52 protein-coding genes and 2 tRNA genes are annotated in these 57,247 nt (G+C 64.2%); 24 read left to right on the plus strand and 30 right to left on the minus strand.

Annotated features, from left to right (window positions below; genetic code table 11):
- Positions 1-304: 304 nt before the first annotated feature.
- From msrQ to ilvC, 4 genes are all read right to left on the minus strand, one after another.
- Positions 305-931, minus strand: a complete 627-nt coding sequence (msrQ, locus tag EPK82_RS01820; RefSeq protein WP_134675621.1) for a protein-methionine-sulfoxide reductase heme-binding subunit MsrQ — start codon at positions 929-931, stop codon at positions 305-307.
- Positions 931-1,941, minus strand: coding sequence for a protein-methionine-sulfoxide reductase catalytic subunit MsrP (gene msrP / locus EPK82_RS01825; RefSeq protein ID WP_134675622.1), 1,011 nt, complete (start codon positions 1,939-1,941; stop codon positions 931-933). The genes msrQ and msrP overlap by 1 nt, the downstream gene beginning before the upstream one ends.
- A gap of 66 nt (positions 1,942-2,007) precedes the next feature.
- The gene (gene pssA, locus EPK82_RS01830) at positions 2,008-2,823 is read right to left on the minus strand and encodes a CDP-diacylglycerol--serine O-phosphatidyltransferase (protein ID WP_037057267.1); all 816 of its coding nucleotides are present in this window, start codon (positions 2,821-2,823) and stop codon (positions 2,008-2,010) included.
- Between the two features lie 147 nt (positions 2,824-2,970).
- Complete coding sequence (ilvC, locus tag EPK82_RS01835) at positions 2,971-3,987, minus strand: ketol-acid reductoisomerase (RefSeq protein ID WP_037057270.1); 1,017 nt, start codon at positions 3,985-3,987, stop codon at positions 2,971-2,973.
- A gap of 126 nt (positions 3,988-4,113) precedes the next feature.
- Here ilvC and ilvY point away from each other — a divergent pair, with 126 nt between their 5' ends.
- On the plus strand, positions 4,114-4,995 hold the full coding sequence (gene ilvY, locus EPK82_RS01840; protein ID WP_134675623.1) for an HTH-type transcriptional activator IlvY: 882 nt from the start codon (positions 4,114-4,116) through the stop codon (positions 4,993-4,995).
- A 106-nt stretch (positions 4,996-5,101) separates the two neighbouring features.
- Here ilvY and ilvN read toward each other — a convergent pair whose 3' ends face one another.
- Both ilvN and EPK82_RS01850 read right to left on the minus strand, forming a co-directional pair.
- A complete protein-coding gene (gene ilvN / locus EPK82_RS01845; RefSeq protein WP_037057275.1) occupies positions 5,102-5,593 on the minus strand; it encodes an acetolactate synthase small subunit in 492 nt (163 codons plus the stop codon).
- Between the two features lies 1 nt (position 5,594).
- Positions 5,595-7,319 carry an acetolactate synthase 3 large subunit gene (locus EPK82_RS01850; protein WP_037057293.1) on the minus strand — a complete coding sequence of 575 codons (1,725 nt, stop codon included), beginning with the start codon at positions 7,317-7,319 and terminating at the stop codon, positions 5,595-5,597.
- A gap of 401 nt (positions 7,320-7,720) precedes the next feature.
- Here EPK82_RS01850 and EPK82_RS01855 point away from each other — a divergent pair, with 401 nt between their 5' ends.
- On the plus strand, positions 7,721-8,152 hold the full coding sequence (locus EPK82_RS01855; protein WP_134675624.1) for a DUF4124 domain-containing protein: 432 nt from the start codon (positions 7,721-7,723) through the stop codon (positions 8,150-8,152).
- A gap of 18 nt (positions 8,153-8,170) precedes the next feature.
- Here EPK82_RS01855 and EPK82_RS01860 read toward each other — a convergent pair whose 3' ends face one another.
- The 3 genes from EPK82_RS01860 to mrcB are packed head-to-tail and all read right to left on the minus strand — an operon-like array spanning position 8,171 to position 11,560.
- Positions 8,171-8,500, minus strand: a complete 330-nt coding sequence (locus EPK82_RS01860; RefSeq protein ID WP_134675625.1) for a YqcC family protein — start codon at positions 8,498-8,500, stop codon at positions 8,171-8,173.
- The gene (locus EPK82_RS01865; RefSeq protein WP_167494320.1) at positions 8,500-9,198 is read right to left on the minus strand and encodes a tetratricopeptide repeat protein; all 699 of its coding nucleotides are present in this window, start codon (positions 9,196-9,198) and stop codon (positions 8,500-8,502) included. The genes EPK82_RS01860 and EPK82_RS01865 overlap by 1 nt, the downstream gene beginning before the upstream one ends.
- Positions 9,199-9,241: 43 nt before the next feature.
- Positions 9,242-11,560, minus strand: coding sequence for a penicillin-binding protein 1B (gene mrcB, locus EPK82_RS01870; RefSeq protein ID WP_134675626.1), 2,319 nt, complete (start codon positions 11,558-11,560; stop codon positions 9,242-9,244).
- 115 nt (positions 11,561-11,675) lie between these two features.
- Between mrcB and EPK82_RS01875 the strand changes: the two genes are divergently transcribed.
- The 4 genes from EPK82_RS01875 to EPK82_RS01890 all read left to right on the plus strand — a co-directional run bounded on the left by EPK82_RS01875 (position 11,676) and on the right by EPK82_RS01890 (position 14,943).
- On the plus strand, positions 11,676-13,238 hold the full coding sequence (locus tag EPK82_RS01875) for a bifunctional aminoglycoside phosphotransferase/ATP-binding protein (RefSeq protein ID WP_134675627.1): 1,563 nt from the start codon (positions 11,676-11,678) through the stop codon (positions 13,236-13,238).
- 84 nt (positions 13,239-13,322) lie between these two features.
- Positions 13,323-13,667: a pentapeptide repeat-containing protein gene (locus EPK82_RS01880; RefSeq protein WP_037057286.1), complete on the plus strand. Its 345-nt coding sequence runs from the start codon at positions 13,323-13,325 to the stop codon at positions 13,665-13,667.
- A 100-nt stretch (positions 13,668-13,767) separates the two neighbouring features.
- Positions 13,768-14,040 carry a TfoX/Sxy family protein gene (locus tag EPK82_RS01885; RefSeq protein WP_037057288.1) on the plus strand — a complete coding sequence of 91 codons (273 nt, stop codon included), beginning with the start codon at positions 13,768-13,770 and terminating at the stop codon, positions 14,038-14,040.
- 105 nt (positions 14,041-14,145) lie between these two features.
- On the plus strand, positions 14,146-14,943 hold the full coding sequence (locus EPK82_RS01890; protein WP_047585437.1) for a Crp/Fnr family transcriptional regulator: 798 nt from the start codon (positions 14,146-14,148) through the stop codon (positions 14,941-14,943).
- Between the two features lie 491 nt (positions 14,944-15,434).
- On the opposite strand, the gene EPK82_RS01895 is transcribed toward EPK82_RS01890, so the two are convergent.
- The 6 genes from EPK82_RS01895 to EPK82_RS01920 form a co-directional block, all read right to left on the minus strand.
- A complete protein-coding gene (locus EPK82_RS01895) occupies positions 15,435-15,842 on the minus strand; it encodes a nuclear transport factor 2 family protein (RefSeq protein ID WP_134675628.1) in 408 nt (135 codons plus the stop codon).
- A 61-nt stretch (positions 15,843-15,903) separates the two neighbouring features.
- Complete coding sequence (locus EPK82_RS01900; protein ID WP_134675629.1) at positions 15,904-16,788, minus strand: ChaN family lipoprotein; 885 nt, start codon at positions 16,786-16,788, stop codon at positions 15,904-15,906.
- A 19-nt stretch (positions 16,789-16,807) separates the two neighbouring features.
- Positions 16,808-17,575, minus strand: coding sequence for a heme ABC transporter ATP-binding protein (locus EPK82_RS01905; RefSeq protein ID WP_134675630.1), 768 nt, complete (start codon positions 17,573-17,575; stop codon positions 16,808-16,810).
- The gene (locus EPK82_RS01910; RefSeq protein WP_134675631.1) at positions 17,575-18,612 is read right to left on the minus strand and encodes a FecCD family ABC transporter permease; all 1,038 of its coding nucleotides are present in this window, start codon (positions 18,610-18,612) and stop codon (positions 17,575-17,577) included. The genes EPK82_RS01905 and EPK82_RS01910 overlap by 1 nt, the downstream gene beginning before the upstream one ends.
- Positions 18,609-19,496: a heme/hemin ABC transporter substrate-binding protein gene (locus EPK82_RS01915; RefSeq protein WP_134675632.1), complete on the minus strand. Its 888-nt coding sequence runs from the start codon at positions 19,494-19,496 to the stop codon at positions 18,609-18,611. The genes EPK82_RS01910 and EPK82_RS01915 overlap by 4 nt, the downstream gene beginning before the upstream one ends.
- Position 19,497: 1 nt before the next feature.
- The gene (locus EPK82_RS01920; protein WP_134675633.1) at positions 19,498-20,568 is read right to left on the minus strand and encodes a hemin-degrading factor; all 1,071 of its coding nucleotides are present in this window, start codon (positions 20,566-20,568) and stop codon (positions 19,498-19,500) included.
- A 174-nt stretch (positions 20,569-20,742) separates the two neighbouring features.
- On the opposite strand from EPK82_RS01920, the gene EPK82_RS01925 reads away from it, so the two are divergent.
- A complete protein-coding gene (locus EPK82_RS01925; protein ID WP_134675634.1) occupies positions 20,743-22,953 on the plus strand; it encodes a TonB-dependent hemoglobin/transferrin/lactoferrin family receptor in 2,211 nt (736 codons plus the stop codon).
- 114 nt (positions 22,954-23,067) lie between these two features.
- Positions 23,068-23,385 (plus strand): Rieske (2Fe-2S) protein, encoded by a 318-nt coding sequence (locus EPK82_RS01930; RefSeq protein WP_134675635.1) that lies wholly within the window; start codon positions 23,068-23,070, stop codon positions 23,383-23,385.
- Here EPK82_RS01930 and sfsA read toward each other — a convergent pair.
- Both sfsA and EPK82_RS01940 read right to left on the minus strand, forming a co-directional pair.
- Positions 23,382-24,089: a DNA/RNA nuclease SfsA gene (sfsA, locus tag EPK82_RS01935; protein ID WP_134675636.1), complete on the minus strand. Its 708-nt coding sequence runs from the start codon at positions 24,087-24,089 to the stop codon at positions 23,382-23,384. The two genes, EPK82_RS01930 and sfsA, sit on opposite strands and share 4 nt — an antisense overlap.
- The gene (locus EPK82_RS01940) at positions 24,079-25,260 is read right to left on the minus strand and encodes a pyridoxal phosphate-dependent aminotransferase (RefSeq protein ID WP_037050764.1); all 1,182 of its coding nucleotides are present in this window, start codon (positions 25,258-25,260) and stop codon (positions 24,079-24,081) included. Before EPK82_RS01940 ends, sfsA begins: the two co-directional genes overlap by 11 nt.
- Positions 25,261-25,516: 256 nt before the next feature.
- Between EPK82_RS01940 and dksA the strand changes: the two genes are divergently transcribed.
- The 16 genes from dksA to EPK82_RS02020 all read left to right on the plus strand — a co-directional run bounded on the left by dksA (position 25,517) and on the right by EPK82_RS02020 (position 45,716).
- On the plus strand, positions 25,517-25,963 hold the full coding sequence (dksA, locus tag EPK82_RS01945; RefSeq protein WP_017675309.1) for an RNA polymerase-binding protein DksA: 447 nt from the start codon (positions 25,517-25,519) through the stop codon (positions 25,961-25,963).
- A 134-nt stretch (positions 25,964-26,097) separates the two neighbouring features.
- Entirely contained in the window at positions 26,098-26,982 is an 885-nt protein-coding gene (gluQRS, locus tag EPK82_RS01950) for a tRNA glutamyl-Q(34) synthetase GluQRS (RefSeq protein WP_134675637.1), read from the plus strand.
- A gap of 107 nt (positions 26,983-27,089) precedes the next feature.
- Complete coding sequence (locus EPK82_RS01955) at positions 27,090-27,266, plus strand: hypothetical protein (RefSeq protein ID WP_003244646.1); 177 nt, start codon at positions 27,090-27,092, stop codon at positions 27,264-27,266.
- Positions 27,250-30,204, plus strand: a complete 2,955-nt coding sequence (locus tag EPK82_RS01960) for a sensor histidine kinase (protein ID WP_037050768.1) — start codon at positions 27,250-27,252, stop codon at positions 30,202-30,204. Before EPK82_RS01955 ends, EPK82_RS01960 begins: the two co-directional genes overlap by 17 nt.
- 53 nt (positions 30,205-30,257) lie before the next feature.
- On the plus strand, positions 30,258-31,688 hold the full coding sequence (locus EPK82_RS01965) for a sigma-54-dependent transcriptional regulator (RefSeq protein WP_134675638.1): 1,431 nt from the start codon (positions 30,258-30,260) through the stop codon (positions 31,686-31,688).
- A 767-nt stretch (positions 31,689-32,455) separates the two neighbouring features.
- Positions 32,456-33,850, plus strand: coding sequence for a polynucleotide adenylyltransferase PcnB (locus EPK82_RS01970; protein WP_134675639.1), 1,395 nt, complete (start codon positions 32,456-32,458; stop codon positions 33,848-33,850).
- Positions 33,850-34,335, plus strand: coding sequence for a 2-amino-4-hydroxy-6-hydroxymethyldihydropteridine diphosphokinase (gene folK, locus EPK82_RS01975; protein WP_197035097.1), 486 nt, complete (start codon positions 33,850-33,852; stop codon positions 34,333-34,335). Before EPK82_RS01970 ends, folK begins: the two co-directional genes overlap by 1 nt.
- Before the next feature lie 262 nt (positions 34,336-34,597).
- Complete coding sequence (gene panB / locus EPK82_RS01980; RefSeq protein WP_134675640.1) at positions 34,598-35,398, plus strand: 3-methyl-2-oxobutanoate hydroxymethyltransferase; 801 nt, start codon at positions 34,598-34,600, stop codon at positions 35,396-35,398.
- Entirely contained in the window at positions 35,395-36,252 is an 858-nt protein-coding gene (gene panC / locus EPK82_RS01985) for a pantoate--beta-alanine ligase (RefSeq protein ID WP_134675641.1), read from the plus strand. Before panB ends, panC begins: the two co-directional genes overlap by 4 nt.
- A gap of 81 nt (positions 36,253-36,333) precedes the next feature.
- Positions 36,334-37,998 (plus strand): glucose-6-phosphate isomerase, encoded by a 1,665-nt coding sequence (gene pgi / locus EPK82_RS01990; RefSeq protein ID WP_037050784.1) that lies wholly within the window; start codon positions 36,334-36,336, stop codon positions 37,996-37,998.
- A gap of 144 nt (positions 37,999-38,142) precedes the next feature.
- Positions 38,143-40,080: an acetate--CoA ligase gene (acs, locus tag EPK82_RS01995; RefSeq protein WP_134675642.1), complete on the plus strand. Its 1,938-nt coding sequence runs from the start codon at positions 38,143-38,145 to the stop codon at positions 40,078-40,080.
- 69 nt (positions 40,081-40,149) lie between these two features.
- Positions 40,150-41,013 carry an oxygenase MpaB family protein gene (locus tag EPK82_RS02000; RefSeq protein WP_037050786.1) on the plus strand — a complete coding sequence of 288 codons (864 nt, stop codon included), beginning with the start codon at positions 40,150-40,152 and terminating at the stop codon, positions 41,011-41,013.
- 91 nt (positions 41,014-41,104) lie between these two features.
- Complete coding sequence (locus tag EPK82_RS02005) at positions 41,105-42,121, plus strand: class I SAM-dependent rRNA methyltransferase (protein ID WP_134675643.1); 1,017 nt, start codon at positions 41,105-41,107, stop codon at positions 42,119-42,121.
- 88 nt (positions 42,122-42,209) lie between these two features.
- Complete coding sequence (locus EPK82_RS02010) at positions 42,210-45,098, plus strand: DUF748 domain-containing protein (RefSeq protein WP_134675644.1); 2,889 nt, start codon at positions 42,210-42,212, stop codon at positions 45,096-45,098.
- Positions 45,098-45,400 carry a DUF2845 domain-containing protein gene (locus EPK82_RS02015; protein WP_080757029.1) on the plus strand — a complete coding sequence of 101 codons (303 nt, stop codon included), beginning with the start codon at positions 45,098-45,100 and terminating at the stop codon, positions 45,398-45,400. Before EPK82_RS02010 ends, EPK82_RS02015 begins: the two co-directional genes overlap by 1 nt.
- Before the next feature lie 13 nt (positions 45,401-45,413).
- The gene (locus tag EPK82_RS02020; protein ID WP_037050795.1) at positions 45,414-45,716 is read left to right on the plus strand and encodes a DUF2845 domain-containing protein; all 303 of its coding nucleotides are present in this window, start codon (positions 45,414-45,416) and stop codon (positions 45,714-45,716) included.
- A 135-nt stretch (positions 45,717-45,851) separates the two neighbouring features.
- Here EPK82_RS02020 and EPK82_RS02025 read toward each other — a convergent pair whose 3' ends face one another.
- From EPK82_RS02025 to tpiA, 13 genes are all read right to left on the minus strand, one after another.
- A complete protein-coding gene (locus tag EPK82_RS02025) occupies positions 45,852-46,049 on the minus strand; it encodes a CsbD family protein (RefSeq protein ID WP_047588204.1) in 198 nt (65 codons plus the stop codon).
- 56 nt (positions 46,050-46,105) lie between these two features.
- The gene (locus EPK82_RS02030; RefSeq protein ID WP_037050801.1) at positions 46,106-46,456 is read right to left on the minus strand and encodes a BON domain-containing protein; all 351 of its coding nucleotides are present in this window, start codon (positions 46,454-46,456) and stop codon (positions 46,106-46,108) included.
- Between the two features lie 424 nt (positions 46,457-46,880).
- Positions 46,881-48,989, minus strand: coding sequence for a polyribonucleotide nucleotidyltransferase (pnp, locus tag EPK82_RS02035; protein WP_037050803.1), 2,109 nt, complete (start codon positions 48,987-48,989; stop codon positions 46,881-46,883).
- Between the two features lie 172 nt (positions 48,990-49,161).
- Positions 49,162-49,431, minus strand: coding sequence for a 30S ribosomal protein S15 (rpsO, locus tag EPK82_RS02040; RefSeq protein WP_004424394.1), 270 nt, complete (start codon positions 49,429-49,431; stop codon positions 49,162-49,164).
- 222 nt (positions 49,432-49,653) lie between these two features.
- Positions 49,654-50,574 carry a tRNA pseudouridine(55) synthase TruB gene (gene truB, locus EPK82_RS02045; protein WP_037050805.1) on the minus strand — a complete coding sequence of 307 codons (921 nt, stop codon included), beginning with the start codon at positions 50,572-50,574 and terminating at the stop codon, positions 49,654-49,656.
- A 2-nt stretch (positions 50,575-50,576) separates the two neighbouring features.
- Entirely contained in the window at positions 50,577-50,966 is a 390-nt protein-coding gene (gene rbfA, locus EPK82_RS02050; protein WP_037050808.1) for a 30S ribosome-binding factor RbfA, read from the minus strand.
- A gap of 123 nt (positions 50,967-51,089) precedes the next feature.
- Complete coding sequence (gene infB / locus EPK82_RS02055) at positions 51,090-53,579, minus strand: translation initiation factor IF-2 (protein ID WP_037050811.1); 2,490 nt, start codon at positions 53,577-53,579, stop codon at positions 51,090-51,092.
- Between the two features lie 27 nt (positions 53,580-53,606).
- Positions 53,607-55,088: a transcription termination factor NusA gene (gene nusA / locus EPK82_RS02060; protein WP_037050815.1), complete on the minus strand. Its 1,482-nt coding sequence runs from the start codon at positions 55,086-55,088 to the stop codon at positions 53,607-53,609.
- 159 nt (positions 55,089-55,247) lie between these two features.
- On the minus strand, positions 55,248-55,706 hold the full coding sequence (gene rimP, locus EPK82_RS02065; RefSeq protein ID WP_037050820.1) for a ribosome maturation factor RimP: 459 nt from the start codon (positions 55,704-55,706) through the stop codon (positions 55,248-55,250).
- 128 nt (positions 55,707-55,834) lie between these two features.
- A tRNA-Met gene (locus EPK82_RS02070) sits at positions 55,835-55,911 on the minus strand.
- A 96-nt stretch (positions 55,912-56,007) separates the two neighbouring features.
- Positions 56,008-56,093, minus strand: a tRNA-Leu gene (locus tag EPK82_RS02075).
- 7 nt (positions 56,094-56,100) lie between these two features.
- The gene (gene secG, locus EPK82_RS02080) at positions 56,101-56,478 is read right to left on the minus strand and encodes a preprotein translocase subunit SecG (RefSeq protein ID WP_037050822.1); all 378 of its coding nucleotides are present in this window, start codon (positions 56,476-56,478) and stop codon (positions 56,101-56,103) included.
- 3 nt (positions 56,479-56,481) lie between these two features.
- On the minus strand, positions 56,482-57,237 hold the full coding sequence (gene tpiA, locus EPK82_RS02085; protein ID WP_134675645.1) for a triose-phosphate isomerase: 756 nt from the start codon (positions 57,235-57,237) through the stop codon (positions 56,482-56,484).
- Positions 57,238-57,247: the final 10 nt, after the last annotated feature.

Raw genomic sequence — 57,247 nt, forward strand, 5'->3', positions numbered from 1 at the left:
AAGAATTTTTTCTTTCTACTCAACCACTTGCGCTTTCGATCAGAGCTTCTTCTCTCCAGCGGGAGGCGCATTCTACAGCGTTCAAAACCGCTGTCAACCACCTCTTTTCTACCGCTTTCGATCCACTTGACCGAATCACCAACAGGACTCAACCACCACCCTGTCGACCGGCGCGCATTCTACACACCCGATCCAGCTTTGCAACCCCTCTTTTAAACTTAACTTATTGATTAACAAGAAGTTTTCGAAGAGCTTCATGGCTGAAGTGGCGCGCATTCTACCGCCCACGGAGCGCGCGTCAAGCTTAAATTGCAACTTTCTTCGGATTTTCACGCAGGCCGGTCCCTGCACGCTGCAATGCCTTCGCCACGACACTGAAGCGCATCGCCAGCAGCGCCCCACCGATGAGGGCATAGGCCAGCCACTCTCCCAGGTCCGCCCGGACGACCCAGAGCATATGCAACAGCGCCAGCAGCAGAATGCCGTAGACCAGACGATGCAGTGCCTTCCACTTGCGCCCCAGCTTTCTGATGCTGAAACGGTTGGAGGTCACAGCCAGTGCCAGCAAGCCAAGAAACGCCAGCGCACCGACAATGATGTATGGGCGCTCGTAGAGATCGCGCAGCACCAGATCCAGACGCAGCCCGGCAATGAACAACACGTACCCCGAAAGATGCAGGGTGACATAGGTGAAGCACCACAGACCGAGCTGGCGGCGCACGGCGATCCATCCCCCCCAGCGGCTGAGCTGCTGCAGAGGAGTCATGGCCAGTGTGATCAGCAGCAGAATCAGAGCACCCAGCCCCAGGTTGTCCACCAGGGTCTTGCCAGGATCAGGCCCGAGCAGGCCGAACAGCGCCAGATACAACCAGTACAGCGGCGGTGCAGAGGCGGCCAGGAACACGCCGACACGCCATAATCGATAACGCATCAGTAGTACCTCGCCAGGTCCATCCCGGCATACAGCCCGGCCACCTCGTCATAGCCGTTGAACATCCGGGTATCGATCACGTTCGGACTGAACAGCCCACTGGGCAGCCTGCGCTCGGTGGCCTGCGACCAGCGCGGGTGATCGACCTGCGGATTGACGTTGGCATAGAAGCCGTATTCGTTCGGCGCGATGCGCTCCCAGGTGGTCGCGGGCGCCTCGGCCACCAGGCTGATGCGCACGATCGACTTGATGCTCTTGAAGCCATATTTCCAGGGCACCACCAGACGCAACGGCGCACCGTTCTGATGGGGCAGTACCCGCCCATACATGCCGACGGCCATGAAGGCCAGCGGGTGCATGGCCTCGTCCATGCGCAAGCCTTCTACATAAGGCCAGTCGATCAGGGAAAAGCCCGAGCGCTGCCCCGGCATGTGCTCATGGTCCACCAGCGTTTCGAAACGCACGTAACGCGCCGAGGAGGTCGGCTCGACCTGTTTGAGCAGATCAGCCAGGGGGAAACCCAGCCAGGGAATAACCATGGACCAGGCCTCGACACAGCGCAGCCGGTAGATGCGCTCTTCGAATGCATGAGGCTTGACCAGGTCTTCGATGGCATAGCGCCCCGGCTTGCCCACCTCGCCATCGACTGTCACGGTCCAGGGCTCGACCTGCAGCGAGCCGGCCCTGGCGGCAGGATCGCCCTTGCCGGTCCCGAACTCGTAGAAGTTGTTGTAGTGGGTCGCATCCCTGAAGGGCGTGATGCTCTCCCCTTCGACGGTCATCGCCTGCCAGCGCGCGGCCGACAGTTTCTCGTCGAACCAGCCGGGCGCCTTCGCCGGCTCGACATCGGCATAGACACCCTGCGACTCGGCGCTTGCCCAGCCCGGCAGCGCAGCCATGGCCGCCAGCGCCAGCGAGCCCTGCATCAGCTTGCGACGGGACAGGTAAACGGACTCGGGCGTGACTTCGGACTCGAGAGCCCGAGAGGAAGAAGGAACTCGGATGAGCATGGCAACCCCGCGACTACAGTTCGAGAAACGAACTGTAGACCACGGAGTAGAGGAGAAATTACACCGTCAGACGGATTTGCGACGACGCAACTGCAACAGGTACTGGATCGGCCCGGACACCGCATAGGCGAGGAAGATCAGCAGCAGGATACGCGGCGGGTCGCTGAACACCACGGCGAACACCAGGACCACCGCCAGGATGGCCACGAACGGCACACGCCCTTTCAGGTCGAGGTCCTTGAAGCTGTAGTACTTGATGTTGCTGACCATCAGACAGCCGGCGGCAGCCACCAGCAGCGCAACGGCGAAGGACATGTTCGAGCCCTTGATACCGAAATCGCTGAAGGCCCAGACGGTGCCGGCAACCACACCCGCGGCCGCCGGACTGGCCAGGCCGATGAAGTAGCGCTTGTCGACGCTGCCGATCTGCGTGTTGAAGCGCGCCAGGCGCAGCGCCGCACCGGCGACATAGATGAAGGCGACCATCCAGCCGACCTTGCCCATGCTGCCCAGGGCCCACTCGAACGCCAGCAGTGCGGGAGCGACGCCGAAGGCGACCATGTCCGAGAGCGAGTCGTACTCGGCGCCGAAGGCGCTCTGCGTATTGGTCAGTCGAGCGACTCGGCCATCCAGGCTATCGAGCACCATGGCGACGAACACCGTGGCGGCAGCGACGTAGAAGTTGCCGTTCATCGCGTTGATGATGGAGTAGAAACCGGCGAACAGGTTTGCCGTGGTGAACAGATTGGGCAGCAGGTAGATGCCGCGGTGACGAACTTTGCGCCCTTCGGCGTCCTGCCCTTCCTCTATGTGCTCGTCGATCGGCAGCAGGCTTTCCAGATTGTCGCCGGCCGGCTTTTGATCCTCGGGACCTTCACTCATGAACAGCACCTTGCAACGGGTTTGACGAATTTCAACCGGGGCGACTGGACTCAGTTCGCCACCAAGCGAGCAGGCTTTATACCAGAAGCCTCGCCGCAGAACGAAAAAACGCGGCATAAAGCCGCGTTCTTTCGCACATCGCAGACCTTAGTTCTTGGTCTTGTCGACGATCTTGTTGGCAGCGATCCACGGCATCATGCCGCGCAGTTGCTCACCGATCACTTCGATGCCGTGCGCAGCGTTGTTACGACGCTTGGCAGTCATCGACGGGTAGCCAGTGGCACCTTCGCTGATGAACATCTTGGCGTACTCGCCGTCCTGGATGCGCTTCAGGGCGTTGCGCATGGCCTGGCGGGACTCGGCGTTGATCACTTCCGGACCGGTGACGTACTCGCCGTACTCGGCGTTGTTGGAGATCGAGTAGTTCATGTTGGCGATGCCGCCTTCGTACATGAGGTCAACGATCAGCTTCAGTTCGTGCAGGCACTCGAAGTAGGCCATTTCCGGCGCATAACCGGCTTCGACCAGGGTTTCGAAACCGGCCTTGACCAGTTCGACGGTGCCACCACAGAGAACGGCCTGCTCACCGAACAGGTCGGTTTCGGTCTCGTCCTTGAAGGTGGTTTCGATGATGCCGGTACGGCCGCCACCAACGCCCGAAGCGTAGGACAGGGCAACATTCTTGGCGTTGCCGGAAGCGTCCTGGTAAACGGCGATCAGGTCAGGGATGCCGCCGCCCTTGACGAACTCGGTGCGTACGGTGTGACCCGGAGCCTTCGGCGCGATCATGATCACGTCGAGGTCGGCACGCGGTACGACCTGGTTGTAGTGGATGGCGAAGCCGTGGGAGAAGGCCAGGGTAGCGCCCTGCTTGATGTTCGGCTCGATCTCGTTCTTGTACAGCTGGCCCTGGAATTCGTCCGGGGTCAGGATCATGACCAGATCGGCAGCGGCAACGGCGCTGGCGACGTCGGTCACTTTCAGGCCGTGAGCTTCGGCCTTGGCCACGGTTGCGGAGCCTTTGCGCAGACCGATGGTGACGTCGACACCGGAGTCCTTCAGGTTGCAGGCCTGAGCGTGGCCCTGGGAGCCGTAACCGATGATGGCGACTTTCTTGCCCTGGATGATGGAGAGGTCGCAATCTTTGTCGTAATAAACTTTCATGTTCTTGGCTCTTCTGAATCGAAAGGGATGGGGTGCAAGCACCGCGACAGAGAAACCTTATGTGATCTATCCCGTTGCGTAAAATGATATATTTGCAACACAACGTGCCGATATCTGAAACGCATCATGGACAGTCACTCCCTCAGGCTCTTTCTTTCCCTGGCCGACAACCTGCACTTCGGCAAGACCAGCCGTGAACAGCACGTCAGCCCGTCCGCGCTCAGCCGCAGCATCAAGCAGCTGGAGGAAGAACTGGGCGCGACGCTGTTCGTGCGCGACAACCGCTCCGTGCGCCTGACACGCGAGGGGCAACAGTTTCGCGAGTACGCCAGTGATGTCATGAATGGCTGGCAGGCCATCCGCCAGACCTTCATGCAGGACCAGCAGAGCCTGCACGGCGAGCTGTCCCTGTACTGCTCGGTCACTGCGAGCTACAGCTTCCTCTACGACATTCTCAGCAGCTTCCGTCAGGACTACCCTCGCATCGAGATGAAGCTGCACACCGGCGATCCGGCGAAAGCCGTGGAACGGGTACAGCAAGGGCTCGAGGACCTCGCCATCGGCGCGCGCCCGAACAACCTGCCGGCGGGGGTCGACTTCCAGTCGATCACCCGCTCGGAACTGCGCTTCATCGGCCCGCAATCCCCGCAGTTGCTGAGCGACGAGCAACTCCGGCAGCCCACGGCGGACAGCTGGAAGGACGTGCCGATGATTCTCTCGGAGGAAGGGCTGGCGCGCACGCGCACGGATCGCTGGCTGAAAAGCCATAACATCAAGCCGCGTATCTATGCCCAAGTGAGCGGCAACGAGGCCATCGTCAGCATGGTCAGCCTGGGCTTCGGCATCGGCGTGGTGCCGCAGATCGTGCTCGACAACAGCCCACTGACCGCACGCATCCGCATCTACGATATTCAGCCGCCGCTGGCCGCGTATGACATCGGCCTGTTCGCCCTGGAGAAGCGCCTCAAGGACCCGTTGATCGCCGCGTTCTGGAACCGCCAGCGCTGAATTCGGGCAGACGCCCTGCCGGGCATGTCGCTGGCAAGCATACCTCTGACCATGAAAAAGCCCCGCACGAGGCGGGGCTTCTGTTCAGCAGGACACTCAGGCTACTTCAGATACTCAGTACCTTGTCGCCACGCGAGATGCCCGTGACACCGCTGCGTACCGTCTCCAGGATCGACGCGGTGCCGATGGCCTGGATGAAGCTGTCCAGCTTGTCGCTGGTGCCGGTCAGCTGCACGGTGTAGACGCTGCTGGTCACATCCACGATCTGGCCACGGAAGATGTCGGTGGTGCGCTTGACCTCGGCGCGCTGGGCGCCGGTGGCCTTGATCTTGACCAGCATCAGTTCGCGCTCGATATGGGCGCTTTCCGACAGGTTGACCAGCTTCACCACCTCGACCAGCTTGTTGAGGTTCTTGGTGATCTGCTCGATGACCTCGTCATGCCCCACGGTGGTCAGGGTCAGGCGCGACAGCGTCGGATCCTCGGTGGGCGCCACGGTAAGGCTTTCGATGTTGTAGTTGCGCTGCGAGAACAGACCGACCACGCGGGACAGTGCGCCCGGTTCGTTTTCCAGCAACAGGGAAATGATATGTCGCATCTTAGGTCCGCTCCGTCTTGCTCAGCCACATGTCACGCATCGCACCGTCTCTGATCTGCATCGGATAGACGTGCTCGCTGTCGTCCACGGCAATGTCGAGGAACACCAAGCGATCCTTCATGGCGAAGGCTTCTTCCAGACCGGACTTGAGGTCCTTGAGCTGGGTGATGCGCATGCCGACGTGGCCATAGGCCTCGGCCAGCTTGACGAAGTCGGGCAGCGACTCCATGTAGGAGTGCGAATAACGGCTGTTGTACTGCATGTCCTGCCATTGGCGGACCATGCCCAGCGCACCGTTGTTCAGGTTGACGATCTTCACCGGCAGGTCGTACTGCAGGCAGGTCGACAGTTCCTGAATGTTCATCTGGATGCTGCCTTCGCCAGTCACGCACGCCACGTCGGCGTCCGGGAAGTTCAGCTTGATGCCCATGGCGGCAGGGAAACCGAAGCCCATGGTGCCCAGGCCACCGGAGTTGATCCAGCGATTGGGCTTGTTGAAGCGGTAGTACTGCGCCGCGAACATCTGGTGCTGACCGACATCGGAGGTGACGTAGGCATCGCCACGGGTCACTTCGCACAGTGTTTCGATCACGCTCTGCGGCTTGATGATCGAGCCGTCGCCCTCGTTGTAGGGGAACAGGCGGCCGCTACCGCGCCACTCGTCGATCTGCTTCCACCAGCTGGCCACGGTGTCCTTGTTCGGGGTCTCACCGATTTCCTTGAGGATGGCGACCATCTCGGTCAGCACGCTGTCCACCGGGCCCACGATAGGAATGTCGGCCTTGATGGTCTTGGAGATCGAAGCCGGGTCGATATCGATATGGATGATCTTGGCGTTCGGGCAGAACTTGGCCGCGCCGTTGATCACGCGGTCATCGAAGCGCGCACCCACGGCGAGGATCACATCGGCGTGGTGCATGGCCAAGTTGGCGGTGTAGCTGCCGTGCATGCCGAGCATGCCGAGGAACTGGCGGTCAGTGCCCGGATAGCCGCCCAGGCCCATCAGGGTATTGGTCACCGGCAGGTTGAGCATCTGCGCCAGCTCGGTCAGCGGCGCAGAGGCGCCACCCATGATCACGCCACCACCGGAGTACATCACCGGGCGCTTGGCCGCCAGCAGCATCTCGGCTGCCTTGCGGATCTGCCCGGAGTGACCGCGTACGGCCGGGCTGTACGACCGCAGCTTGACCTTCTTCGGGTACACGTATTCGAACTTCTGGGTGGGATCGCCCATGTCTTTGGGGATGTCCACCACCACCGGCCCCGGACGACCGGACTCGGCGAGATAGAAAGCCTTCTTCAGCACCTCGGGGATTTCCGACGGGTGCTTGATGATGAAGCTGTGCTTCACGATCGGACGGGAAATACCGACCATGTCGGTTTCCTGGAAGGCATCGGTGCCGACCATGGCGCTCGGCACCTGGCCGGAGATCACCACCATCGGGATGGAGTCCATGTAGGCAGTGGCAATGCCGGTAATCGCATTGGTCGCGCCCGGGCCGGAAGTCACCAGCACCACGCCGGCCTTGCCGGTGGCACGGGCATAGCCGTCAGCCATGTGGGTCGCAGCCTGTTCGTGACGCACCAGGATATGGGTCACTTCCGGTTCTTTGAACAGGGCATCGTAGATATGCAGGAGAGCACCGCCAGGGTACCCATAGATGTGCTTAACGCCTTCGTCACGCAGGAAGCGGACGACCATTTCAGCGCCGGATAAAAGCTCCACGTTGTTCACCTCTTGAACGCCAGTATGCCACCCGCCAACGGGTAGCCCTAAGTAGGTTCTTACTGTCAGCGGACACGCACGACGGTGATCGTGGATTCGGAACATCAGCTTGACGAGTAACGGAGCAGCCCATGGTCTTGCGGGGCTGGCCCTCCCAGCGCGAGGTAACGCGTTGCGGGTGTCACGGTTCGGCGCGGGTAGCGCCTCTTTCCCCCGAGCTGGAGGACGCTTGCGGCGGACTCCACTACGGGGAAGGCTGGATTGTTCGGGTTCGACGAAGGCAAGTCAAGAGATGCTTGACCTATTATTCGAAGTGCGGCTGTGACGCAGCGCAGGATGAAGATCCCTGGCTTTTGGTTATAGTAACCAGCAGTACCGCAGCTCTCGACAAAGGAAACAGCATGCGCCACATGATTCTAACGGGCAGTCTGATACTCGCCCTGAGCGCAACCGCAATGGCCAGCCAGGTCTACAAGTGGGTGGACGACAACGGCGTGACCCACTTCGGCGCACAACCGCCTCAGGGCCAGCAGTCCACCACCATCAACACCTCTGCACCACCACCGCGCCCGGCGCCCAGCGCGCCGGCACCGGCCGTCGAGCAAGCCGACCCCGAGCAGGCGGCCATCGATAACAAGGTCAAGCAAGACGTGGCGAAGCAGGAAGCCGAACGCAAGAGGTACTGTGAAAATGCCCGCACCAACCTGGCTCAGCTGGAAAACAACCCGCGCCTCCGACTCGAGGTAGAGGGCGAGCTGCGTCGCATCAACGAAGACGAACGCCAGGAACGCATCACCGAACTGAAGAAGTCCATCGCCGAAACCTGCAAGTGACACCGAACGCGCGCGTCCTCAGGACGTGCGCGTCAACAGGCGATCGAACTCACCCAGCAGCTCTAGCAAGCGACGGGTGACACCCGACTGCTCGCGGTACACCATCTCGGCCATCGGCTGGATTCCCGACACCGATGGCAAGGCCGCATCCGCCTCCAGCAACTGTTTCATCCGCGGCAGGAAGATCCACTGCAACCACTGCTCGAAGGTCAGGGTGTCGACACAGAACGGCTCCTGGCTGGCCAGCGCTTCTGCGCTGGGCGCCTGCTCCTGCCACCAGCCCAGTACGCGCAACTCACGCTCGATGAGCAGCAGATGCTCGGCCAGCGCATTCACTCGTGCATCCATCAGAGGCTCACCCGCGCGCGCTCACGGGCCTGCGCCGCGCCGGCGGAGTCGCCCTGCCGCTCACGCGCCTGGGCAATCAGGTTCCACAAACTGGCCTGCAGGGCAGGACGGCCACTGGCATAGGTCAGGCCGCGACGGGCGAACTGTTCGGCCTGAGCCGCATCGCCCTGCGCCAGGCGCACCTCGGCCAGGCGGTAGAGCACCTGCGGCTCACGCGGCGCGATACGCTGGGCGCGCTCGAGACTCGAGGCGGCGCCATTAAGATCACCACCGCCCTGTTGCTGCTGCGCGGTGGTCAGCAGCGCCAGGACCGGCCCATCCAGCTGCTCGTCGGCCGCCAGGCCACCACCACTGGGAATGCCGCTGGGCGCACTCGGCACGGAGGACGAGTCGAAGCCGCCCTGCCCCATGCTCACCGGCGGCTCGTCGAAGGTCAGCCCACCGTTGGCGGGAGCGCCCTGCGGTCCGGTCTGCAATGGCGCGGAAGCGGCGCCCTGAGGCACCATCACCACCACGCCGGAGTCCTCTTCGAACGGCTGCGACTGCGCACCGGCAGGCGCGGAGGCGGCGTTATCGGAGACACGACCAGCCGACAGCGGCGTGCCCGCATCGACGACGGGAATCGAGCCACGCGGCACCGTACTACAGCCTGCCAGGGTCGTCGTTGCCAGCAAGGCCACAAGCCACTTCTTGTTCACATCCAATCCTCTTCAGCTCACGCCGGGGAACGCACCCCGGCCGTCAATCCAACCAGCCCCGTACCCAGTCCATCACCGACTCCACGGGCGCCTGAATACCGCAGGCGGAGCCAGGACTGGGTTCGCTGCCGCGAATATAAGGCATCTGCACCGCATCCGGGCAGCCCGACGCCGAGCCGAGACCGGTCTGGCGATCCACCCAGGCCAGGGTGACGTTATCCGGCATGGGCATGTCCAGCGGCAACGGATCGGCCTTGCGCATGAATCCCGTCCAGACCTGCAGCGCACCGGTTGCACCGGTCAGCGGGGTGGGACCGTTGTCATCGCGCCCCAGCCAGACGACAGAGAGCAGGTCCTGACTGAACCCGGCGAACCAGCTGTCACGCGAGTCGTTGCTGGTACCGGTCTTGCCGGCCAGGTTCAACGAGCGGGGCAGCTGGCTGTACACCGAGCGCCCCGTGCCCTCGCGCATGGTGCGCTGCATGGCGTTCTGCACCAGGTAGATGGCCCCCGGATCGAAGCGCTGCTGGATCTTGAACGGGTAACGACCGAGCGGCTCGCCTTCGGCGGTGAGCACGCTGCGGATACCGCGCAACGGGGTGTTGAAGCCACCGTTGGCCAGGGTCTGATACATCCCCGCGACTTCCATCGGCGTCAGCGCTCCGGCCCCGAGGAGCATCGAAGGATAAGCCGGCCACTTGCGCTCGACACCCAGTCGCTCCAAGGTCTTGAGCACGTTCGGCACGCCGATCTCCAGGCCGAGCTTGGCCGTGGACAGGTTGTAGGAATGCGCCAGCCCCTGGTACAGGTAGATCGTGCCGTGCGCCTTGCGGTCGTAGTTCTGCGGCGTCCAGACCTGACCATCCTGGCCCTTGATGGAGAACGGCTCGTCCTCCAGCCAGCTGGTCAGCGTGTACTGGCTGGGACGCTCCAGCGCGGACAGGTAGATGGCGGGTTTGATCAGCGAGCCGATGGGGCGCACGGCATCCATTGCCCGGTTGAACCCGGCGAAGCGTGGCTGGCGGCTGCCGATCAGCGCCTGCACCTCACCCGTCTCGGGATTGGTCACCACCATGCCGGCCTGCACCTGGTCGACCCCCTTGCGCCCGGCCAGGCGCTTCAGCGTTTCGGCCAGCGCCTCTTCGGCCTTGAGCTGCAGGATCGGGTCGAAGCTGGTGAAGATGCGTAGGCCCTCTTCGGTCAGGTCCTGCTCGCGGTAATCCTCGCGCAGCTGGCGTTTGACCAGGTCGAGGAAGGCCGGGAACGAGCTGTCGGCCATGCTGCCACGGGTGGTGACGCCAAGCGGCTTCTGCTTGGCCGCGGCGGCTTCCTCGGCGGTGATCGTGCCCTGCTCGGCCAGCAGGTCGAGCACCAGGTTGCGCCGGGTCATCGCACGCTCGGGGTTGCGCCGGGGGTTGTAGTAGGTCGGCCCCTTGACCATGCCCACCAGCAACGCCACCTGCTCCAGCTTCAGCTCGGAAATGGGCTGGCTGAAGAAGTACTGACTGGCCAGGCCGAAACCGTGTACGGCGCGCTGGCCATCCTGACCGAGAAACACCTCGTTCATGTAGGCTTCGAGGATCTCGCGCTTGTCGTAATGCAGCTCGAGCAGCACCGCCATCATGGCTTCGGTGGCCTTGCGCGCCAGGGTACGCTCGTTGTTCAGGTAGAAGTTCTTCACCAGCTGCTGGGTCAGGGTACTACCGCCCTGCACCAGGCGCCCGGAGGTGGCGTTGATCCACAGCGCACGGGCGATCCCCTTGGGGGAAACACCGAAGTGATCGAAGTAGTCGCGGTCTTCCACCGCCACCAGCGCGTCGATCAGATAGGCCGGAACCTGATCCAGCTTGATCAGGATGCGATCCTCCTGATGCGCCGGGTACAGACCGCCGATCAGCAGCGGCTCGAGCCGCGCCACGGCCAGATCGCCGCCATCGCCCTTGTTCAGGCCGGCGACGTAGTCCCCGGAGAAGCGTACCCGGACTCGCTGCGACGGCTCGGCGCCTTCGTAGAACTGAAAACCGCGGCTGTGCAGTTCGATGTTGTTGCCGGCGACCGACACCGCCCCCGGACCGTTGACCACGCTTTCACGGCGATAGCCCAGCGCATCGAGTTCGCGCAGGAAGTCGTTCTTGGCCAGTTTCTGCCCGACGAACAGTTCCAGCGGTCGGGCATAGACCTTCGCCGGCACCGTCCAGCGCTTGCCGGAGAACTTCTCCTGCACGACGGCATCGAGATAGACGGCAAAACCGGCCAGGATGACCAGACCGACCAAGCCGAGCTTGACGCCCCAGGCGAACCAGGGACGCAGAGCGGATGAGCGGGACTTTTTCTTTGAGCGGGGAGAGCGTTTTCGAGTCATGGCGGAATTATACGCACTTTAGATAGGGGCCAGCAGCGTCGCCCGGACAGTTTGCAGAGCAGCTCACAGCGGCCATAATGCCCAGCTCGAACAGCGTCTAGAACAAGGATCGAACGTGAGCCAAGCCCTGATTGCCGCATTGCAGAACCCGGCCCTGTATCCGCATCCCGTGGAAGGGTTTCAGGTGATTGAGACCCACATTTCCTGGGTTTTGCTCACTGGCAAGCATGCCTACAAGATCAAAAAGCCGGTCAACTTCGGTTTTCTCGACTTCACCGAGCTCGACGCACGTCGACATTTCTGTGAAGAAGAGCTGCGCCTCAACCAGCGCCTGACCCAGGACCTGTACCTGGAAGTCGTGGCCATCGGTGGCAGCGAAGACGCTCCCAGCCTCGACGGCAGCACACCGGCCATCGAATACGCGCTGAAGATGCGCCAGTTCCCCCAGGAGCAACTGCTCAGCGCCATCCAGGCACGCGGCGAGCTGGGCGACGCCCACATCGACGCCCTTACCGAGCAGATCGCCAGATTCCACATGGACGCCCCCGTCGTGCCTCAGGATCACCCACTGGGCAGCGCCGAGGCGGTGATGGCACCGGTGCAGCAGAACTTCGAGCAGATTCGCCCGATGCTCAGCGATGCGAACGACCTGCAGCAACTCGACGCACTCGAGGCCTGGGCGCAGTCGAGCTACGATCGCCTGCAACCGCTGCTGGCGGAGCGCAAGGCACAGGGCTTCATCCGTGAGTGCCATGGCGACATCCACCTGGGCAACGCGGCACAGATCGATGGCCGCGTGGTGCTGTTCGACTGCATCGAATTCAACGAACCCTTCCGCATGACCGACGTCACCGCGGACATCGGCTTCCTGGCGATGGACCTCGAGGACCGTGGCCTCAAGTGCCTGGCACGCCGCTTCATCAGTGGCTGGCTGGAACACACGGGTGACTACGCGGCCCTGCATCTGCTGAATTTCTACAAGGCCTATCGCGCCATGGTGCGTGGCAAGGTTGCCCTGTTCCGCCTGGGCCAGGAGCAGGACCCGGTGCAGCGCGCCGTCATTCTCCGCCAGTACCGCGGCTATGCCGCCCTGGCCGAGAGCTACAGCGCCATCCCCTCGCCATTCCTGGCCATCACCCACGGTGTGTCGGCCGTCGGCAAGAGCCACGTGGCCATGCGCCTGGTCGAAGCGCTGGGCACCATTCGCCTGCGTTCCGACGTCGAGCGCAAGCGCCTGTTCGGCGAGCAGAACGCCGCAGCCAAGGACAAGCTGGCTGCCGGCATCTACAGCGAGGACGCCAGCCAGGCGACCTACACCCGCCTGCACCAGCTGGCCCGCCAGATCCTGCAGGCCGGTTTCCCGGTGGTGATCGATGCCACCTACCTCAAGGCGGCTCAGCGCGAGGCAGCCAGCGAAGTTGCCGAGGAGCTTGGCGCGCCGTTCCTGATTCTCGACTGCCATGCACCCGAGGCGGTGATCGCCGGCTGGCTGGAGCAACGGCAAAGCGAGGGCACGGACCCTTCCGATGCGACCCTGGACGTCATCAAGGCCCAGCAGGCCGGTCGCGAAGCGCTCAGCAGCGAAGAGCTGAGCCACAGCAAGCGCGTCGACACGCACGACAGCGCCAGCCTCGACGGCCTGGTCGAGCAGATTCGCCAACGCCTGCCCGGCATCTGACCCCATCAGAGGTTGGCCACACCCTGCCGGGCAAAGCCTGGCAGGGCTTCTATACTGCCGGTGACACCACTACCGGTATCTGCCATGAGTCAGCCACGCCAGCTCGATCATCCGCTCTATCACCTCCTGCATAACGACGACGTGCAAGGCTTCAATGCGCAGAAGCCCAAGGGCGTCGAGGTCGACCTGTCCGGCGGCGACTTTCGTGGCCTGGACCTGCGCAATCTGGACACCGAAAGCATCAACTTCACCGACGCCTACTTCCGTGGCGCCGACCTGCGCGGCCTGGACTTGCGCAACGCCAGGATAGAAGGCGCGAGCCTGGCGCACGCGCAGATTTCCGGCGCCTATTTCCCCGTCGAACTGACTGCGGACGAGATCCTCATGTCGGTGAACTTCGGCACACGCTTGCGCTATCGCACGAAGTGACTGCGCAGATGTAGCGACGCAAAAAGCACCAAGGCAATTGGCCGCTACACTGAGTAGCAGGCATGCCAACGTGATTTTCAGCCGCACGCATGGAGGCCTGATGAACGACGAACTGCAACACCTGAAGAACCTGGGCAAGACCTCGGCGCAATGGCTTCACGCCGTGGGCATCCACAGCGCCAACGACCTGCGTCGCTACGGTGCCGTCGGGGCCTACCGGGCCGTGCGGGCCCGTGGGTTTCGTGCCTCCAAGGTGCTGCTATACGCCATCGAGGGCGCCCTGCTCGACGTGCACTGGAATGAACTTCCGCCTGCGCACAAGGCAGAACTGAATGGCAAGCTGGACGAAGCCCAGACCTGCAACAAGAGCTAGCTCACAACACGAGCGCAAGGTGATTTACTCGAACGCCGCCGCAGCCTATTGTTTCAGGGACCTTCGTGTGGTCAGCCAGCCCAGCCAGTTCAAGGAATTACGGTTATGTATTTACTCGGGGAGCAACCGGCCTACGCCGATCAGTTGATCAATCGCCTGCAGAGTATCCCCACTCACTTGCTGGAAGGGCTGCAACCCGCAGGCGAAGCGCTTCGCCTGGAGCGAGTCGACGATCTGGCGCGGGTGCTGCCGGGCAACCAGCTGTTCATCATCGAGAGCGGCCTGCTCCACGCGGTGGTCGACGAGCGTCCGCTGTTCTACCTGCAGGAAGGCGATCTGGTCGGCCTGCGCCAGGGGATCGACCTGCCCAGCTGCCGCTACAGCAGCGAGGAGCCCATCAGCCTGATTCCCTTCTCGCGCAGCGAAGTGTTCCAGCACATTCACGCCGACGAGCAACGCCAGGAACAGTTCATCCACTACCTGATCGGTCACACGGCGCTGCTGTCCGACGCCCTGGCGCGTCTCAAGCAGCCGGAAATCCGTCCGGCCACCGGCTTCCAGCACTTTGCCGCTGGCGAGGAACTGATCCATCAGGGCGATGAAGCCGACCACGTGTTCATCATCATCGAAGGCCACGCCGAAGCCTATGTCGACGGCCAGCGGGTCGGCGACGTGCAGAAGGACGAGATATTCGGAGCCATGGCGGTGTTCACCCGCGAGAAACGCAGCGCCACGGTCATCGCCAGCGAACCCTGCACGGTGATGGTGATCCCCAAGGAGCAGTTCCTCAGCCTGATGCAGAGCAACCCGCGCATCGCCCATAGCCTGATCGAGAGCATGGCCCGCCGCATCGACCTGCTGAACAAGGAAATCACCCAGCTGCGCCAGCCTGGCGAATCCTGATCATCGCCTCCCGACAGAAAACCCCGGCCAGATGCCGGGGTTTTGCGTTCAGGGGCAGGCTCATCGCGGCCGCCACCCGGGTTTGAGAAAAATTCTCAAAAGGCGTTGACATGAAAATGAGAATTGTTATTATTGCCTCAACTGATCGCGAGATCAGCCGATAAGCTAAAGAGACCATTCAGTCGGACTCTTCAGATTATCTCCTCATCAGGCTAATCACGGTTATTGACCCGGCTCTTTGCCGGGTCTTTTTTTGCCTGCGCGGCAGGATTCTCCAGCACCAGCGTTTCATGAGAAAAATTCTCAAAAAGGTGTTGACCGATAAATGATAATTGTTATTATTACCCCATCTGGTCGCGAGATCAGTCGATAAGCTAAAGAGACCATTCAGTCGGACTCTTCAGATTATCTCCTCATCAGGCTAATCACGGTTATTGACCCGGCTCTTTGCCGGGTCTTTTTTTGCCCGCACGAAACACGCTGCGGCCGCTTCAGTCGTCGACCTGCGCCAGCCAGTCCGGCAGATTGAAATGCAGGCTGATACGGCTGATCAGCCCCTCGCGAATCTCGAAGAACGCCCCTACCCGCAGCGCGTAGCGTTGCCCGCACGCCTCCGGCAGCCCATCGTCGGTTGCCAGGTACTCCCCGGCGACGTGGTACTCGCAGGCCGCATGGGCGCCCTGCGGATCGGTCAGGATCACCAGCTGTTCGAGGGTTTCGCGGTAACACCGCATGTGCCGCTCGAGGTAGTCCGCGAAGGCTGCGCGGCCATGCTCGGCGAACCCCTGGTTGGGCTCCAGGATCAGGTCATCGCTGACCAGCGCCAGACAGGCACGGACATCGCGGTCATTGAGTGCATTGAAGTAACGGTGCAGCAGGTCGCGAACAGCGGCGGGCATGGCGCAGGCTCCAGATCGGCAAAGCGCCGAGGATACCCCGCAGCCATCCCGGGAAAGGCGGCTAGGGTCGCAGTTTGGCGCAGTGGTCCTGCTCCGGCTGCGCCGCGGTGAACCAGACGTAGTCCGCCATCGATGCATCCACCTGACGCCCAACTTCGGCCAGCATCAGTACGGCATTGCCCTGCCCCGCTCCGAGGTCTGCCAGGTGCAACGGCACCCCCAGGTCCTTGCGCGCATGAAAGGCACCTGCCAGCAGCAGGCTCGGTCGCGGCGCTGCCAGCAATGCCTCGGCCATGCGCCGATCACGTTGCTGCTGCACGGCCAGCATCGCCGGCACCTGGCTCTCCGGGAGCAGGCCGCAGTGCGACTCGCGGATATCGCGCTGCAGCCGCTGCTGCACCGCCGCAGCGGTAGAGGCCTGCCCCTGCAGCGCCGGACGCTGCTGATAGATGCGCATGATCTCTTCCCGGTCCAGATTGGCCGCCAGCAATGGATAGGGCTGGCGCAGCTGGTAACGCACCAGCGCACCGTACATCGCCCAGTCCCACCCCGGTTGCCAGGCCAGGGCCCGGATGGCGTCGAGCGGAGGGCGCCCCGCACGCGTCTCGCCCCGGACCTGATCGACTCTGGTCTGCTGGCTCGGGCTGAGCATTTCCAGCAGCACACTGCCCTGCGGACGCCGGGCCGCCAGCTCACGCGATAGCCACAGTTGCAGGGCGTGGTGATCCGGGTTGTCGTGCTGCTCGCCGACCACGACCCGCGACGCCCGCGCCAGGCGCTCGACCAGTCGCTGCGGCGTGATGCGCTCACCGCTGCGCAGGTCGAGTATCACCCCCAGGTCGGCGTGGTCGCGCCCCTCGCTGGCGATAGGAGCCGGCGGTGGCAGTACGCCTCTGGACTGGCAGGCGACCAGCAGGGACAGGCAACACAGCAACAGTATTCGCATGGCAAGCTCCCACATCGAGTCAACGCGCCACGATCAGTGGATGGCCGCGCTCCGGGTGTCGCTGTATCAGTACGTCCAGACCGAACACCGCACGCAGGGGCTCGGCCCGCAGCACCTCGTCGGGGCTGCCCAAGGCATGGGGGCGTCCCGCCTGGAGCAGGAGAATACGGTCGCAGTATCGCGCCGCCAGGTTCAGGTCATGCAGGATCACCAGCACCGCGGCACCCTGGCTGGCGAAGTCACGTACCGCCTGCAGCGTGGTGTGCTGGTGCAACGGATCGAGCGCCGAGGTCGGCTCGTCGAGCAGCAACACCTGCCCCTCTCCGCCCGGCCAGAGCTGCGCCAGCACGCGCGCCAGGTGCACACGCTGGCGCTCGCCACCGGACAGCGCCAGGTAACTGCGCCCACGCAGGTGCTCGGCATCGGCCGCGCGCAGCGCCATGGCGACGATCTCGGCGTCACGCACACGCCCGCTGGCATGCGGCAGACGCCCCATGCCGACCACCTCTTCCACCGGGAAGGCGAAGCTCAGCGTCGAACTCTGCGGCAACACCGCCAGCCGCCGGGCCCGCTGACGCCCATCCCAGTCACTCAGGGCGCGCGCATCCAGGGTCACCCGTCCTGCGCTCGCCTCGAATTCCCCGCACAGGGCCCCCAGCAGGGTGCTCTTGCCGGCACCATTGGGGCCGAGCACGCCCAGCACGTCGCCAGGCTGCAACCTCAGGTCGATATCCCCCAGGACGGTTTTGCCGCCCCGGCGCACGCTCAACTGTTCTGCGCGCAACATCAGGTTCGCCCCCGCACCAGCAGATAAAGGAAGAACGGCGCCCCGATCAACGCCGTGACGATGCCGATCGGCAATTCCGCCGGCGCCAGCAGCAGGCGCGCCAGCAGATCGGCCAGCAGCAGCAGGCTGGCGCCGGCCAGCAGCGATGCCGGCAGCAGCACCCGGTGATCGGGGCCGACCAGCAGACGCATCAGGTGCGGGACCACCAGGCCGATGAAACCGATCAGGCCGGCCGCCGCCACCGCAGCGCCGACGCCCAGCGCCGTGCACAGCACCAGCTCCAGCTTGATCCGCTCGACATCGACCCCCAGATGGCGCGCTTCGGACTCGCCCAGCAGCAGCGCGTTGAGCGCCGCGGCGCGGCGCGGCAGCCACAAGGCGATAGCCAGGGTCACCAGCAGCAACGGCCACAGCCGTGGATAGCTGGCGCCGTTGAGGCTGCCCAGATTCCAGAAGGTCAGGCTGCGCAGGGTGGCGTCATCGGCCAGGTAGGTGAACAGGCCGACACCGGCGCCGGACATCGCGGTCAGCGCGACCCCGGCCAGGAGCATGGTGGCGACGTGGGTCTGCCCGTCGCGACGCCCGAAGCGATACACCACGGCAGTCACGATCAGACCGCCGCTGAACGCGCAGAGCGACAGCAGATAAGGCGCGATGGCCGACGGCAGACCGCCGATCATGCTGCCGCCGACGATGGCGACAGCCGCACCCAACGCGGCACCACCGGCGACCCCGACCAGACCGGGGTCAGCCAGCGGGTTGCGGAACAGCCCCTGCATGGCCACGCCGGACAGCGCCAGCACGATACCCACGCACAGCCCCAGCAGGCTGCGCGGCAGGCGTATCTGACCGAGGATCAGCTCGGCCTGCTGCAGGCCCTCCCCGTCGATGGGCAGGCCCAGCAAGCGCAACGCGGCCAGCAGGGTATCGCCCAGCGGCAGGCTGACGGGCCCCAGGGCCAGCGACAGCCAGAACGAAAGCAGCAGGAGGACGCCCATCGCCAGCAGCAATGGGCGGGGACGAAAAACAGGATTCATCGGTCGATTTCGGCCGTCAGAGCTGGCTCGGAAGGATAGAACGCCGCCGACAACTCGACCAGCCCCTCGGGCAGGCGCGGACCGAGCCCGCCCACCAGCAGCGTCGGATCGAGGCTCAGCACACGGCCGTCACGCACGGCGCTGGTCTGCGCCAGCAGCGGATTCTGCCGCAGCACCGCCTGACGCGCCTCCTCCCCCTGCAGACTGCGGTCGGCTACGATCAGCACCTGTGGGTCCATCGCCAGCAAGGCCTCGCTGGAGATCGGCTTGTAGCCGCTGTGCTCGGTGCGACTCTCGCCACCGGCCCGCTCGATCAGCCACACCGCCAGGCTGTCCTTGCCGGCCGCCATGAGGTTGCTGCCAGCATGACCGAGCAGCATCAGCACACGCGGTGCCGGCTGCTGCTCGCGCGCCTTGGCGACCCAGGCCGCCTGATGCTGCAGGGCCTGGCGATAGGCCGCGATCTCTTCATGCGCCTGCTGCGGCCTGCCGAGCAGTTCACCCAGGCGCAGCACATTGCTTTCGAGCGCATCCAGATCGGGCCTGGCCGACAGGCTCTCGATACGAATGCCGGCTGCCTTGATCTGCGCGAGCACCGGAGGCGGCCCCATTTCTTCGCTACCGATCAGCACGTCCGGGTGCAGCGACAGCACCCCCTCCGCCGACAACGCCCGCTGATAGCCGACGCTCGGCAACTGCTGCAGCGATTGTGGATGCAGGCTGGTGGTATCGACGCCGACCAGCTTGCTCTCGCCCCCCAGGCGCACCACCCACTCGCTGAGCGAGCCACCGGAGCTGACCCAGCGTTGCGGCAGTTCGCCCGCACTGGCCAGGGGAGCAAACAGCAGGGCGCTGCACAGCGCCAAGGTTCCACTCAAGCGCATGTCAGGCCTCCAGTGCCGCGATGGACTCGGCCAGCTCGCGCCAGTCGTCACGCTCGGCCATGCCCGGCTTGCGGGCCCCGAACAGCTGGACCACCAGTTCACCCTCTTCGTCATAGGCCTCCAGGCTGGTGATCACGCCATCCACGCTGGGTTTGCGCACGCGCCAGAGCTCGACCACGCCAGGGGTGCTCAGGTGCAGGTTGAACTCGGCATCGAGCACGTTGAACCAGTTATCCAGCCAACGCAGATTGCGCACCGGCCCCGTGTGAATCTGGATGCAGTGACGGTTACCGACGAACACCATGATCGGCACCTCACGCGCTGCCGCCGCCTCGATCAGCCTGGGCAGTTCGGCGGTGGCCAGCGGCTCGGCCCACTGATGACCGGCCAGGCGCAGGGCCTGAGTACGGGCCAGGTCATGGCGCTTGAGCATGGCGAAGAAGTGATGCGTGTCCTTCAGCGCGGCCCAGTCGGCACGCAGTGCCCCCACATCGACCTGATCGTCGCCACGCGGCGCCCTGCGCTCGGCCGGCGGCAGCAGCTCCAGCTCGGCACTCTGCACCTCGGCCCGGAAGCGCTCGACCAGCGGTGCCCAGGCCGCGTCGTCGCTCCTCTCGGTCAGGTAGACCTTGTGTACCGCAAGCCCCTGGCGGTCGAAGATCTGGATGCTGCGCTGCACGCCACGCTCGCCGTTCTCGGCGACGGCGAACACGCTGGCCCACTGCGCCATGAACAGGCGCAGGTCGATGTCGGCGGAGACCACCAACCCCATCGCCCCATTGGCGCTGACGGAAACCTCGCGGTAGTGCCCCTTGCGCTCGTGCACGCAGTGCTCGTTTCGGGTCAGCGCCATGATGTAACCCAGCGTCCCCAGCGCAGGCAGCAACTCGGGCCAGTCACAGCGCAGGCGCACGGCATCCACGCCGAGGCGACTGGCGGTCAGCTCGGCCTCGCTGACACCCAGTACGGCAGCCGCATCGCGGGCACGCAGGCGGGGCTGTTCGAGACGCAGGGCCTGCCAGGCCCGGTACAGGTCGATGGCCGGCAAGGCGGCGGGATTCACACTATTCATCAGGACAACTCCTCTCACGGCAAGACGTGCCCGCTGTTCCTGCACAGCGACGGCAATCTACAAACGATAATCTATATGAGAATTATTTGCATCAGATAAATAATCTGGTTACCGTCTTGCGTCGTCGCCAACCAGGCAGTCGCAGAACTGCCCAGCACGAACGGAGCCATTGCCATGCCCCTTCACCCGCCCTATGCCCGCCGCCCATGGCTGGCGTTACTGATGCTGTGCCCCTCCCTCGCCCTGGCCGATACACCGGCCGAGCTCCCCGATGTCGAAGTCACCGCCAGTGCGGCCGAGCAGCCGTTGCCGACCACCACCCGGACCGATGCCGAGACCCTCGAGCGTCGTCAGATACGCAGTTTCGATGACTTGTCGCGACGCGCCGAACCGGGGGTGAACTACAACCGCAGCAACAACAGCATCAACATCCGCGGCCTGGATCGCGATCGCGTGCTGACCACCATCGACGGCATCCGCATGCCCTGGCTGAACGACGCGGTGCGCGAAGTCAACGGCGGCCTGGACAGCATCGACTTCCAGAGCCTGTCATCGATCGACGTGGTTCGCGGTGCCAACTCCAGCCAGCTCGGCTCGGGGGCCCTTGGCGGCGCCCTGCAACTGCGGACCCTGAGTCCGGATGACCTGCTGGGTAACGACGACAGCTTCGCCGGCCTGGTGAAGAGCGACTACGACAGTGCCGACCGCAGCTGGGGGTTGAATGCGGCCCTGGCCGGTCGGATCAACGACACGGCCTGGCTGCTCCAGGCCGGCGGCCGCCAGGGCCACGAGCTCGACAGCCAGGGCAACGACAACCTGCTCGGTACGCAGCGCACCGCCGCCAACCCCAGCGATAGCGAACAGCAGAGTCTGCTGCTGAAGATCCAGCAGAAGCTCGCCGCAGGCCACCGCATCGGCATGACGGCCGAGCTGTTCGAACGCGTCGAGGACATGGACAGCCGCATCAACCAGGGTACGACCAACTACCCCCGGCACTACGACACCCGCGAGACCAACGAGCGCAAGCGACTCTCGTTCGACCATCAGTACCGCGCCGCAGGCAGCGACAACCTGCTGGACTGGGCCGACACGGTGGTCTACTGGCAGAAGCTCTACCGCGAGGACGAAGTCGACGCCACCCGCGCCGGAACGCTGGCCGGCCCCTTCGGCCGCGCCAACGAGATCGAGAAGAGCCAGTACGGCATCAGCAGCAGCCTGGGCAAACAACTGGGCCGCCACGACCTGACCCTGGGCATGGAGTGGAGCCGCCTGGAAGCCGAGCAGTACAGCAGCGGCTACGATGCCTGCCCCAGCGTGCTGGTGCCTCCCTTCCCGCCGCAACCGGGCAGCACGCCAGCCGGCATCTACTTCTCCTGCGTCAACCTGCACACCAACCAGGCCGAAATGCCGAAGACGCCCGGTACGCTGCAGGGCCTCTACCTGAAGGATGAGATTGCCCTCAGCGACACCCTGACCCTGACGCCGGGTGTGCGCTATGACCACTACGCGTACAAGCCGAGCAGCTCCACCAGCGGCTACGTGCTCGCCGGCGACAGCGTGATGCTCAGCGAGAACAAGGACGCCAAGTGGTCCGGCAGCCTGCTCCTGACCTGGCAGGCCCACGAGCTGGCGACCCTCTACGCGCAATGGGCGCAGGGCTTCAAGGCACCGGACGTCAACGAGCTGTACAGCACCTTCACCAACGCCGGCATGGGCTACGCACGGGTAGGCAACCCCAACCTCAAGCCCGAGGAAAGCACCGGCTACGAAGTCGGCGCCCGTCTCGGCGACAGCCGGCTGGGGGGCTCGGTCAGCCTGTTCGACAACCACTACAAGAACTTCATCGACAGCATCAGCGCCGACGAAGAGGACTATGGTTTCCAGGCGGGCGAATTCCCCACCTTCTTCGAAGTCATGGCCAACCGCGACAAAGTGCGCATCTACGGCGCCGAAGGCAGCGCGCACTGGCAGCTCATGCCGTCCTGGAAGCTCTGGTCCTCGATCGCCTGGGCCGTGGGCAAGGACCGCGAAACCAGGCAGCACCTGAACTCGGTCGCGCCGCTGACCGGCACCCTGGGCCTGAGCTACACCCGCCAGCGCCATGGCGCGGACCTGATGCTGACCGCCGCGCGCCGTCGCGACAAGGTCGAGAATGACAGTGACTTCAAGGCCCCGGGCTATGCGGTGGTCGACCTGACGGGCTACTGGCAGCCCGCGGCCCTGGACGGCGTCAAGCTGCAGGCCGGCCTGTTCAACCTGTTCGACAGGAAGTACTGGAATGCGCTCAACGTGCCCAGTGCCGCCGGCCGCAGCACGCCTCAGCCGGTCGACTACTACAGCGAGCCAGGCCGCACGTTCCGCGTATCGGCCTCCTGGCAATTCTGAGTTCCACTTGGCGCATGGATGCGCCCTCCTCCTTCCTGCGGGATAATCGGCCTCGCTGACGGCGCCACGCGCCACCTTCTACCCATGGCAGAAGGGCATACACGAGAGAACACGATGATCCGCTTATGCAGCCCACAGGAACTGACCGAAGGTCAGAGCCGAGGCTTTCTGATCGAGCAACTGAACCTGTTCGCCGTACGCCGCGACGGCCAGGTGCACGCCTACCTCAACCGCTGCCCACATCGCGGCGTTGCCCTGGAATGGCAGAAGGACGGATTTCTCGATGACAGCGGCAGCCTGATCCGCTGTGCCACCCATGGCGCGCTGTTCCTGATCGAGAGCGGCGAATGCGTGGCCGGCCCCTGCGAGGGACAGGCGCTGCAAGCGCTGGAATGCCGGGAAGACGCCGACGGAATCTGGATCGTGCCCTAGGCCAGCACGTCCAGACGACGCACCAGCGCGATGCCCTCGGGGCTGAGTTCGGCGCCGTAGGCCAGCACTTCGACCCCGGCCGCCTTGGCCTCGCGCAGCCCCGCCGCGTAGACCGGGTCGATTTCCTCGGCGGCGCGCACGGCGGCGATACCGGAGAGATTCACGCAATACAGCTGCACCGTGCGCACGCCGGCACGTGCCAGCGCTGCCAGTTCACGCAGGTGCTTGGCGCCGCGCTGCGTCACCGCATCGGGAAAGGCCGCGACATCGCTGCCGTCGAAGCCCAGGGTGACGCTCTTGACCTCGACGAAGGTCGGCCCCTGGGGGAAATCCAGGCGAAAATCGGCGCGGCTGTTCTCCACCCCGTAGGGCACCTCGCGCTTGAGCGCGGTGAAACCGTTCAGCTCGCTGATCAGTCCGGCGCGCAGCGCCTCCTCCACCAGTGCATTGGCCCGCGCCGTATTGATGCAGGCCAGGCGGCCTTGCGGCGTCTCGCTGATTTCCCAGCTCCCCGGCAGCTTGCGCTTGGGATCGTTGCTGCGGCTGAACCACACACGGCAGCCTTCGCTCATGCAGTTGAGCATCGATCCGGTATTGGCGCAGTGGATGGTCAGCGCCTCGCCGCCGGCCGTCTCGATATCGGCCAGAAAGCGCTTGTAGCGGCGCAGCAGGCGCCCTTCTTCCAGGGGCGGATCAAAGCGCATCGGGATTCCAGCTCTTCAGGCCACGGGCGATGCGTTCGACTGCCTGCTGCAAGCGCTCGACGTTCTGCGTGTAGGCGAAACGCACATGATGCCCGGCCTGATAACGGCCGAAATCCAACCCCGGGGTGAACGCCACGTGCTCGGTTTCGATGAAGTGGCGGCAGAAGGCGAAGGCATCGCCACCGAAGGCGCTGATGTCCGCATATAAATAGAAGGCGCCTTCAGGCGTGGCGGCGATGCCGAAGCCCAGCTCGCGCAGCGCCGGCAGCAAGTAGTCGCGGCGGCGCTGGAACTCGTGGCGGCGTTCTTCGAGGATGGCCAGGGTATCGGCCTCGAAACAGGCCAGCGCAGCGTGCTGAGCCATGCTCGGCGCACTGATGTAGAGGTTCTGCGCCAGCTTCTCCAGCTCCGGCACCGCCGCCTCGGGCGCGACCAGCCAGCCCAGACGCCAGCCGGTCATGCCGAAATATTTGGAGAAACTATTGAGCACGAAGGCCTCGTCATCCACCTCCAGCACGCTGCTCGCATCGCAACCGTAGGTCAGCCCGTGGTAGATCTCGTCCACCACCAGATGGCCGCCGCGCTGCTTGATGCTCGTCGCCAGGGCCGCCAGCTCGTCCTTGTGCAGCAGAGTGCCGGTGGGGTTGGCCGGCGAGGCGACCAGGGCGCCGACGCTGGCGGAGTCCCAGTGCCGCTCGACCAGCTGCGGAGTCAGCTGGTAGCGCACGTCCGGGCCGACCGGCACCAGTTGCGCAGCCCCTTCGACCAGCCGCAGGAAGTGGCGGTTGCACGGATAGCCGGGGTCGGCCAACAGCCAGTGCTTGCCGGGATCGACCAGCAGGCTGGCGGCCAGCAGCAGGGCGCCGGAGCCGCCCGGCGTGATCAGGATGCGCTGCGGGTCGACGTTCAGCCGATAACGCTCGGCGTAGAACGCGGCGATCGCCTCGCGCAGCTGCGGCAAGCCCCGCGCGGCGGTGTAACGGGTATGCCCGGCTGCCAGGGCGGCCTGGCCCGCGCGAATGATCGGCTCGGCGGTGGTGAAATCCGGCTCGCCGATCTCCAGGTGGATGACGTCGTGACCGGCTGCCTGCAGCTCGTTGGCCCGCGCCAGCAGGGCCATCACATGAAAGGGTTCGATGGCGCGACTGCGCCCACTGTAGAGCTGAGCCATGGGCCTGCCTTCACGGTTGCGAGCGGCGGATTCTAGCAGGGCTGCTCGGGCAAGCGGCAAGGACGCCGGGCACCGCTACACTTGCCGATCAGGCCCATGCAGATTTCATTCACACCCCTGAGGGGCAGAGACAACCGGGAGTAGCGCGCCCCGATTCGATCTGGTAAGTTCGCCGGCTTGCAGTCGCAGGGCCGGAAAACCGTCTGGCAATGGAATAACCTGCGCGATGGATTCGAAAGAGTGAGAGGCGTCATCCATGCCCACAAAAGAAAAAGCCAAAAGCACCAGCCAGCTGATTCGTGGTTTCGAGCCCTATCAAGAGAAGAAGGGCGAGGAATACATGAGCGAGCCGATGCGCGCTCACTTCACCAGCATCCTCAATAAGTGGAAGCTGGAGCTGATGCAGGAAGTCGACCGCACCGTGCACCACATGCAGGACGAAGCGGCCAACTTCCCCGATCCGGCGGATCGCGCCAGCCAGGAAGAAGAGTTCAGCCTGGAGCTGCGTGCCCGTGATCGCGAGCGCAAACTGATCAAGAAGATCGACGAGACCCTGCAGCTGATCGAAGACAACGATTACGGCTGGTGTGACTCCTGCGGCGTCGAGATCGGCATTCGCCGACTGGAAGCCCGCCCCACCGCCACCCTGTGCATCGATTGCAAGACGCTGGCGGAAATCAAGGAAAAGCAGATCGGTTCCTGATCCGACGACGGGGCGCTCAGGCGCCCCGTTGCATTTCTGGGGAGAGGGTGATTCAGCGCATGCCCTCTCCCCCGGCCCCTTGCCCATGAATGGGAGAGGGGAGAAAACAACCCCTTCGACCCAGCCTCGCCTCGATGAACAGCTCCTACGTCGGGCGCTTTGCCCCCACGCCCAGTGGCTACCTGCATTTCGGTTCGCTGGTCGCCGCCCTCGCCTCCTACCTCGATGCGCGCGCCGTTGGCGGCCGCTGGCTGCTGCGCATGGAGGACCTCGACCCGCCCCGTGAAGTCCCGGGCGCCCAGGACGCGATCCTGCGCACCCTGGAAACCTATGGCTTCGAATGGGATGGCGAGCTGGAGCGCCAGAGCGAGCGACACGCGCAGTACGCGGCGGTGACCGAGCGCCTGCTCAGTCAGGGCCTGGCCTACGCCTGCATCTGCTCGCGCAAGCAGCTGGAAGGTTATGCCGGGGTCTATCCCGGCTTCTGCCGCAATGCCTGCCATGCCGAACAGAATGCGGCCATCCGCATACGCGTACCGGAGCTGGACTACCACTTCATCGACCGCGTGCAAGGCGAATTCCATCAGCACCTGGGCCGCGAAGTCGGTGACTTCGTCATTCGTCGCCGCGACGGTCTGTTCGCCTATCAGCTCGCGGTGGTGCTGGACGACGCCTGGCAAGGCATCACCGATGTGGTACGCGGTGCCGACCTGCTCGACTCGACCCCGCGCCAGCTCTACCTGCAGGAACTGCTGGGGCTGCCGCAACCGCGCTACCTGCACGTGCCGCTGATCATCCAGCCGGACGGCCACAAGCTGGGCAAGAGCTATCGCTCACCACCACTGCCAGCCGACCAGGCCGGGCCACTGCTGCTGCGTGCCCTGCGCGCGCTCGGCCAGCCAGCACCCGCCGAGCTGCGGGGCGCCGCCCCCCGGCAGCTGCTGGAATGGGGCATCGCCCACTGGGACGCCACACGTATCCCACGCAGCCGCACCCTGGCCGAAGCGCAGCTGCGCTGACGGGCGCAATCCGCGTCACACCGGCGCCACCACTACCAGCCCTCAAGCAGGTGGCCTGAAACGCGCCGCTTCCTTTACCATCGCGGCATCTTTCGACGAGATGCCACATGTATATCTACCGACTGGTCCTGATCCTGGTTGTAGGGATCTACCTGTTCTCACCGGCCATCATGGACTGGTGGATCGACCCCAATGGTGCCTGGTATCGCCCCTACCTGCTGTGGCTGATCCTGATCGTCGTGACCTTCATTCTCCAGAGCCAACGCGATGCTGACGAGCTTTAGCCTGAGCGAACTGATCCTGATCAGCGCCGGCTATCTGCTGGTGCTGTTCGGGGTTGCCTGGGTCAGCGAACACGGCCTGATCCCACGCTGGATCATCCGCCACCCGCTGACCTACACCCTGTCCCTGGGCGTCTATGCCAGCGCCTGGGCCTTCTACGGCACGGTCGGGCTGGCCTATCAGTACGGCTACGGCTTCCTCGCCAGTTACCTGGGCGTCTCCGGTGCCTTCCTGCTCGCCCCGGTGCTGCTCTATCCGATCCTGCGCATCACCCGCACCTACCAGCTGTCATCGCTGGCCGACCTGTTCGCCTTCCGCTTCCGCAGCACCTGGGCCGGCGTGCTGACCACCCTGTTCATGCTGATCGGCCTGCTGCCACTGCTGGCCCTGCAGATCCAGGCGGTGGCCGACTCCATCGGCATCCTCAGCCGCGAGCCGCTGCAGGAAAAGGTGGCGCTGAGCTACTGCGGCCTGATCATCCTCTTCACCATCCTGTTCGGCGCCCGGCATATCGCCACCCGAGAAAAGCACGAGGGCCTGGTGTTCGCCATCGCCTTCGAATCGCTGGTCAAGCTGGTGGCGCTGGGGGTGATCGGCTGGTACGCGCTCTACCGGGTGTTCGGCGGCCCCCACGAGCTGGAACTGTGGCTGGTGCAGAACCAGGCGGCGCTGTCCACGCTGCACACGCCGCTGCAGGAAGGTCCCTGGCGCACCCTGCTGCTGGTGTTCTTCGCCTCGGCCATCGTCATGCCGCACATGTACCACATGACCTTCACCGAGAACCTCAACCCGCGCGCGATGGTCAGCGCCAGCTGGGGCCTGCCGCTGTTCCTGCTGCTGATGAGCCTGGCGGTGCCGCTGATCCTCTGGGCCGGCCTCAAGCTGGGAGCGACCACCAACCCGGAATACTTCACCCTCGGCCTGGGCATCGCGGTGAACAGCGAGGCGCTGGCCCTGCTTGCCTACGTCGGCGGCCTGTCGGCCTCCAGCGGGCTGATCATCGTCTCCACCCTGGCCTTGTCGGGCATGGCGCTCAACCACCTGGTGCTGCCGCTGTACCAGCCACCGGCCGAGGGCAACATCTATCGCTGGCTGAAGTGGACGCGCCGCGCGCTGATCGCCTTCATCATCATGGCCGGCTATGGCTTCTATCTGCTGCTCGGCGCGCAGCAGGACCTGGCCAACCTCGGCATCGTCGCCTTCGTCGCCACCCTGCAGTTCCTCCCGGGCGTGCTCTCGGTGCTGTACTGGCAGACCGCCAACCGCCGCGGCTTCCTCGCCGGCTTGCTGGCCGGTATCTGCGTCTGGGCCCTGACCATGCTGCTGCCGCTGCTGGGCAACCTGGACGGCTTCTACCTGCCGCTGTTCAACGTCATCTACGTGCTCGACGATGCCAGCTGGCACCTGGCGGCCATCGCCTCGCTGGCCGCCAACGTGCTGGTGTTCACCCTGGTGTCGCTGTTCACCGAAGCCAGCCCCGAGGAGAAGAGCGCCGCCGAGGCCTGCGCGGTGGACAACGTGCGCCGCCCGCAACGACGCGAACTGGTCGCCGCCACCCCACAGGAATTCGCCGCGCAGCTGGCCAAGCCGCTGGGCGCCAAGACGGCCCAGCGTGAGGTGGAACAAGCGCTGCGCGACCTGCACCTGCCCTTCGACGAAGGCCGCCCCTATGCCCTGCGCCGCCTGCGCGACCGCATCGAAGCCAACCTGTCCGGCCTGATGGGCCCCAGCGTCGCGCAGGACATCGTCGAGACCTTCCTGCCGTACAAGTCCGGCAGCGAAGGTTACGTCACCGAGGATATCCACTTCATCGAGAGCCGCCTGGAGGACTACCAGTCGCGTCTCACCGGCCTGGCCGCCGAACTCGACGCCCTGCGCCGCTACCACCGGCAGACCCTGCAGGAACTGCCCATGGGCGTCTGCTCGCTGGCCAAGGACCAGGAAATCCTGATGTGGAACCGCGCCATGGAGGAGCTCACCGAGATTCCCGCCCAGCGCATCGTCGGCTCGCGCCTCAGCGCCCTGGCCGAACCCTGGCAGAGCCTGCTGCAGGACTTCATCGAACGCCCCGACCAGCACCTGCACAAGCAGCACCTGGCCCTGGACGGGCAGATCCGCTGGCTGAACCTGCACAAGGCCGCCATCGACGAGCCGCTGGCACCGGGCAACAGTGGCCTGGTGCTGCTGGTCGAGGACCAGACCGAAACCCAGTTGCTGGAAGACAAGCTGGTGCACTCCGAACGCCTGGCCTCCATCGGCCGCCTGGCGGCGGGTGTCGCCCACGAGATCGGCAACCCGATCACCGGTATCGCCTGCCTGGCGCAGAACCTGCGCGAGGAGCGCGAGAACGATGGCGAACTGACGGAGATCAGCGGGCAGATTCTCGAACAGACCAAGCGCGTGTCACGCATCGTCCAGTCGCTGATGAGCTTCGCCCACTCCGGCAGCCATCAGCGCAGCGACGAACCGGTGTGCCTGGCCGATGTGGCGCAGGACGCCATCGGCCTGCTGTCACTGAACAAGCGCAACTTCGACATCCAGTTCTACAACCTCTGCAACCCGGAGCACTGGGCCGAGGGTGACCCGCAACGCCTGGCCCAGGTGCTGATCAACCTGCTGTCCAACGCCCGTGACGCCTCCCCTCCGGGCGGCGCGATCCGCGTGCGCAGCGAAGCCAGCGAACATACCGTCGACCTGATCGTCGAGGATGAAGGCAGCGGCATTCCCAAAGCCATCATCGACCGCCTGTTCGAACCGTTTTTCACCACCAAGGACCCCGGCGAAGGGACCGGTCTGGGCCTCGCGCTGGTCTATTCGATCGTGGAAGAGCATTATGGACAGATAACAATCGACAGCCCGGCCGACCCCGAGCGCCAGTTGGGCACTCGAATTCGGGTCACCCTGCCAAGGCATGTCGAGGCGACGTCCGTAGCGATGTAAACAGCGACAGCAGGTGCCAACCGCACCTCCGTGACCGCCGAGAGAACGAATTGATGCCACATATTCTTATCGTCGAAGACGAAACCATTATCCGCTCTGCCTTGCGCCGTCTGCTCGAACGTAACCAGTACCAGGTCAGCGAAGCGGGCTCGGTACAGGAAGCCCAGGAACGCTACAGCATTCCCGGCTTCGACCTGATCGTCAGCGACCTGCGCCTGCCCGGCGCACCGGGTACCGAACTGATCAAACTGGCCGAAGGCACCCCGGTGCTGATCATGACCAGCTACGCCAGCCTGCGCTCGGCGGTGGACTCGATGAAGATGGGTGCGGTCGACTACATCGCCAAGCCCTTCGACCACGACGAGATGCTGCAGGCCGTCGCCCGCATCCTGCGGGACCGCCAGGAAGCCCGCAATGCCCCGGCAACCGCTGCCGCAAGCAGCGTGCGGGGTAGTGGCGCGGAGAAACCCGCGGAAAGCGCCAACGGCGAGATCGGCATCATCGGCTCCTGCGCCGCCATGCAGGACCTTTACAGCAAGATTCGCAAGGTCGCGCCCACCGATTCCAATGTACTGGTCCAGGGCGAGTCCGGCACCGGCAAGGAACTGGTCGCACGCGCCCTGCACAACCTGTCCAGGCGTGCCAAGGCGCCCCTGATCTCGGTGAACTGCGCGGCCATCCCGGAGACCCTGATCGAGTCCGAGCTGTTCGGCCATGAGAAAGGCGCCTTCACCGGCGCCAGCGCCGGGCGTGCCGGCCTGGTCGAAGCGGCGGACGGCGGCACGCTGTTCCTCGACGAGATCGGCGAGCTGCCACTGGAAGCCCAGGCACGACTGCTGCGCGTCCTTCAGGAAGGCGAGATTCGCCGGGTCGGCTCGGTGCAATCGCAGAAGGTCGACGTGCGTCTGATCGCGGCGACCCACCGCGACCTGAAGACCCTGGCCAAGACCGGCCAGTTCCGCGAAGACCTCTATTACCGCCTGCACGTCATCGCCCTCAAACTGCCGGCGCTGCGCGAACGCGGCAACGATGTGCTCGAGATCGCCCAGGCCTTCCTGGTTCGTCAGTACAGCCGCATGGGGCGCGAGCCGTTGCGCTTTGCCCACGACGCCGAGCAGGCGATTCGCCATTACCCCTGGCCCGGTAACGTGCGCGAACTGGAGAACGCCATCGAGCGTGCGGTGATCCTCTGCGAGGGTGCGGAAATATCCGCCGACCTGCTGGGCATCGACATCGAGCTGGACGACCTGGAAGACGACGACTTCGGCCTGCCTGGCAGCAGCCAGAGCAGTAGCGGCAGCCATGAACCGACCGAGGACCTGTCGCTGGAAGACTATTTCCAGCACTTCGTTCTCGAACACCAGGACCACATGACCGAAACCGAGCTGGCCCGCAAGCTGGGTATCAGCCGCAAATGCCTGTGGGAACGTCGTCAGCGCCTGGGCATCCCACGGCGCAAATCCGGCGTGACCAGCAGCCCTTGACAGCGCGACGACGGTGACAACCACCCCGCACACAGGTTCCACAGGTTGTTACCGTTTCAATATCTCGTAACAAAGGCCGGGTCTATCGGTAACGAAAACCCGGCTTTTTTGTCCCCCACCGGACCGCCTCATTTGCCTCAAGCCATTGATTCTAAAGGATTCTCAAAAACTGGCACGGCATCTGCTTTATCTCTGGCATAACAACAATAACAAGCAATGCCCTACACAATAAGAACAAGACGTAACGACTCCAGAACAACAAAAACAATAAGGTACGGAGGCGCAGCTAACTGATTCTTTTGGAGAGGAGTTGCCGCAAGGGGTTCGCCCCAGCGACCAGACCGAGAACAACAAAACTGTCTCGAGACAGCGCCCGAACTGGTTGATCAAGGCAACATCAGCGTCCAAAGAAATCCGTTTGCTATTGGCTCCCCATTCTAGGGAGCACCCGGTAAGCCACGGCGAGCCGGGAAGGGTCGACAACAAAAACAACAGGCCCTCAATAACAATAAAAACAGAGCACGCACCAACTTGGGGGGGAGCTTCGGCTCCCCCAGTAGCTTCCGGTTCCCGGATCCCCGCCTGCCGCCCTTCTACACACCTTCTTCCGACACGATGCTAGAATCCGCAGCAATCATGCGGTCATCGTTTCGCATACCGTTGAAAACCTTGCCAAGGCAGGCTGCCTTTAACGCCACCAAGCCTGAGCAGGTCGTTCTTCAACAGCATGCGGGGCTGGCCGGTCACTTATCCAAACAGTGCCTCCCATGCTGAAAAAGCTGTTCAAGTCTTTCCGCTCACCTCTGCGCCGTGTGCCACGCCCACGCAGCACGCCCGAAGTGCTGAGCAGTAGCCAACATCCACTCAAGCGCAACGAGATCAGTCGGCACGCCATCAGCGTGGTCGAGCGCCTGCAGCGCGCCGGCTACCAGGCCTACCTGGTCGGTGGCTGCGTGCGTGACCTGCTGCTGGATATCGACCCCAAGGATTTCGACGTAGCGACCAGCGCCACCCCCGAACAGGTGCGTGCGGAGTTCCGTAACGCCCGGGTGATCGGCCGTCGCTTCAAGCTGGTACACGTGCACTTCGGTCGCGAGATCATCGAGGTCGCGACCTTCCGCGCCAATCACCCGCAAGGTGAGGAAGAGGAAAACAGCAACCTCGCCGCGCGCCACGAGAGCGGTCGCATCCTGCGCGACAACGTCTACGGCACCCTGGAAGACGACGCCCAGCGCCGTGACTTCACCATCAACGCGCTGTACTACGACCCGACTCAGGAGCACATCCTCGACTACGCCCGTGGCATGCACGATGTGCGCAACCACCTGGTGCGTCTGATCGGCGATCCCGAGCAACGCTACCTGGAGGACCCGGTGCGCATGCTGCGTGCGGTGCGCTTCGCCGCCAAGCTCGACTTCGACATCGAGAAGCACAGCGCCGCGCCGATCCGCCGGCTGGCGCCAATGCTGCGCGACATTCCAGCCGCCCGCCTGTTCGACGAGGTCCTCAAGCTGTTCCTCGCCGGCTACGCCGAATACACCTTCGACCTGCTGCTGGAGCATGACCTGTTCGCCCAGCTCTTCCCGGCCAGTGGCGAGGCGCTCAAGCGCAACCCCGAATACACCGAGAAGCTGATCCGCCAGGCGCTGATCAACACCGACGAGCGCATCCATGACGGCAAGTCGGTCACCCCGGCATTCCTCTTCGCCGCCCTGCTCTGGCCGGCGCTGCCAGCCCGTGTCCTGCAGCTGCAGGACAAAGGCATGCCGCCGATTCCGGCGATGCAGGAAGCCGCTCACACGCTGATCGCCGAGCAGTGCCAGCGCATCGCCGTGCCCAAGCGCTTTACCATCCCGATTCGCGAGATCTGGGACATGCAGGAGCGCCTGCCGCGCCGCAGCGGCAAGCGTGCCGACCTGCTGCTGGAGAACCCGCGCTTCCGTGCCGGTTACGATTTCCTCCTGCTGCGCGAACTGGCCGGCGAAAACACCGGCGGCCTGGGTGAGTGGTGGACGGATTATCAGGACGCCAACGACAGCGAGCGCCGGCAGATGATCCGCGACCTTGCAGGCAAGGGCGAAAGCACCGCCGGTGCCGCGCCGCGCAAGCGCCGCCGCAACAACAACCGGCGCAAGCGCGGTAACGAAGGCAGCGGCGAGTGATGGAGCGGGTCTATATCGGCCTGGGCAGCAACCTGGCCGAACCGCTGCAACAACTGCGCGCAGCGCTGAACGCCATCGCCCAGTTGCCGCACAGCACGCTGGTGGCGCGCTCTTCGTTCTATGTCAGCGACCCGCTCGGCCCGGCCGACCAGCCGCGCTACGTCAACGCGGTGGCGGCGCTGGATACCGAGCTGCAGCCCTGGGCACTGCTCGATGGCCTGCAGCGCATCGAGCAGGAGCAGGGCCGCGTACGCAAGGAAGAACGCTGGGGGCCGCGCACCCTGGACCTGGATGTGCTGCTGTTCGGCGACCGCCTGATCGATGACGAGCGCCTCACCGTTCCGCACTACCACATGCATGCCCGCCCGTTCGTGCTCTACCCGCTGGCCGAGCTGGCCGCCGAGTTGCAGTTGCCGGACGGACGCAGCCTCGCCGCGCTGCTCGATGCCTGCCCCTTCGCCGGCCTGGAACGCCTGCCGGAGTAGCGCACAATGGCGCGCGCCGCCCCTTCCCGGCACACGCCCTGTTACCCGCCGCAAGCCCGCATCGCGTCTGGCCCAGCCCTCTGCCGCTCGGATTGGCAGTAACGCCAGTAACAGAGCGGTAACACCTGCAATTGACTTCATGCCCCCCCATCAGGACTATAGGCGTCCCGTCGCCCCGCGCCGGGCGCACCTTTGATGCCAATCCAGGCCGGATTGCAGCCAGATAGAAGCGGTATACCGAGCCTGAGCGAGGACCTTTGAAATGCCTGACGTTACCCTGACCACACTGCAAAGCTGCAAGCAGAACGGCGAGAAGATCGCCATGCTGACCTGCTATGACGCCACCTTTGCCCACGCGGCCTGCCAGGCTGGCGTGGACGTGCTGCTGGTCGGCGACTCCCTGGGCATGGTTCTGCAGGGCCACGACAGCACCCTGCCGGTCAGCGTCGAGGAAATGGCCTATCACACCGCCTGCGTCAAACGCGGCAATCAGGGCGCACTGATCGTCACCGATCTGCCGTTCATGGCCTACGCCACCACCGAACAGGCCCTGCTCAACAGCGCCAAGCTGATGCAAGCCGGTGCGCACATGGTCAAGCTGGAGGGCGCCGGCTGGCTGGCCGAGCCGATTCGCCTGCTGGCCGAGCGTGGCGTGCCGGTCTGTGCCCACCTGGGCCTGACCCCGCAGGCGGTGAACATCCTTGGCGGCTACAAGGTTCAGGGCCGCCAGGAAGCGCAGGCCCGGCAGATGCGCGCCGACGCCATGGCGCTGGAGCAGGCGGGTGCCGCCATGCTGCTGCTCGAATGCGTGCCCAGCGAACTGGCTGCGGAAATCGCCCAGGCCGTGAAGATTCCGGTGATCGGCATCGGTGCCGGCGCGGCGACCGACGGCCAGGTGCTGGTCCTGCACGACATGCTCGGGCTGTCGCTGTCGGGTCGCGCCCCCAAGTTCGTGCGTAACTTCATGGAGGGCCAGAGCAGCATTCAGGGCGCATTCGGCGCCTACGTGCAGGCGGTCAAGGACGGCAGCTTCCCCGCTGCCGAGCATGGTTTCTCCGCATGAACACGGTCAAGACGCTGCGCGAGCTGCGCGCGGTCATCGCCCAGGCACGTGCCGATGGCAAGCAGATCGGTTTCGTGCCGACCATGGGCAACCTGCACGCCGGCCATGTCTCGCTGGTGGAAACCGCAGCCCAGCGCGCCGACTTCGTGGTGGCCAGCATCTTCGTCAACCCGCTGCAGTTCGGTGCGGGCGAAGACCTGGACACCTACCCGCGCACCCTGCTCGCCGATCAGGAGAAGCTGCTGGCCGCCGGCTGCCACCTGCTGTTTCACCCTGACGTGACGGAGGTCTATCCGCACGGCATGGGCGACCAGACGCGGGTCAGCGTGCCCGGGGTTTCCGAAGGTCTCTGCGGCGCCAGCCGGCCGGGCCACTTCGAAGGGGTCGCCACCGTGGTGACCAAGCTGTTCAACATGGTCCAGCCGGACCTGGCCGTGTTCGGCGAGAAGGACTACCAGCAACTGGCGGTGATCCGCGCGCTGGTGCAGGACCTGAACATGCCGATCCAGATCATCGGCGCGCCGACTCGCCGTGCCGACGACGGCCTGGCCCTGTCCTCGCGCAACGGTTACCTCAGCGCCGAGCAGCGCAATGTCGCTCCCGCGCTGTATCGCGGCCTGCAAGCGGTCGCCGAGCAGTTGCAACGCGGCGCCCGCGACTATGCGCGGCTGATCGACGAGGCCCAGGCCCGGCAACGCGAGGCGGGCTTCGCCCCCGACTACCTGGAGATCCGCAACGCGCTGACCCTGCGCCCTGCGCAGGTCGGCGACCGCCATCTGGTGGTGCTCACCGCCGCGCACCTGGGCAGCACCCGCCTGATCGACAATCTGCTGGTGGAACTGCCTGCGCAGTAGCTGCCTGCGAAGGCAGCCGGTTACACTCTGAAAGGCCCGGATCACGTCCGGGCCTTTTGCTTTTGCGGATCAGGAGCCCCGATGGCCTACTACCAGCAGCCCCACGACGTCACCACCCTGCCCGCCTGGCAGGCCCTGCAGCAGCACCGTGCCGAGATGGCCGGCTTCAGCATGCGCGAGGCCTTCACTGCCGATACAAGGCGCTTCCAGCGCTTCTCGCTGGATGCCTGTGGCCTGCTGCTGGACTACTCGAAGAACCTGATCGACGAACACAGCCTCGAACTGCTGATGCAACTGGCCGAGCAGGCCGGCCTGCACGAAGCCATCACGGCGCTGTTCGGTGGCGAGCACGTCAACGCCTCCGAGGGACGCGCCGCCCTGCATACCGCGCTGCGCAGCCCGGTCGGCCACCGCCTGGTGGTGGACGGCACTGACATCATCCCCGAGGTGCATCGGGTGCTGAACCAGGTCACCGAGCTGGTCAGCCGCATTCACAGCGGCCTGTGGCGCGGCTACAGCGAGAAGCCGATCAAGGAAGTGGTCAACATCGGCATCGGCGGCTCGTTCCTCGGTCCGCAACTGGTCTCCGAGGCGCTGCGCCCGTTCACCCAGCGCGGCGTACGCTGCCACTACCTGGCCAATATCGATGGCAGCGAGTTCCGCGAGCTGACCGCCCGCCTCGACCCGGAAACCACCCTGTTCATCGTGTCCAGCAAGTCCTTCGGCACCCTGGAGACCCTGAAGAACACCCTGGCAGCCCGTGACTGGTACCTGGCCATGGGCGGCCCGGAAGAAGAGCTGCACCGCCACTTCATCGCCGTGACCAGCAACCGCGAGGCGGCCATCGAGTTCGGTATCGGCGAGGAGAACATCTTCCCCATGTGGGACTGGGTCGGCGGGCGCTACTCGCTGTGGTCGGCCATCGGCCTGCCCATCGCCCTGGCCATCGGCGTGTCCAACTTCAAGGAACTGCTGGCCGGGGCCTACGCCATGGATCAGCACTTCACCCAGGCGCCCCTGGCCGAGAACATGCCGGTGCTGATGGCCCTGCTGGGCATCTGGTACAGCAACTTCTGGGGCGCACAGAGCCACGCGATCCTGCCCTACGACCACTACCTGCGTAACTTCACCAAGCACCTGCAGCAGCTCGACATGGAGTCCAACGGCAAGAGCGTGCGCCAGGACGGCAGCGCCCTGGACATCAGCACCGGGCCCGTCATCTGGGGCGGGGTCGGCTGCAACGGCCAGCACGCCTACCACCAGTTGCTGCACCAGGGCCGCCTGCTGGTACCGGCGGACTTCATCGTCCCGGTCAATAGCTACAACCCGCTGTCCGACCACCATCAGTGGCTGTTCGCCAACTGCCTGTCGCAGGCCCAGGCGCTGATGCAGGGCAAGACCCGCGAAGAGGCCGAGGCCGAACTGCGCGGCAAGGGCCTGGCGGAAGACGAGGTTCAGCGACTGGCGCCGCACAAGGTCATCCCCGGCAACCGCCCGAGCAACATTCTGGTGATGAACCGCATCGCGCCGTTCGAGCTCGGCGCGCTGGTCGCCCTGTACGAGCACAAGGTGTTCGTGCAGAGCGCGATCTGGGGCATCAACGCCTTCGACCAGTGGGGCGTGGAGCTGGGCAAGGAAATGGGCAAGGACGTCTACCAGCGCCTGACCGGCCAGCTCGACAACAACGCCTCGGACGCCTCGACCCAGGGCCTGATCGCCCACTTCCGCGAGCGTCATCGCGGCTGACCCTCCACCAACCCGGTCCGGCACGCCTGCCGGGCCGGGCTCCACCGCGCAAGCGCTGCGCCATGAACATCGCCCCTTGAAGCCGGCGCCCGCTTGGGTGCACCCTTGTGCCTGTTGCGGACAAACAATTACAAGGACCCCGCCATGTTCGAGATCACCCGTCACCCCGTGGCCGACGCGGTGCGCCAGCGTGCACACCTGGACAACGACGCCTACCTGCGCCTGTACCGGCAGTCCGTCGAGCAGCCCGACACCTTCTGGGCCGAGCAGGCCAAGGCCTTCCTGGACTGGTTCAAACCCTGGGACAAGGTCCACGACAGCGACCTGAAACAGGGCCGTGCCGAATGGTTCAAGGGTGGCCAGCTCAACGTCGCCTACAACTGCATCGACCGCCACCTGGAACAACGTGGCGAACAGGTCGCCATCATCTGGGAAGGCGACAACCCCAGCGAATCCGCGCACATCACCTACAACGAGCTGCACCAGCAGGTCAGCCGCCTGGCCAACGTGCTGAAGAGCCGTGGCGTGAAGAAAGGCGACCGGGTGTGCATCTACATGCCGATGATTCCCGAGGCGGCCTACGCCATGCTCGCCTGCACGCGCATCGGCGCCGTGCATTCGGTGGTGTTCGGCGGCTTCTCCCCCGACGCGTTGCGTGACCGTATCCTCGATGCCGACTGCCGTACCGTGATCACCGCCGACGAAGGCGTGCGCGGCGGCAAGTACGTGCCGCTGAAGAGCAACGTCGACAAGGCCCTGCAGAGTTGCCCGAACGTCTCCAGCGTGGTGGTGGTCGAGCGTACCCAGGGCGACGTGGCCTGGGTGGAAGGCCGCGACATCTGGTATCACCAGGCACTCAAGGACGTCAGTGCGGACTGCCCGGCCGAGCCGATGGATGCCGAAGACCCGCTGTTCATCCTCTACACCTCGGGCTCCACCGGCAAACCCAAGGGTGTGCTGCACACCACCGGCGGCTATCTGCTCGGCGCGGCGATGACCCACAAGTACGTGTTCGACTACCACGAAGGCGACATCTACTGGTGCACCGCCGATGTCGGCTGGGTGACCGGGCACAGCTATATCGTCTACGGCCCGCTGGCCAACGCCGCCACCACGCTGATATTCGAAGGCGTGCCCAACTACCCGGACGCCTCGCGTTTCTGGCAGGTGATCGACAAGCACCGGGTCAACACCTTCTACACCGCGCCCACCGCCCTGCGCGCGCTGATGCGCGAAGGCGAAGCCCCGGTGAAGGCCACCTCACGGGAAAGCCTGCGCCTGCTTGGCAGCGTCGGCGAACCGATCAACCCGGAAGCCTGGGAATGGTACTTCCACGTGGTCGGCGACACCCGCTGCCCCATCGTCGACACCTGGTGGCAGACCGAGACCGGCTCGATCCTGATCACGCCGCTGCCGGGCGCCACCGACCTCAAGCCGGGATCGGCGACCCGTCCGTTCTTCGGCGTGCAGCCGGTGCTGCTCGACGAGCAAGGCAAGGAAATCGACGGCCCCGGCGCGGGCGTGCTGGCCATCAGGGCCAGTTGGCCGAGCCAGATCCGCAGTGTCTACGGCGACCACCAGCGCATGATCGACACCTACTTCAAGCCCTACCCCGGCTACTACTTCACTGGCGACGGTGCGCGCCGTGACGAGGATGGCTACTACTGGATCACCGGTCGTGTCGATGACGTGATCAACGTCTCCGGCCATCGCATCGGCACCGCCGAGGTGGAAAGCGCCCTGGTGCTGCACGACGCCGTCGCCGAGGCCGCCGTGGTCGGTTACCCGCACGATGTGAAGGGCCAGGGCATCTATGCCTACGTCACCCTGATGAGTGGCCAGGAGCCGTCCGAGGACTTGAAGAAGGACCTGCTGACCCTGGTCGGCAAGGAGATCGGCAGCTTCGCCAAGCCGGAGCTGATCCAGTGGGCGCCAGGCCTGCCCAAGACCCGCTCGGGCAAGATCATGCGCCGCATCCTGCGCAAGATCGCCTGCAACGAGCTGGAGAACATGGGTGACACCTCCACCCTGGCCGACCCCAGCGTCGTCGACAGCCTCACCGAGCAACGGCTGAACCGTTGACCCCCAGCCCGGCCCGAAAGGGCCGGGCTGATCTTGCCGTGGGCCGGCCAAGCGCCGAGAATGCGCGCCATGGATAGCCTACGTCGTCAGATCGAAAAACAGGTACACAGCCTCACCGGCGCCGCCCTGGGGGTGCTCGACCTCGACCAGCCACGCGGCGACGTCGGCCTGTTCGGCCCGCAGTCGATGGTCTGGGAGGTGCACGCCGACTTCACTTCGATGATGGTCGGCGGCGTCTCCGCCCTGCTCCTGCAGATGCTGCACCCGCTGGCCCTGGCTGGCGTCTGGGACCACTCCACCTTCCGCCAGGACATGATCGGGCGCCTGCGCCGCACCAGCCTGTTCATTGCGGGCACCACCTACGGCGGCCGCCAGGATGCCGAGCAGCTGATCGAAAAGGTCCGCACCATTCACCTGCAAGTGGTCGGCAACGCGCCGGATGGCCGCCCCTATGCCGCCAGCGACCCGCAGCTGCTGACCTGGGTGCATGTCTCCGAGGTCAGTCAGTTTCTCGAGGGCTATCTGCGCTACGTCGACCCGCAGCTGCCGCTGGCCGAGCAGGACCGTTACTACCGCGAAGTGGCATTGACCGCCGAACGCCTGGGGGCGCAGGACGTTCCCACGTCCCGCCAGGCGATCGCCGACTACCTCGAACGCATGCGCCCGCAACTGCTCTGCGATGAACGCACCCGGGAAGTGGTGCGGCTGCTGTACGCCGCCCCGGTACCCAGCATGCTCGCCAAGCCCTTCGGCAAGCTGATGATGCAGGCCGGCGTCGACCTGTTGCCGGACTGGGCCAGCGACCTGCTTGGCGAGCGACAGCCCGACTGGCGCCGCCCGCTGATTCGCGCCAGCGTGAGGCGTACCGCCACGCTACTGCGCTGGGCGGTGAGCAACAGCGCGGCGCAACGTGCCCGACGGCGCCTGACGTAACGCCCCTGAGCCGCAGCGGCACGACCCCGCGCGGAAGCCAGGCGGATTTCTTGCTAGACTGCCGCCCTTTCACCGTCCCGAGATGCCGCGCATGTCCGCTCTTGACCAGGCGCTGCGCGCCGCCCTCGCCGCCCGCGAACACCTTCTGCCCGAACTGCACGCCCAGGGCACCAACTGTTACCGCCTGTTCCATGGCAGTCAGGAAGGGGCTCCGGGCCTGACCGTCGACCGCTACGGCCCACAGCTGCTGGTACAGAGCTTCCACCAGCCGTTGCCGACAGATGACCTGCAGCGCCTCGCCGACATCGTCGAGCGTCACCTGGGCCAGCCCCTGCTGCTGGTCTACAACGACCGCAGCAGAGGCAACTCGCGCATCGACCGCGACCCCACGCTGTTCCAGCCCACGGAGGCGGCGCTGGAAGATCTGCTCGGCCAGGAATGGGGGCTCAACTACCGGGTCCGCGGCCGTCACGCGGGGCAGGACCCACTGCTGTTCCTCGACCTGCGCAACGCACGTGGCTGGATCAAGGCCAACAGCGCCGGCAAGTCCGTGCTCAACCTTTTCGCCTACACCTGCGGGGTCGGCCTGAGCGCGGCGGCCGGCGGCGCCCGGGACGTGACCAACCTCGACTTCGCCCAGGGCAACCTCGCCGTGGGCCGCGAGAACGGTGCCCTCAACCCCGGGCTGCCAGGCATGCAGTTCATCCAGTCCGACTACTTCCCGGCGATTCGCCAGTTCGCCGGCCTGCCGATCAGCAGTCGCCGCGGGCAAAAGCTGCCGAGCTATCCGCGCCTGCAACCGCGCCAGTTCGACCTGGTGTTTCTCGACCCACCAGCCTGGGCCAAGAGCGCCTTCGGTACCGTCGACCTGCTGCGCGACTACCAGAGCCTGCTCAAGCCGGCGCTGCTGGCCACCGCAGACGGCGGCACCCTGGTGTGCTGCAACAACCTAGCGAAGGTGGAAATGGACGATTGGCGCCAGCAGGTGCTGCGCTGCGCCGAGAAACTCGGCCGCCCGGTGCGCGAGTGCCAGGTGATCGCACCCGCGGGCGATTTCCCCTCGCATGACGGCAAGCCACCGCTGAAAACGCTGATCCTGCATCTCTGATCGCCGAGCGGGACGCAAGCACGACCGGAACTGAACCGCCGTGCCATACTCCAAGTCGTCTCCCCGTCTGGATAGATGTCGCCAAGCCATGCCCAAAGGACTGAAGCGCGCGCTGAGCGCACTCGTGATCACCGTATTCCTCTACAGCCTGATCGGTTTCCTGATCGTGCCGGGCATCGCCCTGCGCGTCGTCAACCAGCAATTGGCCAACTATGCCAGCGTGCCCGCCACGCTGGAGCGCGTGCAGCTCAACCCGTTCAGCCTCGAACTCAGCCTCTGGGGACTGCGTATCGGCGACAGCGGCGAGGAACAGCTGAGCTTCCGGCGCCTTTACGCCAACCTGCAGAGTGACAGCCTGTGGACGGGGGCGCTGCACCTGAGCGAGGTGCAGCTCGATGGTGCGCGCACCGAGGTCCTGTTCGCGAAGGACGGCACACTGAACCTGACCCAACTGTTCAAGCTGCCGGCAAGCGAGCCGCAGCCGGAGTCCGCCAGCAGCGAACCGTTCCCGCTGCGCATCGACGGCATCCGCCTGCGCGAGAATGCTCTGCGCTTCCAGGACCTGCGCCCCAGCGAACCAGTGGAGTTCGCCTACGACAAGCTCGACCTCGAGCTGCACAACCTCAGCACGCTGGCCGGTGACAACGCGCAGATGACGCTCGCCGCGAGCGGCCCGAACGGGGCGCAGATCGACTGGCGCGGGCAGATCAGCCTGACGCCGATCACTTCCAGCGGCAGCCTGAGCGTCAGCGACGGCCACCTGAGCACCTTCTGGCCCTACGTCCGTGACGCCGTGCCGCTGGTGCTCAAGGACGGCCAGGTCGATGTCAGTGCTGACTACCACCTCGACCTCTCCGACGGCACCGCGTTGCAGCTGAGCAAGCTCAAGCTGCAGCTGGCCCCTTTCGCCATCGACGACCCCGCCGGCAAACCGCTGGTCAGGCTGCAGCGCCTGGACGTCGACGACAGCACGCTGGACCTGGCCAAGCAGCAGGTGGTGATCGGCCAGGTGCGCAGCCAGGGCCTGGAAGCCTGGGCGGCGCGCGAAGCCGACGGCCAACTGGACTGGCAGAAGCTGTTCGCCAAACCGGCATCCGCGCAACCAGCAGCCGCCGGACAGGCGGAGCCCGAGGGCAGCGACGAGAGCAAGCCCTGGCAGGTGCTGCTGCAGGATGTGCAACTGCGTGACTACAAGGCTCATCTGGCGGATCGCGTTCCCGAGCAGGACGTCGCCGTCGAGGTCGGGCCGCTGAACCTCGACCTGAAGAACTTCGACAGCCTGGGCGACAAGCCCTTCGACCTCCGCCTCGATACCAGCCTGGGCAAGCAAGGCAAGCTGCAGGCGTCGGGTGATGTGCAACTGAGCCCCACCAGCGCTCGCCTCAAGGTCACCACTGAAGACATCGACCTGCGCCTCGCCCAAGCCTACCTGAGCCCCTTCATCCGCCTGGAACTGCGCAGCGGGATGCTCGGCAGCGACCTCGACGTGCAGCTCAAGAGCACCGAGCCGCTGGCCCTCAGCGTGACCGGCAACGCCAGGATCGACCAGCTGCACACCCTCGACACCCTGCGCGAGCGCGACTTCGTGCGCTGGAAGCAGGTGCGGGTCAATGGCCTCGACTATCGTCATGGCGAAAGCCTGGCCATCGAGCGGGTCGAACTGGACCAGCCCTACGCGCGCTTCGTGATCAACGAGAACCTGAGCACCAACGTCAGTGAGCTGATCGTGCCGCAACCGGCGGCGGCCGGGGACAAGGTCGAGGATGGCAAGCCACTGGCGATCCATATCGGTGGCGTGGCCATCAACGACGGCTCGGCCAACTTCGCCGACTTCAGCCTGACCCCGAGCTTCGCCACCGCCATCCAGCAGATGAATGGCCACATCGGCGTGCTCGACAACCAGAAACCGCAGGCCGCCAACGTCGACATCAAGGGCAAGGTCGATCGCTACGCGCCGATGAGCATCAAGGGCAAGCTGACGCCGTTCGATCCACTCAACAGCCTGGATATCGCCACCAGCTTCAAGAACGTCGAGCTGACCACCATCACCCCCTACTCCGGCAAGTTCGCCGGTTATCGCATCCGCAAGGGCCGCCTCAACCTCGACCTGCACTACCGCATCGAGCAGGGCCAGCTCAATGCCGAGAACAAGGTGCTGGTGGAAAACCTGCAGCTGGGCGAAAAGGTCGACAGCCCGGATGCCGTGGACCTGCCGATTCGCCTGGCAGTCGCGCTGCTCAAGGACACCCAGGGCCGCATCGCCATCGAGCTGCCGGTCCAGGGCGACCTCAACAACCCGCAGTTCAGCGTCATGCCCATCGTCTGGCAGACCCTGCGCAACCTGGTGCTGCGCGCCGCCCAGGCGCCGTTCAAGTTCGTTGCCGGGCTGGTCAGTGGCGGCGGCGATACCGACCTGAGCACGGTGCCCTTCGACGCCGGCTCCGCCGACCTCGACGCGGACGCCCGCCAGGCACTGGATACCCTCGCCAAGGCCCTGCAGGAACGTCCAGCACTGCGCCTGGAAGTCGAAGGCCAGAGCGCGGCGAAAGCGGATGGCCCGCTCCTGGCCGAGCAGCGCCTGCAACGCGAATTCCAGGACACCTGGTACAAGGTGCTGCAACGCCGCGGTGACAAGGTCCCGGCGAGTGCCGATGAGCTCGAGGTGGGCGAGGACGAACAGGCGGCGCTGCTCGAAGGCATCTACCGCACCCGCCTGAAACAGCAGCCACCCGCCGAGTGGGCCGAGCTGGATGCGCAACAACGCACCCAGAACATGCGCCAGGCCGTGCTGGACTCCTGGGCCCAGAGCAAGCTGCTGCTGCGCCAGCTGGCGCAGCAACGGGCAGCGGCGATCAAGGCCTATCTGGTCGAGCAAGGGAAGCTGGACGACGAACGGGTCTACCTGATCGATGTCAATCTGGGAGAACCCGAGTCCAATGGACGTGTACTGACGCCCCTGCACCTGGATAGCGCATGATGAAACACCCTCGACTGCTGGTACTGGCAACGCTGCTGGCGAGCATCGGCAGCCCTCTCGTGCATGCGGAAACGATGCGCTGCGGCAGCCAGCTGGTCAGCCTGGGAGATCGCGCCTTCGAAGTGGAGCGCAAGTGCGGGACGCCGGTGTACCGTGACCCCATAGGCTATACGCTGGGCAGCTACGACAGGCGCGAGTACCGGATCGAGGAGTGGGTGTATGGCCCTACCAACGGCATGCTCAGCATCCTGCGTTTCGAGGGCAACCGCCTGGTGGAAATCGAACGCCGCCGAGAGCACTGACAAGGAGTTCACCGTGCCCAAGCGCAACCATCTGCTCTGGCTACTGCTGCTGCCCGTCCTGGCGCAGGCGTCTTCCACCTACCGCTGCGGTAGCGCGCTGGTGAGCAAGGATGCGCCGACCAGCGAGGTCCAGCACAAGTGCGGCGAGCCCGTCAGCCGGGACTTTCTCGGCTACAAGGAAGTCACCGATGCCTACGGCTTTCGCAACGAGGTGAACGTGGAAGAGTGGATCTACGGCCCCAGGAACGGCATGTACCACTTCCTGCGTTTCGAGGGCGGTCGCCTGACCGATATCCGCAGCAAGCGCGGAGGTTGATGCCGCCTCGCCACCGGGCGAGCTGGTGAATCCCGGATACGGAAAGGCCCCGCCAGATTCACCGGCGAGGCCTTTCGACATCCGTGCCCATCGCTATCCGTGCGACCCGGCATCCTTGCCCACGGCTATCCCTGCCTAGAGCTTGTCGCTGAAATCGCGCAGCTCCTGCTGGGCCTTTTCCTTGGTCCAGCCGTAACGCTCCTGCAGCTTGCCGGCCAGGTATTCGCTGTGGCCCTCGGCGACGTCCACGTCGTCATCGGTCAGGTTGCCCCAACGCTCCTTGATGCGACCGTTGAGCTGCTTCCATTTGCCTTTGATGATGTCGCTATTCATGGTGGTTCTCCCAGAACTCAAGAGGGGGCCGGGTGTGGACCCGGCCGGCTCGGGTATCAGTCGGCGGTCTTCAGGGCATCGGCGGACACATCACGCACACCCTCGATTTCCTTGGTCTTGGCGATGGCCAGATCACGTTCGGCATCGGTGGCCACTACACCGGAAAGGGAAACCACGCCCTGGTTGGTCTCGACCTTGATGTCCAGCGCGCTCAGGTCCTTGTCGGCGACGAAGGTGGATTTGACCTTGCTGGTGATCCAGGTGTCGGATACCGCCTGCTCGGCTTTGTCCACGGTGTCGTTGGCCGCCAGCATGGTCGGCTGAGCGAAGGCTGCCGAGGCGAGCGGCAGGCTCAGCGCAGCGGCGGTCAGGGTGGCGGCGGCAAAACGGGTGATTGGCTGTTTCATGGTTGACTCCTGTACATTCCAGACAATCTGCAAACCAACTCCTGGCTGCAGGTTCACCAGTACTATCGCAAGCGCTGTGCCAGCTTTTCAGAAAACAAAAAATCCTTTAATAACAACAAGTTAATTAAACCTGTCGATACGACGCGAATTGCATTTCGCCGAGTCCGGAAAAAACCCTCGGGCAATTTGCATGATCTCTGGCAAGGCAAAGGCGAACACGCACACAGCCACGCAGCCGACCCGCGTAACGCTGGTACAGGCTGCCGGCGAGGCCCGCTAAAAGCCCGGACGCCAGGCGCAGGAAATTGCCGGGAGCGCTTGCTGCAGTCGCCTGGCGACGGCCCACCGGGCTGTCGCGAGGAATCGCAGGCAATAAAAAAGGGCCCCCGCAGGAGCCCTTCTGTTCAAGCCAGCGAAGGATCGCTTAGACGCCGGAGGCCTCGGCGGCCGCTACGTCCTTGATCGACAGCTTGATACGGCCGCGGTTGTCCACGTCCAGAACCAGTACCTTCACTTCCTGGCCTTCCTTCAGTACGTCGGTGACCTTCTCCACGCGCTGATCGCTCAGCATGGAAATGTGCACCAGACCGTCCTTGCCCGGCAGGATGTTGACGAAGGCGCCGAAGTCGACGATGCGCTCGACCTTGCCGACGTAGATCTTGCCGATCTCGGCTTCCGCGGTGATGGCCAGAACGCGCTGCTTGGCAGCCTCGGCCGCTTCCTTGGTTTCGCCGAAGATCTTGATCGAGCCGTCGTCTTCGATGTCGATCGAAGCCTTGGTCTCTTCGCAGATACCACGGATGGTGGCGCCACCCTTGCCGATCACGTCGCGGATCTTGTCCTGGTCGATCTTCATCGCCAGCATGGTCGGGGCGTTGGCCGACAGCTCGGTACGCGACTGGGCGATGACCTGGTTCATCTGGCCGAGGATGTTCAGACGGGCTTCCAGCGCCTGCTCCAGCGCCTGCTCCATGATCTCTTCGGTGATGCCCTGGATCTTGATGTCCATCTGCAGCGCGGTGACGCCCTTGGCGGTACCGGCTACCTTGAAGTCCATGTCGCCCAGGTGGTCTTCGTCACCGAGGATGTCGGTCAGAACGGCGAACTTCTCGCCTTCCAGTACCAGACCCATGGCGATACCGGCAACCGGCGCCTTCATCGGCACACCGGCGTCCATCAGCGCCAGGGAAGCGCCGCAGACCGAAGCCATGGAGGACGAACCGTTGGACTCGGTGATTTCCGATACCACACGGATGGTGTACGGGAACTCGTCGTCCTTCGGCAGCATGGCAGCGACGCCACGACGGGCCAGGCGGCCGTGACCGATTTCGCGGCGGCCAGCGCCACCCATGCGACCACACTCACCGACCGAGAACGGCGGGAAGTTGTAGTGCAGCATGAAGGGGTCTTTCTTCTCGCCTTCCAGGGTATCCAGCAGCTGTGCGTCGCGGGCGGTGCCCAGGGTGGCGACGACCAGCGCCTGAGTTTCACCACGGGTGAACAGCGCCGAACCGTGGGTCTTGTCCAGCACGCCGACTTCGATCTTCAGCGGACGCACGGTGCGGGTGTCGCGACCGTCGATACGCGGCTTGCCATCGACGATGTTCTGGCGAACGGTGCGGTATTCGATCTCGCCGAAAGCGGCTTTGACTTCGTCAGCCGGGAACTGACCTTCGCCTTCGCCGGCCAGGGCCGCGACGACTTCATCACGCAGCTCGCCCAGACGGTTGTAGCGGTCCTGCTTGATGGTGATGGTGTAGGCCTGGCTGATGGCGGCGCCGAACTGGCTGCGGATGGCGTCCAGCAGCGGAGTGTTGGCGGCCGGAGCCTGCCAGTTCCAGGTCGGCTTGCCAGCTTCGGCAGCGAATTCCTTGACGGCCTGGATCACGGCCTGGAATTCCTGGTGGGCGAACAGTACGGCACCGAGCATCTGGTCTTCGGTCAGCTCCTGGGCTTCCGACTCGACCATCAGTACGGCGGTTTCGGTACCGGCCACGACCATGTCCAGGCTGGACGCCTTGAGCTGCTCGTAGTTGGGGTTCAGCAGGTAGCCGGTATCCGGGTGGAAGGCTACGCGCGCGGCACCGATCGGGCCGTTGAACGGAATGCCGGAAACGGCCAGGGCAGCGGAGGTACCGATCATGGCGGCAACGTCCGGATCGGTCTTCTTGCTGGTGGAAACGACGGTGCAGACGACCTGCACTTCGTTCATGAAGCCTTCGGGGAACAGCGGACGGATCGGACGGTCGATCAGGCGCGAGGTCAGGGTTTCCTTCTCGCTCGGACGGCCTTCACGCTTGAAGAAGCCGCCAGGAATCTTGCCGGCTGCGTAGGTCTTCTCCTGGTAGTGCACGGACAGCGGGAAGAAGCCTTTGCTCGGGTCGGCGCTCTTGGCACCCACGACGGTCACCAGCACGGTCACGTCGTTGTCGACGGTCACCAGCACGGCACCGCTGGCTTGACGGGCAATACGGCCAGTCTCGAGGGTTACGGTCGACTGACCGAACTTGAATTGCTTGATTACCGGGTTCACGGTGTTTTCCTTCTCTCTGTTGCCTTGGGGGAAATCTGAAAGCGGCACGGGAGTCGGACCCGATGCATCCTTCGAAAAGCCAAAAGCTGGAAGCCCGGAGCCGCAGGTCGGGGATCATGCCCCGACTTGCCGCTCCGAACTCCCAGCTTCCAACTTGTGCAGCTCGCGTCTATTAACGACGCAGGCCCAGGCGACCGATCAGGGCGCTGTAACGACTGGTGTCTTTACCCTTCAGGTAGTCCAGCAGCTTACGACGCTGGTTGACCATACGGATCAGACCACGACGGCTGTGGTGATCCTTGCCGTTGGCCTTGAAGTGACCTTGCAGCTTGTTGATGTTGGCGGTCAGCAGGGCTACCTGCACTTCCGGGCTACCGGTATCGCCTTCAGCTTGCTTGTAGTCGTTAACGATCTGGGCTTTTTCTTCAACGCTGAGTGCCATGTTGGCTTCCTCTCATCTGGAAACTGCCGAAGCAGTCTCAATAGGCCGGGAATCGCTCCCCGTGTTTTAAAAAGAGGTATGACCGTGCCTACTGACAGCCACCCTCGTAGTACCGGATGACAGCTTCGCCATCACCCCGGCTTCGACCTCGCGGCCGAACCATTCGGTGCCATGCACCGCTATATCTCAGCCCGGCCCCTGAGGCCCGAGCCTGCACCCGTGCTACGCACCGGTGTAAATCAGTCGACGCGGCGCGATGCGCCCGTCGTCGCTCACCTCACCGATGCCGATGAAGCGACCGTTGTGATCCTGCACGCGGACCATGCCGAACTTCGGCGCTTCCGGCGCCCGCACCGGCTGCCCTTGCAACCAGTAGAACGCACTGTGCTCGGAGAACTGCAGCAGCGGCCAGTCCTGCAGACCGCTGTCGACCGGCTGCAGGAAGCGATCGAGCGCTGCATTGCCGCCTTCGGCATGCGCCGCTTCCAGCTCTTCCAGGGTCACGGTGCGTGACAGGTCGAACGGGCCGGCCTTGGTACGCCGCAGTTCGGCGACGTGTGCGCCGCAACCGAGCAGTTGGCCAAGATCCTCGACCAGGGTCCGAATATAGGTGCCCTTGCTGCAGTCCACCGACAAACGCGCCTGCTCACCTTCGAGGGCCAGCAATTCCAGGCGCGCAATAGTAACAGAACGCGCCTCGCGCTCCACTACTTCACCTGCGCGCGCCAGCTTGTAAAGCGGCTGGCCGTCCTTCTTCAGGGCCGAGTACATCGGAGGTATCTGTTTGATTTCTCCGCGAAAACGCGGCAGCAGTGCTTCGATTTCGCTGCGACCAACGGTCACCGGGAGGCGCGCGATCACCTCACCTTCGGCATCGCCGGTGGTGGTGGTGACGCCAAGCTGGGCGACCGTCTCGTAGCCCTTGTCGGCATCGAGCAGGTACTGGGAAAACTTGGTCGCTTCGCCGAAGCACAGCGGCAGCACGCCGGTGGCCAGCGGGTCGAGGCTGCCGGTGTGCCCGGCCTTCTCGGCATTGAGCAACCAGCGCACCTTCTGCAGGGCCGCGTTGGAGGTGAAGCCGCGTGGCTTGTCCAGCAGGATGATGCCGTCGACCTTGCGACGAATACGTTTGACCTGGGCCACGCTTATTCCTCGCCGCCGTCCTGGTGCTTGCGGTCTTCCGCCACGGCACGCTCGATCAGCGCCGACAGCTCGGCACCGCGACGGATGCTGGCGTCGTACTGGAAGTGCAGTTGCGGGACGGTGCGCACCTTCATCGACTTGCCCAGCAACATGCGCAGATAGCCAGCTGCCTCGGAGAGGATCTCCAGGTTGAGCTTGATCTGCTCGGCATCGTCGTCCTTGCCCATCACGGTGATGAACACTTTGGAATGGGACAGGTCTCGGCTGACGTCCACGGCGGTGATGGTGACCAGGCCCAGACGCGGGTCCTTGATCTCACGCTGGATCAACACGGCCAGCTCACGCTGCATCTGGTCGCCGATACGCTGGGTACGGCTGTAATCTTTCGCCATAAAAACTGCCTCAAGCTTCAAGCTCTAAGCTTCAAGCTAAAAAAACCAAAAAGCCAAACGGCAAGCTCAACAGGTAGGCTAGGCCACCTCTTGAAGCTTGCCGCTTGAGGCTTGCAGCTGTGTTTACAGACTGCGCGCGACCTGGACCTTCTCGAACACTTCGATCTTGTCGCCGACCTTGACGTCGTTGTAGCTCTTCACGCCGATACCGCACTCCATGCCATTACGCACTTCGGCGACGTCGTCCTTGAAGCGACGCAGCGATTCCAGCTCGCCTTCGAAGATCACCACGTCCTCGCGCAGTACGCGGATCGGACGGTTACGGAACACGGTACCTTCGATGACCATGCAGCCCGCGACGGCGCCGAACTTCGGCGAACGGAACACATCACGCACTTCCGCGGTGCCCAGGATGTTCTCGCGAACATCGCTGCCGAGCATACCGGTGAGCGCCTTCTTGACGTCTTCGATGATGTCGTAGATGACGTTGTAGTAGCGCATGTCGAGGCCTTCGGACTCGACGATCTTGCGCGCACCGGCGTCAGCACGGACGTTGAAGCCGAACAGCACGGCATTGGAAGCCAGCGCCAGGTTGGCATCGGATTCGGTGATACCACCGACGCCGCCACCGACCACACGCACTTGCACTTCGTCGTTGCCGAGGGTGCTGAGCGAGCCTTGCAGGGCTTCCAGAGAACCACGCACATCGGCCTTGAGGACGATGTTGAGGGTCTTCTTCTCTTCCTGGCCCATGTTCTCGAAGATGTTTTCCAACTTGCCGGCGTGGGCGCGGGCCAGCTTGACTTCGCGGAACTTGCCCTGACGGAACAGTGCAACTTCGCGGGCCTTCTTCTCGTCGGCCACCACCATCATCTCGTCACCGGCATCCGGCGTACCGTCCAGGCCGAGGATCTCGACCGGAATCGACGGACCGGCTTCCTTGATCGGCTTGCCGTTCTCGTCGAGCATGGCACGCACACGACCGTAGTTGACGCCGACCAGGACCATGTCGCCCTGGCGCAGGGTACCGTCCTGAACCAGCACGGTAGCCACCGGGCCACGGCCCTTGTCCAGACGCGACTCGACCACCACACCACGACCCGGAGCGGTCGGAGTGGCTTTCAGCTCGAGTACTTCAGCCTGCAGCAGTACGGCTTCGAGCAGCTCGTCGATACCGGTACCGGCCTTGGCGGAAACCGGTACGTAGGGTGCGTCGCCGCCCCACTCTTCCGGGATCACATCCAGCGCGGCCAGGCCGTTCTTGATGTTGTCCGGGTTGGCTTCCGGCTTGTCCATCTTGTTCACCGCGACCACGATCGGCACGCCAGCGGCTTTCGCGTGCTGCACGGCTTCCTGGGTCTGCGGCATCACGCCGTCGTCAGCAGCGACGACGAGGATGACGATGTCGGTGGCCTTGGCACCACGGGCACGCATCTGGGTGAACGCGGCGTGACCCGGGGTGTCGAGGAAGGTGACCATGCCACGCTCGGTTTCCACGTGGTAGGCACCGATGTGCTGGGTGATGCCACCCGCTTCGCCGGAGGCGACCTTGGCACGACGGATGTAGTCGAGCAGGGAGGTCTTGCCGTGGTCGACGTGACCCATGACGGTCACGACCGGTGCACGGGACAGCGCCTCGCCTTCGAACTTCAGCGATTCGGCCAGGGAATCTTCCAGGGCGTTGTCGCTGACCAGCTTGACCTTGTGGCCGAACTCTTCGGCGACCAACTGGGCAGTTTCCTGATCCAGCACCTGGTTGATGGTCACCGGCGTGCCCATCTTGAACATGAACTTGACGATTTCCGCGCCCTTGATGGCCATTTGCTGGGCCAGATCGGAAACGGTAATGGTCTCGCCAATGGAAACGTCGCGCACGATCGGACCTGTCGGGCTCTGGAAGCCATGCTGGTTGCGCTTCTTCATCTTGGCCTTGCCACGGCCGCCACGGCGGAAGCCATCACTTTCCTCGTCGACGCTACGGGGAGCGACGCGCGGAGCAGGTGCCTTCTCCTTGACGGTCGGGCGATGCTGGGCGTGCTTGCGATCACGACGTTCGTCTTCATCGCGCGCCTTCTCGGGACGGCGCACTTCTTCTTTCTTGCGCTCGACCTCGACGACCGGAGCCGCAGCAGCCGGCTCGCTGGCCGGTGCCGGCGCGGCGACCGCAGCAGGCGCCGCAGCGGGTTCGCTGGCAGTGACCGCCTGGCGCTTGGCCTCTTCTTCGGCCTTGCGCTTGGCTTCTTCCTCGGCTTTCAGGCGCTCGGCCTCGGCAGCGGCCTGCTGAGCTTCCAGCTCGCGCTGCTTCTCGGCTTCGAGCTCCTCCGGGCTGCGCTTGACGAAGGTCTTCTTCTTGCGCACTTCAACACTGATGGTCTTGCTACCAGCAACCTTGAGCGTGCTGGTGGTCTTGCGCTGCAAGGTAATCTTGCGCGGCTCCTCGACCTTGTCGCCGTGACTGCCCTTGAGGTGAGCCAGCAGGGCCTGCTTCTCACTGTCGGTCACTACTTGTTCGGCGCTGCTGTGGGACAGACCGGCTTCACGCATCTGCTGCAGCAGGCGCTCTACCGGGGTGTCGACCACTTTGGCCAGTTCTTTCACCGTGACTTGCGTCATGCATCTTTCTCCTCAGGCCGCAACCGCTTATTCGAACCAGTGGGCTCGAGCGGCCATGATCAGCTTGCCGGCACGTTCTTCGTCGATGCCGTCGATGTCGAGCAGGTCGTCAATCGACTGCTCGGCCAGGTCTTCACGGGTAATCACGCCGCGCAGCGCAAGCTCCAGAGCCAGCGCCTTGTCCATGCCTTCCAGTTCCAGCAAATCATCTGCCGGATGGGCATCTGCCAACTTCTCCTCGTTGGCGATCGCCTTGGTCAGCAGACGATCCTTGGCCCGTGCACGCAGCTCGTTGACGATGTCCTCGTCAAAGCCATCGATGCTGAGCATTTCTTCCATGGGTACGTAGGCAATCTCTTCGAGACTGGTGAAACCCTCTTCGACCAGGACTTGAGCCAGTTCTTCATCGACTTCCAGCTCGTCGATGAAGGACTGCATGATGTCGCCGGTTTCCGCCTGCTGCTTGGCCTGGATGTCCGCTTCGGTCATCACGTTCAGCGTCCAGCCGGTCAGCTGACTGGCCAGGCGCACGTTCTGGCCGCCACGACCGATGGCCTGAGCCAGGTTGTCCTCGCCAACGGCGATGTCCATGGCATGGGCATCTTCATCGACGATGATCGCTGCCACTTCGGCCGGCGACATGGCGTTGATCACGAACTGCGCCGGATTGTCATCCCACAGCACGATATCCACACGCTCGCCACCCAGCTCGCCGGACACCGCCTGCACGCGCGAACCGCGCATGCCGATGCAGGCGCCCTGCGGGTCGATACGCTTGTCCTTGGAGCGCACGGCGATCTTGGCGCGCGAACCCGGATCGCGGGAGGCGGCCTTGACGTCGATCAGCCCTTCGGCGATCTCCGGCACTTCGATACGGAACAGCTCGATCAGCATTTCCGGCGCGGTACGCGACAGGATCAGCTGCGGGCCGCGGTTCTCGGTACGGATTTCCTTGAGCAGGGCACGCAGACGCACACCGACGCGGAAGGTTTCGCGCGGGATGATGTCTTCACGAGCCAGCAGCGCCTCGGCATTGTTACCGAGGTCGACGATGACGTTGTCGCGGGTGACCTTCTTCACGGTACCGGAGATGATCTCGCCCAGACGCTCGCGATAGGCATCGACCACTTGCGCACGTTCGGCTTCGCGCACTTTCTGCACGATGACCTGCTTGGCGGTTTGCGCGGCGATACGACCGAACTCGATGGAATCGACCTTCTCTTCGAGCACGTCACCGATCTTGGCATTGGCCTCGACTGCCTGCGGCATGTCGTCGGTCAACTGGTAGGCCGGGTCCTCGAACTCGGACTCGTCGACCACCGTCCAGCGACGGAACGTCTCGTAGCTGCCATTGTGCCGGTTGATCGACACGCGCAGATCGACTTCGTCTTCGAAACGTTTCTTGGTGGCGGTCGCCAGAGCCAGCTCCAGCGCCTCGAAAATCACGCCGGCCGGTACACCCTTTTCGTTGGATACCGACTCAACAACCAGCAGTACTTCTTTGCTCATCGTACGCCTCGCCTCTCGCAATCCATTGGTTCTGCGCAATCTGCGTCACGTTCACGCCAGTGGCGCTACATTCGTGCACGGCTGCGCTACCTTCACGTCATCTGCGCCCCGTGCCGCGCCAACCATCGCGGAACACGGCAACGACGCAGACAGCGCGTCTCAATCAAATCGGGGGATGATATTGGCCTTGTCGATCAAGTCGATCGGCAACAGGTACTCGTGGTCATCCACCTGCACCACCACGTCCTGCTCCTCCACACCACGGAGAAGGCCCTGGAAGTTGCGCCGCCCATCGAAAGGCGAGCGCAGCTTGATCTTCACCTGCTCACCGACATGAGTCGCGAACTGTTCAAGGGTGAACAACGGGCGATCCATGCCAGGAGAAGAAACTTCCAGCGTGTACTCCGAGGAAATCGGGTCCTCGACGTCGAGCACACCACTGAGCTGACGGCTGACGATCTCGCAATCGTCGATCAGGATGCCATCGGCCTTATCGATATAGACACGCAGTAGCGAATGACGCCCCTGCGACAGGAACTCGATGCCCCAACACTGATAACCGAGCGCCTCGATTACCGGGGCCAACAAGGCCTGCAACTGTTCTAGCTTGCTCGACACTTAACGGCCCTCGTGCATGCTGTGCAAATAAAAAATGGGCGAAACGCCCATCCCTTCAATCCGCATGAATCGCTGCGGACACTGTCTTTCAGCTAACAAAAAGCCCCTGAAAAGGGGCCTGCTGAAACTGGTTGCGGGGGCTGGATTTGAACCAACGACCTTCGGGTTATGAGCCCGACGAGCTACCAGACTGCTCCACCCCGCGTCAAAGCTGGGCCGGAATTATACGGCCACCCCCTGGCGAGGGTCAACCAACACTCCAGCAACAAGAAAGCCCGCTGACAGCGGGCTTTCTTGAGTATGGTACCGAGGAGGGGACTCGAACCCCTACAGCCTATGGCCACTACCACCTCAAGGTAGCGTGTCTACCAATTCCACCACCTCGGCAAAACGGTTACTGCTCTGGAGCCTCCGGCACATCCGAAGATTCGGATGCTGGGGCTTGCTCTTCGAGCACCGGCACGTCTTCGACCGCCGGCTTTTGTTGAACTTCCAGAACCGCTGGATCAGGAAGGCCAACCTGTGTCAGTGCATCAGCTTTTTCTTTAGCAAAGTACGCTAAACCCAAGCTGGTAATGAAAAAAGCTGCGGCGAGTATACCAGTAAACTTACTCAGAAAGGTAGAGGAACCTTGGCTTCCGAATACAGTTGCCGAAGCACCCGAACCGAACGACGCACCGGCGTCAGCACCTTTACCCTGCTGCAACAACACCAGCACCACAATCCCGATCGCACCCAGCAGGTGCAGAACAACAATGACTGTTTCCAGCATTCTTCAGTTTCCTGCAGCGCGACAGATCGCACCGAATTCATCCGCATTCAGAGAGGCTCCACCCACGAGCCCCCCATCGATATCCTGCATGCCGAACAACTCGGCTGCACTGGCGGCCTTGACACTGCCGCCATAAAGAATTCTCAGCCCGCTCGCCACCTCAGCATCCAGCTGCGCAACCTGCGCGCGGATCGCTGCGTGCACTTCCTGAGCCTGCTCAGGCGTAGCGGTCAAGCCGGTGCCGATGGCCCATACAGGCTCATAAGCCACCACGGCCCACTTCAGGGACTCGACACCCAGGGCATCGATCACTGCGGCCAACTGGCCTCCCACCACACCCAGCGTTGCATTCGCTTCACGCTGCTCACGGGTCTCACCGAGGCAGAGCACGGGAATCAAGCCCGCTTTCTGCACGGCCGCAAACTTGCCGACCACCACCTCATCGCTCTCGCCCAGAATCAGACGACGCTCGGAATGGCCCACCAGCACAAGCTCGCAACCGCCATCGACCAGCTGGCTCGTCGCCAACTCACCGGTCAGGGCACCCTGCTCCACCTGCGCCGCACAATCCTGCGCTCCAACCTTCACTGCACCATCCGCCAGACCGTGAACGACCTGGGCGATATGCAGACTGGAGGGAAACACCGCGACATCGATCCCGACAGGCAACTCCTGTCGGCACAGCCCTTCGATCAGCTCTGCGACGCTGGCGCGGGTACCGTGCATTTTCCAGTTACCGGCGACCAAGGGGCGACGCATGTTTTACCTC

The organism is Ectopseudomonas khazarica, assembly GCF_004521985.1.
Taxonomy (GTDB): domain Bacteria; phylum Pseudomonadota; class Gammaproteobacteria; order Pseudomonadales; family Pseudomonadaceae; genus Aquipseudomonas; species Aquipseudomonas khazarica.

Excerpts from the sequence above, each read along its gene's own strand:
- EPK82_RS01965 (WP_134675638.1), top strand. The coding sequence starts at position 30,258 with ATGCCACATATTCTTATCGTCGAAGACGAAACCATTATCCGCTCTGCC.
- tpiA (WP_134675645.1), bottom strand. The coding sequence starts at position 57,237 with ATGCGTCGCCCCTTGGTCGCCGGTAACTGGAAAATGCACGGTACCCGC.
- pssA (WP_037057267.1), bottom strand. The coding sequence starts at position 2,823 with ATGAGTGAAGGTCCCGAGGATCAAAAGCCGGCCGGCGACAATCTGGAA.
- EPK82_RS01960 (WP_037050768.1), top strand. The coding sequence starts at position 27,250 with ATGCTGACGAGCTTTAGCCTGAGCGAACTGATCCTGATCAGCGCCGGC.
- rpsO (WP_004424394.1), bottom strand. The coding sequence starts at position 49,431 with ATGGCACTCAGCGTTGAAGAAAAAGCCCAGATCGTTAACGACTACAAG.
- panB (WP_134675640.1), top strand. The coding sequence starts at position 34,598 with ATGCCTGACGTTACCCTGACCACACTGCAAAGCTGCAAGCAGAACGGC.
- dksA (WP_017675309.1), top strand. The coding sequence starts at position 25,517 with ATGCCCACAAAAGAAAAAGCCAAAAGCACCAGCCAGCTGATTCGTGGT.
- msrP (WP_134675622.1), bottom strand. The coding sequence starts at position 1,941 with ATGCTCATCCGAGTTCCTTCTTCCTCTCGGGCTCTCGAGTCCGAAGTC.
- EPK82_RS01930 (WP_134675635.1), top strand. The coding sequence starts at position 23,068 with ATGATCCGCTTATGCAGCCCACAGGAACTGACCGAAGGTCAGAGCCGA.
- panC (WP_134675641.1), top strand. The coding sequence starts at position 35,395 with ATGAACACGGTCAAGACGCTGCGCGAGCTGCGCGCGGTCATCGCCCAG.
- mrcB (WP_134675626.1), bottom strand. The coding sequence starts at position 11,560 with ATGACTCGAAAACGCTCTCCCCGCTCAAAGAAAAAGTCCCGCTCATCC.
- EPK82_RS01890 (WP_047585437.1), top strand. The coding sequence starts at position 14,146 with ATGTATTTACTCGGGGAGCAACCGGCCTACGCCGATCAGTTGATCAAT.
- EPK82_RS02015 (WP_080757029.1), top strand. The coding sequence starts at position 45,098 with ATGAAACACCCTCGACTGCTGGTACTGGCAACGCTGCTGGCGAGCATC.
- EPK82_RS01920 (WP_134675633.1), bottom strand. The coding sequence starts at position 20,568 with ATGAATAGTGTGAATCCCGCCGCCTTGCCGGCCATCGACCTGTACCGG.
- EPK82_RS02005 (WP_134675643.1), top strand. The coding sequence starts at position 41,105 with ATGTCCGCTCTTGACCAGGCGCTGCGCGCCGCCCTCGCCGCCCGCGAA.
- EPK82_RS01940 (WP_037050764.1), bottom strand. The coding sequence starts at position 25,260 with ATGGCTCAGCTCTACAGTGGGCGCAGTCGCGCCATCGAACCCTTTCAT.
- ilvY (WP_134675623.1), top strand. The coding sequence starts at position 4,114 with ATGGACAGTCACTCCCTCAGGCTCTTTCTTTCCCTGGCCGACAACCTG.
- sfsA (WP_134675636.1), bottom strand. The coding sequence starts at position 24,089 with ATGCGCTTTGATCCGCCCCTGGAAGAAGGGCGCCTGCTGCGCCGCTAC.
- EPK82_RS01915 (WP_134675632.1), bottom strand. The coding sequence starts at position 19,496 with ATGCGCTTGAGTGGAACCTTGGCGCTGTGCAGCGCCCTGCTGTTTGCT.
- infB (WP_037050811.1), bottom strand. The coding sequence starts at position 53,579 with ATGACGCAAGTCACGGTGAAAGAACTGGCCAAAGTGGTCGACACCCCG.
- EPK82_RS01910 (WP_134675631.1), bottom strand. The coding sequence starts at position 18,612 with ATGAATCCTGTTTTTCGTCCCCGCCCATTGCTGCTGGCGATGGGCGTC.
- ilvN (WP_037057275.1), bottom strand. The coding sequence starts at position 5,593 with ATGCGACATATCATTTCCCTGTTGCTGGAAAACGAACCGGGCGCACTG.
- acs (WP_134675642.1), top strand. The coding sequence starts at position 38,143 with ATGTTCGAGATCACCCGTCACCCCGTGGCCGACGCGGTGCGCCAGCGT.
- EPK82_RS01955 (WP_003244646.1), top strand. The coding sequence starts at position 27,090 with ATGTATATCTACCGACTGGTCCTGATCCTGGTTGTAGGGATCTACCTG.
- EPK82_RS01880 (WP_037057286.1), top strand. The coding sequence starts at position 13,323 with ATGAGTCAGCCACGCCAGCTCGATCATCCGCTCTATCACCTCCTGCAT.
- gluQRS (WP_134675637.1), top strand. The coding sequence starts at position 26,098 with ATGAACAGCTCCTACGTCGGGCGCTTTGCCCCCACGCCCAGTGGCTAC.
- EPK82_RS01900 (WP_134675629.1), bottom strand. The coding sequence starts at position 16,788 with ATGCGAATACTGTTGCTGTGTTGCCTGTCCCTGCTGGTCGCCTGCCAG.
- EPK82_RS01885 (WP_037057288.1), top strand. The coding sequence starts at position 13,768 with ATGAACGACGAACTGCAACACCTGAAGAACCTGGGCAAGACCTCGGCG.
- EPK82_RS01970 (WP_134675639.1), top strand. The coding sequence starts at position 32,456 with ATGCTGAAAAAGCTGTTCAAGTCTTTCCGCTCACCTCTGCGCCGTGTG.
- EPK82_RS02010 (WP_134675644.1), top strand. The coding sequence starts at position 42,210 with ATGCCCAAAGGACTGAAGCGCGCGCTGAGCGCACTCGTGATCACCGTA.
- EPK82_RS01925 (WP_134675634.1), top strand. The coding sequence starts at position 20,743 with ATGCCCCTTCACCCGCCCTATGCCCGCCGCCCATGGCTGGCGTTACTG.
- folK (WP_197035097.1), top strand. The coding sequence starts at position 33,850 with ATGGAGCGGGTCTATATCGGCCTGGGCAGCAACCTGGCCGAACCGCTG.
- EPK82_RS02000 (WP_037050786.1), top strand. The coding sequence starts at position 40,150 with ATGGATAGCCTACGTCGTCAGATCGAAAAACAGGTACACAGCCTCACC.
- pgi (WP_037050784.1), top strand. The coding sequence starts at position 36,334 with ATGGCCTACTACCAGCAGCCCCACGACGTCACCACCCTGCCCGCCTGG.
- msrQ (WP_134675621.1), bottom strand. The coding sequence starts at position 931 with ATGCGTTATCGATTATGGCGTGTCGGCGTGTTCCTGGCCGCCTCTGCA.
- ilvC (WP_037057270.1), bottom strand. The coding sequence starts at position 3,987 with ATGAAAGTTTATTACGACAAAGATTGCGACCTCTCCATCATCCAGGGC.
- EPK82_RS01860 (WP_134675625.1), bottom strand. The coding sequence starts at position 8,500 with ATGGATGCACGAGTGAATGCGCTGGCCGAGCATCTGCTGCTCATCGAG.
- EPK82_RS02025 (WP_047588204.1), bottom strand. The coding sequence starts at position 46,049 with ATGAATAGCGACATCATCAAAGGCAAATGGAAGCAGCTCAACGGTCGC.
- rbfA (WP_037050808.1), bottom strand. The coding sequence starts at position 50,966 with ATGGCGAAAGATTACAGCCGTACCCAGCGTATCGGCGACCAGATGCAG.
- nusA (WP_037050815.1), bottom strand. The coding sequence starts at position 55,088 with ATGAGCAAAGAAGTACTGCTGGTTGTTGAGTCGGTATCCAACGAAAAG.
- EPK82_RS02030 (WP_037050801.1), bottom strand. The coding sequence starts at position 46,456 with ATGAAACAGCCAATCACCCGTTTTGCCGCCGCCACCCTGACCGCCGCT.
- EPK82_RS01905 (WP_134675630.1), bottom strand. The coding sequence starts at position 17,575 with ATGTTGCGCGCAGAACAGTTGAGCGTGCGCCGGGGCGGCAAAACCGTC.
- secG (WP_037050822.1), bottom strand. The coding sequence starts at position 56,478 with ATGCTGGAAACAGTCATTGTTGTTCTGCACCTGCTGGGTGCGATCGGG.
- EPK82_RS01855 (WP_134675624.1), top strand. The coding sequence starts at position 7,721 with ATGCGCCACATGATTCTAACGGGCAGTCTGATACTCGCCCTGAGCGCA.
- EPK82_RS01895 (WP_134675628.1), bottom strand. The coding sequence starts at position 15,842 with ATGCCCGCCGCTGTTCGCGACCTGCTGCACCGTTACTTCAATGCACTC.